At 57.8% G+C, this 48444-nt stretch carries 42 protein-coding genes and 1 pseudogene; 17 read left to right on the top strand and 26 right to left on the bottom strand.

Translation table 11 applies throughout. The features are described from left to right. Positions 1-1808, bottom strand: a 1808-nt coding sequence (locus GJA01_RS11375; RefSeq protein ID WP_099282373.1) for a hypothetical protein, incomplete at its 3' end; no start/stop codon positions are given. Positions 1809-2073: 265 nt separating this feature from the next. Here GJA01_RS11375 and GJA01_RS11370 point away from each other — a divergent pair. Then, entirely contained in the window at positions 2074-3096 is a 1023-nt protein-coding gene (locus tag GJA01_RS11370) for a ribonucleotide-diphosphate reductase subunit beta (protein WP_023945411.1), read from the top strand. Positions 3097-3117: 21 nt separating this feature from the next. On the opposite strand, the gene GJA01_RS11365 is transcribed toward GJA01_RS11370, so the two are convergent. Then, a complete protein-coding gene (locus GJA01_RS11365) occupies positions 3118-3951 on the bottom strand; it encodes a tRNA1(Val) (adenine(37)-N6)-methyltransferase (RefSeq protein ID WP_062502646.1) in 834 nt (277 codons plus the stop codon). Positions 3952-4099: 148 nt separating this feature from the next. Here GJA01_RS11365 and GJA01_RS11360 point away from each other — a divergent pair, with 148 nt between their 5' ends. Continuing rightward, positions 4100-5155 (top strand): polyprenyl synthetase family protein, encoded by a 1056-nt coding sequence (locus GJA01_RS11360; RefSeq protein WP_010502434.1) that lies wholly within the window; start codon positions 4100-4102, stop codon positions 5153-5155. 59 nt (positions 5156-5214) lie between these two features. On the opposite strand, the gene murI is transcribed toward GJA01_RS11360, so the two are convergent. Further along, positions 5215-6051, bottom strand: coding sequence for a glutamate racemase (murI, locus tag GJA01_RS11355; RefSeq protein ID WP_082785204.1), 837 nt, complete (start codon positions 6049-6051; stop codon positions 5215-5217). 5 nt (positions 6052-6056) lie between these two features. Then, complete coding sequence (locus tag GJA01_RS11350) at positions 6057-6803, bottom strand: orotate phosphoribosyltransferase (protein WP_010502438.1); 747 nt, start codon at positions 6801-6803, stop codon at positions 6057-6059. A gap of 174 nt (positions 6804-6977) precedes the next feature. On the opposite strand from GJA01_RS11350, the gene GJA01_RS11345 reads away from it, so the two are divergent. Next, positions 6978-7214, top strand: coding sequence for a hypothetical protein (locus GJA01_RS11345; RefSeq protein WP_010502440.1), 237 nt, complete (start codon positions 6978-6980; stop codon positions 7212-7214). A gap of 28 nt (positions 7215-7242) precedes the next feature. Here the strand turns inward: GJA01_RS11345 and GJA01_RS11340 are convergent, their stop codons facing one another. The 12 genes from GJA01_RS11340 to GJA01_RS11285 all read right to left on the bottom strand — a co-directional run bounded on the left by GJA01_RS11340 (position 7243) and on the right by GJA01_RS11285 (position 21372). Then, positions 7243-8544 carry a citrate synthase gene (locus tag GJA01_RS11340; protein ID WP_010502442.1) on the bottom strand — a complete coding sequence of 434 codons (1302 nt, stop codon included), beginning with the start codon at positions 8542-8544 and terminating at the stop codon, positions 7243-7245. A 129-nt stretch (positions 8545-8673) separates the two neighbouring features. Beyond that, positions 8674-9189 (bottom strand): SixA phosphatase family protein, encoded by a 516-nt coding sequence (locus tag GJA01_RS11335; RefSeq protein ID WP_062502644.1) that lies wholly within the window; start codon positions 9187-9189, stop codon positions 8674-8676. Beyond that, complete coding sequence (locus GJA01_RS11330; protein ID WP_062502643.1) at positions 9186-9503, bottom strand: chorismate mutase; 318 nt, start codon at positions 9501-9503, stop codon at positions 9186-9188. Before GJA01_RS11330 ends, GJA01_RS11335 begins: the two co-directional genes overlap by 4 nt. Next, complete coding sequence (locus tag GJA01_RS11325) at positions 9493-10179, bottom strand: metallophosphoesterase (RefSeq protein ID WP_062502642.1); 687 nt, start codon at positions 10177-10179, stop codon at positions 9493-9495. The genes GJA01_RS11330 and GJA01_RS11325 overlap by 11 nt, the downstream gene beginning before the upstream one ends. A gap of 113 nt (positions 10180-10292) precedes the next feature. Then, positions 10293-14816 (bottom strand): AAA family ATPase, encoded by a 4524-nt coding sequence (locus GJA01_RS11320; RefSeq protein WP_062502641.1) that lies wholly within the window; start codon positions 14814-14816, stop codon positions 10293-10295. Between the two features lie 28 nt (positions 14817-14844). Next, positions 14845-15483, bottom strand: coding sequence for a thioredoxin domain-containing protein (locus tag GJA01_RS11315; RefSeq protein WP_062502640.1), 639 nt, complete (start codon positions 15481-15483; stop codon positions 14845-14847). After that, positions 15484-16113, bottom strand: coding sequence for a thioredoxin domain-containing protein (locus GJA01_RS11310; protein ID WP_062502639.1), 630 nt, complete (start codon positions 16111-16113; stop codon positions 15484-15486). Positions 16114-16171: 58 nt separating this feature from the next. Next, complete coding sequence (locus GJA01_RS11305) at positions 16172-17110, bottom strand: hemolysin family protein (protein ID WP_034881238.1); 939 nt, start codon at positions 17108-17110, stop codon at positions 16172-16174. Continuing rightward, positions 17107-17595, bottom strand: a complete 489-nt coding sequence (gene ybeY, locus GJA01_RS11300; protein WP_062502638.1) for an rRNA maturation RNase YbeY — start codon at positions 17593-17595, stop codon at positions 17107-17109. Before ybeY ends, GJA01_RS11305 begins: the two co-directional genes overlap by 4 nt. Further along, the gene (locus GJA01_RS11295) at positions 17564-18757 is read right to left on the bottom strand and encodes a PhoH family protein (RefSeq protein ID WP_062502637.1); all 1194 of its coding nucleotides are present in this window, start codon (positions 18755-18757) and stop codon (positions 17564-17566) included. The genes ybeY and GJA01_RS11295 overlap by 32 nt, the downstream gene beginning before the upstream one ends. Then, positions 18751-20115 (bottom strand): tRNA (N6-isopentenyl adenosine(37)-C2)-methylthiotransferase MiaB, encoded by a 1365-nt coding sequence (miaB, locus tag GJA01_RS11290; protein WP_082785205.1) that lies wholly within the window; start codon positions 20113-20115, stop codon positions 18751-18753. The genes GJA01_RS11295 and miaB overlap by 7 nt, the downstream gene beginning before the upstream one ends. A 300-nt stretch (positions 20116-20415) precedes the next feature. Further along, positions 20416-21372: a lysophospholipid acyltransferase family protein gene (locus GJA01_RS11285; protein ID WP_062502636.1), complete on the bottom strand. Its 957-nt coding sequence runs from the start codon at positions 21370-21372 to the stop codon at positions 20416-20418. A gap of 214 nt (positions 21373-21586) precedes the next feature. Between GJA01_RS11285 and GJA01_RS11280 the strand changes: the two genes are divergently transcribed. Together GJA01_RS11280 and GJA01_RS11275 are read left to right on the top strand one after the other, a co-directional pair. Further along, positions 21587-23686 carry an autotransporter assembly complex protein TamA gene (locus GJA01_RS11280; protein WP_099282370.1) on the top strand — a complete coding sequence of 700 codons (2100 nt, stop codon included), beginning with the start codon at positions 21587-21589 and terminating at the stop codon, positions 23684-23686. Continuing rightward, complete coding sequence (locus GJA01_RS11275; protein ID WP_099282368.1) at positions 23686-27825, top strand: translocation/assembly module TamB domain-containing protein; 4140 nt, start codon at positions 23686-23688, stop codon at positions 27823-27825. Before GJA01_RS11280 ends, GJA01_RS11275 begins: the two co-directional genes overlap by 1 nt. Here the strand turns inward: GJA01_RS11275 and GJA01_RS11270 are convergent. From GJA01_RS11270 to GJA01_RS11250, 5 genes are all read right to left on the bottom strand, one after another. After that, positions 27819-29402 (bottom strand): tetratricopeptide repeat protein, encoded by a 1584-nt coding sequence (locus GJA01_RS11270; RefSeq protein WP_062502680.1) that lies wholly within the window; start codon positions 29400-29402, stop codon positions 27819-27821. The genes GJA01_RS11275 and GJA01_RS11270 overlap by 7 nt on opposite strands. Positions 29403-29412: 10 nt before the next feature. Beyond that, positions 29413-29793 (bottom strand): response regulator, encoded by a 381-nt coding sequence (locus GJA01_RS11265; protein ID WP_062502679.1) that lies wholly within the window; start codon positions 29791-29793, stop codon positions 29413-29415. A 3-nt stretch (positions 29794-29796) separates the two neighbouring features. Continuing rightward, a complete protein-coding gene (locus tag GJA01_RS11260) occupies positions 29797-30597 on the bottom strand; it encodes an SDR family NAD(P)-dependent oxidoreductase (protein WP_061931777.1) in 801 nt (266 codons plus the stop codon). A gap of 159 nt (positions 30598-30756) precedes the next feature. Beyond that, a complete protein-coding gene (locus GJA01_RS11255; protein ID WP_010502469.1) occupies positions 30757-31344 on the bottom strand; it encodes a CarD family transcriptional regulator in 588 nt (195 codons plus the stop codon). 54 nt (positions 31345-31398) lie between these two features. After that, entirely contained in the window at positions 31399-32274 is an 876-nt protein-coding gene (locus GJA01_RS11250) for a bestrophin family protein (protein ID WP_010502471.1), read from the bottom strand. 235 nt (positions 32275-32509) lie between these two features. Here GJA01_RS11250 and GJA01_RS11245 point away from each other — a divergent pair, with 235 nt between their 5' ends. Genes GJA01_RS11245 through GJA01_RS11235 form a run of 3 tightly spaced genes read left to right on the top strand, consistent with a single transcriptional unit; the run spans position 32510 to position 35264 of the window. Beyond that, positions 32510-33625 carry an S-(hydroxymethyl)glutathione dehydrogenase/class III alcohol dehydrogenase gene (locus GJA01_RS11245; protein ID WP_062502678.1) on the top strand — a complete coding sequence of 372 codons (1116 nt, stop codon included), beginning with the start codon at positions 32510-32512 and terminating at the stop codon, positions 33623-33625. Positions 33626-33627: 2 nt separating this feature from the next. Beyond that, positions 33628-34488 carry an S-formylglutathione hydrolase gene (gene fghA, locus GJA01_RS11240; RefSeq protein WP_062502677.1) on the top strand — a complete coding sequence of 287 codons (861 nt, stop codon included), beginning with the start codon at positions 33628-33630 and terminating at the stop codon, positions 34486-34488. Then, a complete protein-coding gene (locus GJA01_RS11235) occupies positions 34485-35264 on the top strand; it encodes a ribonuclease T2 family protein (protein ID WP_062502676.1) in 780 nt (259 codons plus the stop codon). Before fghA ends, GJA01_RS11235 begins: the two co-directional genes overlap by 4 nt. Here GJA01_RS11235 and hisI read toward each other — a convergent pair. After that, positions 35252-35662: a phosphoribosyl-AMP cyclohydrolase gene (hisI, locus tag GJA01_RS11230; protein ID WP_023945453.1), complete on the bottom strand. Its 411-nt coding sequence runs from the start codon at positions 35660-35662 to the stop codon at positions 35252-35254. The genes GJA01_RS11235 and hisI overlap by 13 nt on opposite strands. Further along, positions 35659-36468, bottom strand: a complete 810-nt coding sequence (gene ygfZ / locus GJA01_RS11225) for a CAF17-like 4Fe-4S cluster assembly/insertion protein YgfZ (protein ID WP_062502675.1) — start codon at positions 36466-36468, stop codon at positions 35659-35661. Before ygfZ ends, hisI begins: the two co-directional genes overlap by 4 nt. Positions 36469-36746: 278 nt before the next feature. Between ygfZ and GJA01_RS11220 the strand changes: the two genes are divergently transcribed. Genes GJA01_RS11220 through GJA01_RS11200 form a run of 5 tightly spaced genes read left to right on the top strand, consistent with a single transcriptional unit; the run spans position 36747 to position 42381 of the window. Further along, the gene (locus GJA01_RS11220; protein WP_062502674.1) at positions 36747-39065 is read left to right on the top strand and encodes an adenylate/guanylate cyclase domain-containing protein; all 2319 of its coding nucleotides are present in this window, start codon (positions 36747-36749) and stop codon (positions 39063-39065) included. Continuing rightward, positions 39062-39877, top strand: coding sequence for an MlaE family ABC transporter permease (locus GJA01_RS11215; protein WP_023945459.1), 816 nt, complete (start codon positions 39062-39064; stop codon positions 39875-39877). Before GJA01_RS11220 ends, GJA01_RS11215 begins: the two co-directional genes overlap by 4 nt. A gap of 1 nt (position 39878) precedes the next feature. Continuing rightward, the gene (locus GJA01_RS11210) at positions 39879-40607 is read left to right on the top strand and encodes a P-loop NTPase family protein (protein ID WP_061931791.1); all 729 of its coding nucleotides are present in this window, start codon (positions 39879-39881) and stop codon (positions 40605-40607) included. Next, positions 40607-41560, top strand: coding sequence for an MlaD family protein (locus GJA01_RS11205; protein WP_062502673.1), 954 nt, complete (start codon positions 40607-40609; stop codon positions 41558-41560). The genes GJA01_RS11210 and GJA01_RS11205 overlap by 1 nt, the downstream gene beginning before the upstream one ends. Then, entirely contained in the window at positions 41557-42381 is an 825-nt protein-coding gene (locus GJA01_RS11200) for a hypothetical protein (protein WP_062502672.1), read from the top strand. Before GJA01_RS11205 ends, GJA01_RS11200 begins: the two co-directional genes overlap by 4 nt. Positions 42382-42411: 30 nt before the next feature. On the opposite strand, the gene GJA01_RS11195 is transcribed toward GJA01_RS11200, so the two are convergent. Beyond that, entirely contained in the window at positions 42412-43716 is a 1305-nt protein-coding gene (locus GJA01_RS11195) for an Hsp70 family protein (RefSeq protein ID WP_062502671.1), read from the bottom strand. 115 nt (positions 43717-43831) lie between these two features. Continuing rightward, positions 43832-44152, bottom strand: coding sequence for a winged helix-turn-helix transcriptional regulator (locus tag GJA01_RS11190; RefSeq protein WP_253783134.1), 321 nt, complete (start codon positions 44150-44152; stop codon positions 43832-43834). Between the two features lie 197 nt (positions 44153-44349). Here GJA01_RS11190 and GJA01_RS11185 point away from each other — a divergent pair, with 197 nt between their 5' ends. Continuing rightward, entirely contained in the window at positions 44350-44904 is a 555-nt protein-coding gene (locus GJA01_RS11185) for a flavodoxin family protein (RefSeq protein WP_062502669.1), read from the top strand. Positions 44905-44951: 47 nt separating this feature from the next. Here GJA01_RS11185 and bioB read toward each other — a convergent pair whose 3' ends face one another. Beyond that, the gene (gene bioB / locus GJA01_RS11180) at positions 44952-45992 is read right to left on the bottom strand and encodes a biotin synthase BioB (protein ID WP_062502668.1); all 1041 of its coding nucleotides are present in this window, start codon (positions 45990-45992) and stop codon (positions 44952-44954) included. A gap of 101 nt (positions 45993-46093) precedes the next feature. Here bioB and GJA01_RS11175 point away from each other — a divergent pair, with 101 nt between their 5' ends. The 3 genes and pseudogenes from GJA01_RS11175 to GJA01_RS11165 all read left to right on the top strand — a co-directional run. Beyond that, entirely contained in the window at positions 46094-46915 is an 822-nt protein-coding gene (locus tag GJA01_RS11175) for an acyl-ACP desaturase (protein WP_062502667.1), read from the top strand. A 94-nt stretch (positions 46916-47009) separates the two neighbouring features. After that, positions 47010-47642: a Dabb family protein gene (locus tag GJA01_RS11170; RefSeq protein WP_062502681.1), complete on the top strand. Its 633-nt coding sequence runs from the start codon at positions 47010-47012 to the stop codon at positions 47640-47642. A 14-nt stretch (positions 47643-47656) separates the two neighbouring features. Beyond that, positions 47657-48444, top strand: a pseudogene (locus tag GJA01_RS11165) (peptidase M13); the annotation flags it as partial.

The following is a 48444-nucleotide window of genomic DNA, read 5'->3' as shown; positions in this document are numbered from 1 at the left end:
GTAAGACTGGGCAGGCCGTGTCCTGGCATGACCAGAAGAGCCGACACCCCTAGTCTGGAAAAGAGCTCTGGACGCTGCGTCAGAAATGTTTCCAGAAAAGCATCGCCGTTCTCGGTAAATGGGTAGGACCCGTTGAAAGTAACGGAGTCAACTTTGGAACCAAAATCCTGTCTCAGCCGCTGGATCCATGTTTTCGGCGTCGGGATGGCATTGTGGTTGATGGAGGCGATGCCAAGATACGCACCATAATTTGGTTCGACTGGGCCTATGGTGACGAAGCGTTGAAGTCCGGTTTCTGCTCGAAGGGCGGTGATGAGGGACTGATCGGGCCGAGGGGCTTCCGGGTAGGTGCTGAGAAGAGGAAAACCGAACAGGGCAAGGCCTTCGCAAAGAGCCACAAGTCCCAAGGCTATGGGAGATTTTCTGCGCCACGAGAGTGCCAGAGCGGCAATGAGGCAAAGCAGTCCAAAAATCAGCGAGCCTGTTGCATAGATGTGTGAGGAGAACGGGGGGGCGGAAAAAGAACGAAGTCGCTCCAGTTCCGGATGGTCCAGCAGATAAGCCCCTATAGCCAGGGCACTGAGTGTAAAAGCGGAGAAAACAAGTGCATTGCGCCGCCATATGCCTCGAAACATGTCATCCAGCGTAAGAGCCGCCAGCAGGATCAAACAGCTTTCCACCATGGGTTCGCACAGGCGGTAGAAAACCGTGTGTCCCACCCCTGGAATCAGATCCACAAGCTGGGTCAGAATGGGAAGGCCAGCCTGTTTGCCAACGACAGCGATGATGATGCCAAGCAGCAGGAAGCGCAGTGCACGTTCTTTCTTCCCCCCTGTTGCACACAGGGCCAGAAATGGAACAACAAGGCCGCAATATCCCCCTAGGGCATACCATGCATCGAGTTCCGACCCATAGAATATGGGGCCGTTGATGTACGGGAAGAGCAGCATGGCCCATGCCTGATGAGGGAGCGCATCATCATTGATCCCGGCATGGAAGCCCACCTCGGCATGAGGCAGAAAAGTCAGGAAGGCCAGAAGCTGTGGGGCGGCAATCAGGCCTGCCGTGATGCCGCCAAGGGTAATATGCAGGGCAAAGCGTAACTTGCCTGAGCCCGTCTGGAAAAAGCGGAGAACCGCCAGCCCAAGAGCGATCAGTCCAAGAAGAAAAGCCGTTTCCGGAAATCCCGCCAGAAGAAGATAGGCCAGCCCCAGAGCCAGCCAGCCCCAGTTTCCCGTGCGGGCACGTTCTACCCCATAAAGCGCGAGTGGCAGAAAGGCGATTGGCTCGGAGGGGCCGTCTGAAGCCCAGGCGTAAGTTCCATTGAAGGCATAGAGAAGTGCGCCGATCAGGGCAGCGCGCGCATCAAGGCGGAGTTGTTTCAGAAGGGCATATGTTGAAAGTCCGGCGATGATCTGAAGCGTGCACTTCATCATCAGTAAGCCGTTCGGAAGGCCCAGAAACAGCACGAAAGGAAGAAAAAACGCGGCGGGTTGGTATTCGCCAGCCAGCGGCATGCCAACCCCGCTATAGGGATTCCACCAGGGGATAATACCATGCGCCCAGTCCCGTGCGACCAGTCGCCCAAGGGCTTCCACAAAAACCCCGGCGCAGCCGTCAATCCAGCCGGGATTGCCCGGAATGAGCGCCTTGGACGCTGCCGCGTTGTTCGTGACCATCACGGATGTTGTCATCATCGGGTCGGTAGAAAAAAATCCGAGCCATTCGGGCAGATAGACGCAGATGGGCAGAAGGACGAGTGCGAGAAGATGGGAGCGCGGCCAGAAGCAGCGCGGTTTCTGGGGCATGGAGGCTCCGCCTGGAGGGTTGCACTGCTTGCATAACCTTCGTGTTTTCGTCCCACAAGAGAATGGAATGTCGACTGATGCCCCGTCGGACGTTATGATCCCTCCCAGAATGATTCTGGATGACCGGGGTTGAGCAGAGCTGCACCCGGATCATGGTCTCCAGACTGTCTAAGGTATTGAAAAACACGGATTTCCATGTGTCCGCCTTCCTTTTGGAGAGGGCGATTGGTCACAGGAGGAACGTGTCTTTGAGGAAAGTAAGGTCATGAGCAACCCGACCCCGACTGCTGGTGAAACGCCAGCACCCGAGCACTATGACCTGATGACCGCGAACCCGGTTTACAAACCGTTTCGCTATCCTTGGGCCTATGACGCATGGCTGACCCAGCAGCGCGTTCACTGGCTGCCGGAAGAAGTACCGCTGGCTGATGACGTGAAGGACTGGCACCGCACGCTGACGGAAGCCGAACGCCATCTCGTGACGCAGATTTTCCGCTTCTTCACGCAGTCGGACGTGGAAGTGAACTCAGCGTACATGAAGTACTACAGCCAGGTCTTCAAACCGACCGAAGTGCTGATGATGCTGTCGTCCTTTTCGAACATTGAGACGGTTCACATCGCGGCGTACTCGCATCTTCTCGATACGATCGGGATGCCGGAAACAGAGTATTCCGCGTTCCTGAAGTACAAGGAGATGAAGGACAAGTATGATTTCATGCAGTCCTTCAACATCGCGAACAAGCGCGAAATCGCCAAGACCATGGCGGCTTTCGGTGCGTTCATGGAAGGGCTTCAGCTTTTCGCTTCCTTTGCGATTTTGCTGAACTTCCCGCGCTTCAACAAGCTGAAGGGCATGGGGCAGATCGTGTCCTGGTCGGTGCGTGATGAAACGCTGCACTGCCTGTCCATGATCCGCCTGTTCCGTACGTTCATTCGTGAAAACCCGGAACTATGGACGGAAGATTTCCGCGAGGAACTGACCCAGATCTGCAAGACGACCGTTGAGCACGAAGATGCGTTCATTGATCTGTGCTTCGAAATGGGGCCAGTCGAGGGCATGACGCCGGCGGACGTGAAAACATATATCCGGTTCATTGCAGACCGCCGTCTGACACAGCTTGGTCTGGACCCGGTTTATGGCGTGGAAGAAAACCCGCTGCCATGGATCGACGACATGCTGAACGCTGTTGAGCATGCCAACTTCTTCGAGAACCGCTCCACCGAATATTCCCGGGCTTCTACATCTGGCACATGGGAAGAAGCTTTCGAAGGAAGCGTCTTCGAGTAATTCCCCTGGGGGAGGCCAGCTTCAGGGTAGAGCTTCCCCCCGTCTTAAGACCCGTTCGGCCGCAGCGGTAAAGCGGCCATCTTCTTCATGCAGGGTCAGTCCTGGCTTCAGGCGGAAAATACTCTTTCCACCATGGATGGCCTGAACCAGCACCAGCTTCGCCTCCCGTCCCTGTTTAGGCCAGAAGGGGTAGAGCTGGATTGAGCCACACCCATTTTCCAGAAGTGTCTGGCAGGCTCTGTCTGCGATTGCCGTGGATATGATGAACGTCAGTGTCCCGCCGGGGAGAACCCAGCGGCTCAGGGCTGAAATCCAGGCCTGTGGGTCGCTGTTTGCCGTGCTGAGGGCAAGGCGTCGTCGTTCGTCCGGGGACGGGGTGCCGTGCGCACTGTGCCAGGGAGGATTGGCCATCACATGATGGAAGCGGCCATTGGCTGTGGGAGCTTTTGTCCGCAGGGAGGATGGAATGTCTGGCAGAACGGCCTGAACGACAGACAGGTGTGTTCGCGAGTCCGGAAAGGGATTGTTCAGGAAATTGTGAGCAGCGAGTTCTACCGTGTCGCCATCCGCCTCAAGACCAATGCCGCTGACACCCGCTACACGAGCTGCAAGGCAGAGTAATCCGGCTCCAGCGCCGCAGCCCGCTTCAAGGACGGTCTCACCCCCTCTTGCAGGAATGGCCGCAGCCATCAAAACAGGTTCCAGCCCCGTGCGATATCCCTGCCGGAACTGCGTGTAGCGGAGTCGTCCGTCCAGTAATGTTCCGGTCCTTTCTTTTTCAGAAGGGGAAGAACTGCTGGTCAGGGAGGTCTTAAGGGGCTGCAATGGGTTGACCGCCTTCCTGCTGCCGCTCATATGGTCATTCCAACCTGTCGTCCGGCGTGAACATGGCCCGGTCGCTTTTCCCATGCAGGAAAAACGAACGGGACTGCGCCATATCATATCGTGCCTGCATGGTCCTGGGCAGTCCCGGGGCGTTATGCAGGAACTGGAGTAAAGACCCTTGGATTCTGCCGCACCGGATGCCGCCGTGACCGTTGATAAAGCTGTGGTTCAGGGTGCGGGGGGCGAGAGTGCGCTGTCGGCGCTTTCTGCCTACCTTGAAGAGGATATGCTGGCCTGTAATCGTGCGATCATCGCCCGGATGGAGAGCCCGGTTCCCCTGATCCCGCAGCTTGGCGCCCATCTTGTCGCCGCTGGAGGCAAGCGCCTTCGTCCGTTGCTGACGCTGGCCTCTGCACGTCTTTGCGGTTATCAGCCGGGACCGGATCATCAGCGTCACGTCGGTCTCGCTGCCTGCGTCGAGTTTATTCACACCGCGACCCTGCTGCATGATGACGTCGTGGATGAAAGCACGTTGCGTCGCGGACTGGCCTCCGCCAATGCCGTGTTCGGCAACAAGGCCTCCGTGCTGGTTGGGGATTTTCTGTTCGCCCGCTCGTTCCAGCTTATGACGGCAGACGGCTCCCTCAAGGTCATGGCGATCCTGTCAGATGCGTCTGCAACGATTGCTGAGGGTGAAGTCCTTCAGATGGTTGTGCAGAATGATCTCACGACGCCTGTTGAGCGGTATCTCGAAGTTATTCACGGCAAAACCGCTGCGCTGTTTGCGGCTGCCTGCCGCGTCGGTGCTGTTGTGGCCGAACGCCCGGATGCCGAAGAGGATGCTCTGGAACAGTTCGGCACCAATCTGGGCATGGCGTTCCAGCTTGTTGATGACGCCCTTGATTATGCCGCAGACCAGCAGGTTCTGGGCAAGACCGTTGGCGATGACATGCGGGAAGGCAAGATTACTCTGCCGGTCCTAGCCGCCTACGAGGCTGGCTCACCGGAAGACAGGCTTTTCTGGGAGCGCGTTATTGGAGAAGGCGAGCAGACGGAAGCTGATCTGCCTCACGCTCTGGAACTGATTGCAAAGACAGGTGCGATCAACACGACAATCGCCCGGGCGCAGGTCTATGCGGATGCGGCAGTCGAGGCTCTTTCCATTTTCCCGGATAGCGAACTGCGTCGCCTCCTGATCGAGACGGTTCAGTTCACGGTAAACCGGGCGCGCTGAGCGGGTTTGTTCTACGTCGACCTGTGCTTCATGCCGGGATGACGTAGAACTTGACTGTTTCAGGCCGTAACGGAAACGGGCCTGAAAAGAGACCATCCCGAGAATCCCAGTCGACTAACAGCCTGTTCCAGGCGCGGTGCATTGAACGGTGCGCTGGTCATGAGCAGGCGTTGTGGAGGGGGCATCTCAGGGTCGGGTGGTGAAACTGCGGTTTCCAGAACCGTGCGGACCTGTCGGGCAACGGCGGGAGCCGGGTCCAGCCAGTTCAGAGGGCGTCTGGCAAGCCGCTCGAAGGCAGGCAGCAGGAAAGTATAGTGGGTGCAGCCCAGACCTACAGTGTCAATTTCGTCGCCGTTGGGCTGACTGAAAAGCGCAGCCAGTTCCTGTTCGACATCCGCATCCGGGATATCATCGCCTAAAAAAGCACGCTCCGCCAGATCGGCCAGCCCCCGGGCACCATGCGTAATCAGGCGACAGTCCGAAGCGAACTGCCTGTGCAGATCCAGAACATAGGGTCGCCGTGCTGTGGCTGCTGTAGAGAGTAGTCCGACGGTGCGGGTGGTGGAGACACGCCCAGCCCAGCGGATGGGAGGGACACAGCCCACAACAGGAATGGAAAGGCGTTCCCGAAGGGCGGGCAGTGCAATTGTGCTTGCTGTATTGCACGCAATGACGAGCACATCGGGCCTGAGTTCGTGGCAGGCGGCGTCAAGCAAAGTGACAATCCGATGGGTCAGCAGATCGTCAGGCTGCTCGCCGTATGGGAACAGCGCGGTATCAGCCAGATAGTCGATCGTGAGATTTGGGAGGGTATCGCGCAGAGCCTGCACGACACCCATCCCTCCAATCCCCGAATCAAAGGCAAGGCATCGATACGAAGGGGCAGGTGAGCCCACGGGCGTTAGCCTTCTGCTTTGGCCTTGAGTGCCAGCGCTTCTTCGGCGCTGCCAACACCGCCATGCTTGCGGGACCAGCCACAGGGATCTTCAAGGAAACGACGAACCTCGGCGCTGTCTTTCTCGGAGAAGTAATCGCCGCCTGCACAGGCTTCGAGAACGTCCCACCAGGTGCACAGGGCGTGCAGGGAGATGTCCATGTCTGCCAGCGTTTTGTGTGCGCCGGGGAATACGCCGTAGAAGAACACAACGAAGGTGTGGTTCACGATGGCACCTGCATCGCGCAGGGCATTGGCGAATCGGATCTTGGAGGCACCGTCCGTCGTCAGATCCTCGACCAGCAGGGTGCGCATGCCATCGGGCACATCACCTTCGATCTGCGCATTACGGCCAAAGCCTTTCGGCTTTTTGCGGACGTAAGCCATCGGCGTCATCATGCGATCCGCAATCCATGCAGCGAACGGAATACCGGCTGTTTCGCCACCGACGACCGCATCAATGCTTTCATAACCGATGTGGCGGCCGATTTTCTCAACGGCCAGTTCCATGATCTTCGTGCGCGCACGTGGGAAGAAGATGATCTTGCGGCAATCGATATAGACCGGAGACTTCCAGCCTGACGTCAGGGTGTAAGGCTCTTCCGGGCGGAAGTTGACGGCTTTGATCTCAAGAAGGATGCGGGCCGTGGTCAGGGCTGCGTCCCGATCCCACTGTGTGCGGCCTGCGATCGGGCTATCTCCGTGCTGTGTCATGCTGCTCTCCACTGACGTCGTTTTCTGTGGTTTACCGGCCACAAGGCGTGAAGGGTAGTGCCAAATTCGCCCGCACTTGTTGCTGTCATAGGGGGAGCCAATCTATGCTTGCGGAGTCAGGTCTCTCCCCCTAAGGAGTAAGACCGTTTTTCCTCTTCTGAAGCAGGATCAAAAGTGAGCATCGAAACCAGCCGGATTGGCCGGAAATGCGAACGTGCCGTCGTAACAGCCTATCAGGAACTGCGTGAGGTCGGTCAGCCGGACATGCAGGCTTTTGCCGCATGCACCACGCTTTACCGTATCCATCACCCTGAGTCGTCTATCACGGAAGCGCGCCGCCTTGTTGCGGAATGGATTGACCATCACGTTGTTCGCAAGGCCGAGGGCCAGACCCCCGGCTGTGATTGCTGATCAGACGATCTGAAAGGGCAGGGGCTTTTCAGCCCCGCTCGCTCATAGGGACAAAGTCCCGCTTCGCTTCCCCAACGTAAAGCTGCCGTGGACGTGTGATCCGTCCAGCAGGATCCTCAATCATTTCTTTCCACTGGCTAACCCAGCCAACAGTGCGCGCAACAGCGAACAGCACGGTGAACATGCTCGTCGGGATACCGAGGGCTTTGAGGATCAGGCCGGAATAGAAATCCACATTTGGATAGAGCTTGCGGCTGACGAAATAATCATCTTCCGTCGCGACGCGCTCAAGTTCCTTGGCCAGATCCAGTAGCGGATCATGCTCCAAGCCCAGCTCGGAAATCACTTCATGGCAGGTGGCCTGAAGAATTTTCGCCCGGGGATCAAAGTTTTTGTACACGCGATGACCGAAGCCCATCAGGCGTACACCGGAATTGCGGTCCTTCACCTTCTCAAGGAACGCCGGAATACCATCGCGGGTACCGATGGATTCCAGCATATTCAGGGCAGCTTCATTCGCACCGCCATGAGCGGGTCCCCACAGCGCCGCAATGCCGGCTGAAATACAGGCATAGGGATTGGCGCCCGTTGAGCCGACAAGACGGACCGTTGTGGTTGAGGCGTTCTGTTCATGATCTGCATGGAGAAGCAGAATACGATCCATTGCGCGGGCCAGCACCGGATTGACGCGATAATGATTACCGGGTCTTGCGAACAGCATGTGCAGGAAGTTCTCGGAGAAGGACATTTCCTCATCCGGATAAATGAACGGTTCTCCGATGGAATATTTATAGGCCCAGGCTGCGATGGTCGGCACCTTCGCAATCAGGCGGCGTGCTGAAAGATCGCGGTCTTTGGCCTGAGAGATGTCCAGACCATCGTGATAAAATGCGGAGAGTGCCCCCACCGTGCCGCAGAGAATGGCCATGGGATGAGCATCACGACGAAACCCGTTAAAGAAATTGCGGATCTGTTCGTTCAGCAGCCGATGTGTATTCATATCGGCCTGAAAAGCCTGATATTGCGGCGTTGTGGGAAGCTGTCCGTAAAGCAGCAGATAGGCCGTCTCGGTGAAGCTGGCATTCAGGGCAAGGTCTTCAATCGGATAACCACGATGCAGCAGCGTTCCTTCATCCCCGTCGATGAAGGTAATTTCGCTGGTGCAGGTTGCTGTCCCCACCAGACCCGGATCAAAGGAAAAGACCCCAAGCTTTTGGGCGGCGCCACGCAGATCCACGACGTCCGGACCCATAGTCCCCTTCAGAAGAGGAGCCTGCATGGAGGCTTCACCGGCTTGAAGGGTAGCGGTTTCGGGCTTGGGATCGTGCATGAAAAGAGCGCCTGCCTGACAGGGTTACGGGAAGGCGCCAAGTTTAGGGTGTAGGAGTTTTCCCTGTCCAGAGACACCGGTCGGGAGAGGGCTCCTGAATAGCGCCTGTGCCTGAAGGTGGTTGACCAGTCAGGGTGTCAGAACGTGGAGAGCCTGTACGGTAGAAGGCCGGATGTTGATCCAGTCCCCCTGTGTTTGGAAGACTGTCAGCGTTGCGGGGGGATACCCGTGTCTCAGGGCTGCAAAGGCGTCATTCTGCACGGATCTGCCGGCCAGATTGTAAGTCAGTGCACCAATGGCCGGATTATGCCCGATCAGAAGCAGCGTTTGAACATGGTCTGGAGTGCCGTGGATAAAGCCGTAAAGCGTATTGAGGTCTGCGCCATAGAGGCCGTTCTCAAGTTCTGGCGTTACGGTTTCCGGCAGAGCGGAAAGAACGCCTGCAGCCGTTTCCCGTGTCCGTCGTGCGGGGCTGCAGAGAACCTGCAAGGGCTGGGGCAAAGCCAGTTGGGCCAGCTTCTGACCGATCTTTACGGCCTGTTGGCGGCCGGTTTCGGTTAACGGGCGTTCAATATCGCCCGCCCCGGAATAGAGATGTGGGCCTGCTTCAGCGTGACGAAGCACAAGAAGCAAACGGGTCGTCATTCGTGAGAACCATTCGCCTGAGCGGCAATAGCCTCATGATGTCGGATAACTTCACGGATGACGAAAGCCAGAAACTTCTCGGCAAAGTCCGGGTCCAGATGCGCATCCCGCGCAAGCTGCCGCAGACGTTCGATCTGACGGGCCTCACGATTGGGATCTGCGGCGGGAAGGCTGGACCGTGCCTTGAGTTCGCCAACCGCCTTGGTGCACCGGAACCGTTCTGCCAGCATATGAATCAGGGCGGCGTCGATATTGTCGATACTGGCACGCAGGCGTTCAAGTTCTGCGAGGGCGGAAGAGCTGTCAGAAGTCATTAATGTCAATCCATGCAAGGTGGCCGCCTTTTCCAGCGCCTAGATCTGTAAAGACAGCCGTACCGCCAAGCCTCCCCATCCGGCGCCAGGGGCGTCCGTCAGTTGAGCGGCGGTCATGGCCGACATAAACCGTCATTCCCTCGGGAATACGGTTGATCCAGGTCAGGCGGCGTTCAGGATATCCATCCGGCTGCATGCGGCCGGTGGTTTCGCCAAAAAGGGCGCGGGAGAGGGGGGCGGACATTTCGCCCAGGCCCGAAACAGGAGGCTCGGAAAGCATGGCGGTATGAAAGCCGCCATGGACGAAAAGCGCTCGCCCAAGTCTGAGCCATGTCGGGGCTGCGGCAATTGCTTCATAGGTACGCTGCTGAAGCCCTTCATATTCCGGCAGGGAAAACTGCCGGAGCGTTTCTTCAAGGGGGGGATCACGCCTCAGGCGACGTCCTTCGAAAGCGCGTCCCAGTTTGCGATCATGATTGCCAAGAATGAAAAGCCCGCGATGTGTTTCCAGAAGATCGAGCATCAGCTCCATCACGCCGGCACTGTCTGGCCCGTGATCTACAAGGTCCCCAAGTTGTATGACGAAGCGATCGGTGGCGGTCGCATGCCGGAAAGCATTCAGGTCGCCATGCACGTCTCCCACCACACGAACACCGTGTTCACGGATTCGCGTCATGATCGGGGCGGGGAGAGGTGGTTCGACGAAAATGGGCTCGGTCTTTCAAGGCGTTTTGTCTATCAAAAGGCTTCAACGCCTTAACGTCAATTTTCGATTGAAGAAAAAAGACGTCAGCCTTCGACAAGAGCCGCTGCGCGTCCCAGATCAACCGACAGAACCCGGCTTACACCACGCTCCTGCATTGTGACACCATAGAGCCTGTCCATATGGGCCATGGTGAGTTGATGATGGGTCACGACAAGGAAGCGCGTGCCCGCTTCCTTGGTCATATCCGCCAGAAGAGAGCAGAAGCGCTCTACATTGGCGTCGTCCAGCGGCGCATCCACTTCATCCAATACGCAGATTGGCGCCGGGTTACAGCGGAATGTCGCAAAGATGAGGGACAGTGCCGTCAGGGCCTGCTCACCGCCGGACAGCAGGGACAGGGTGGAAAGCTTTTTCCCCGGTGGTTGGGCAAAGATTTCCAGCCCGGCTTCCAGCGGATCATCACTGCCGACCATACCCAGATGCGCACGCCCCCCCCCGAACATCCGGGAGAACAGCGACTGGAAATGTCGGTCCACTTCCGTGAAAACGGCCAGCAATCTCTCGCGCCCTTCACGGTTGATGGTCCCAATGCCGCCGCGCAGCCGGTTGATGGCAGCCGTCAGTTCTTCATGCTCGCGGGCGATGGTTTCGGCGGTCTGCTTGGCTTCTTGATACTCTGTCTCGGCGCGTAAATTGACGGCCCCGAGATCATCCCGTTCCCGGGTGAGACGGGAGAGCCTACGGCGGGTGGATGTTTCGGCCTGCTCGGACAGATCAGAAGGATAAACGCCCCCTTCTGGCGGGTCGCTTTCCGTCAACAACCGCTCACGTGCTGCCACGGCCTGTTCGGCCCGTTCCGTATGGCGAGCAATGGCTTCACGAGCGGATGACAGCGCCAGATCAGCCTCCCGGCGACGTTCCTGCGCGGCCTGGCCAGCTTGATCAGTGGCCTCGTCTCTGGCGCGGGCTTCATCATAGGCTGCCTGAGCCTTTTCGAGATCCAGATCCTGCTGCTTTAGCGCGGCTTCGAGGCGTATCGGATTATGGGCCGCCTTGTTCCACGCGTTTTCCAGAGTGTTGCGGCGTTCTTCCAGCTCGGTGTGCGATTGAACGGTGAGAGAAATCTGTCCTTCAAGGTCAGACAGTCGTCCTCTGAGCGCCGCGATACTCCCGTTCAGGCGCATATCTTCCAGCGCGAGGTGAGACAGGGTTTCCCGAACTGTTTGAAGCGCCGTTCGGGTTTCTTCGAGTTCCGCAGTGCCGTCCAGCACGTTTCGTTCCAGCCGTGCTGGGTCTGGACGCTCTGCAATGGCAGCGTCCTGCGCCTGATAGTCCTTCGTGAGCTTTTCTACGAGCGCCTTAAGCTCCGCCGCACGTGGAGCAAGTGCTGTGCGCCGGGCGAGGGCTGCCGTGGCCGACTGGTCCAGGGTTTGCAATTCGGCAGAAAGGCGATCCGCTTTCTTGCGGAGATCGCTCGTGGTCTTGCTCGCGGCTTCAAGTTTCTGCCGGGCATCCTGATGCTGCTGACGGGCTACGGCTTCACGATGCTCCAGATCTGGAAGATCCGGCCGGTCAGTGGCGGTTGTTGTGGCTTCAAGTTCAGTTTGAAGGGCATCAATCTCCCGCTCCAGTCGCGTCAGGGCGTCTTCCAGTTCCTGAAGGCGTGTCTGTGCCGTTTCATGGCGCAAAATGGCCTGATCCAAAGTGCGATCAGCCTGTTCGGCCTCTGTCCGGGCTGTCTGGAGATCCCGCGTCAATGCTGTGAGAGCTGTTCGAGCCTCCTCCACGATCTGAGCCGCCTGTTCAGCAGCGTTGGTCAGGGCTGTCGGGGAAGGATGGACGTCATAATCGGCAGCTGCTTTGTCCGCGTCAGAGCGTGCGCTTTTCGCAGCGGCTTTTGCGTCTGACAAACGACGTTCTGCTTCTTCCCAACGACTTTTTGCCAGCGCGGCCTGCTGTTCGCGTCCTGAAAACTGGGAGCGGGCTTTGCTCAGTTCAGGTTCCAGTCCCGCACGCTCCGATCGAAGACGCTGCAAGGTCTGTTCCGCCCCAATCCGTCTGCGCTGGGCCTCCTGAAAAGCATTTTGTGCGGCCGGAAGATCTTTTTCCTTCTCCGTAAGAAGGGCGCGGGCCTGCGTTAGGCGCTGTCTCTGCTCCAGACGGGCGGCTCCGGCATCAGGCGCGTCTCCCGAGCGAATGAAACCGTCCCATCGCCACAGAGCGCCATTCCGGCAGACAAGCGCCTGACCGGGCTGAAGATGCGTTTGAAGAGCGGCCCCTTTGCCGGGATCATCCAGTAGGAAAACGGCGTCCAGGCAGCGTTTCACAGCGTCTGGCACCGCAACCAGAGACGAGAGAGGCGGGCAGGAATCAATCTGTGGGGTGGCTAACGCTGTGAGAGCAAGCCACCGACGGTCAGCGGCCACGGTCGTGGGCGCGAGAGAGGCATCCAGTCCATCTGCCAGTGCCGCAGCAACGGCCCGTGCCAGATCCGCCGGAATATCAAGCCTGTCTTCCAACGGGTCCGGCTGCGCGGCGACGGCTGCGAGTGTCTGTTCCAGCCCTTCACATTCCGAACGAAGGCGCAGGATCGTGCTTTCTGTACGGGTCAGAGCCTCGCGGGTAGAGCTCTCCGCTTCGGACGCAGAAGAAAGGGCTGACTCGGCTTCGGAAAGAGCGCTCTGAATGGCATCCAGTCTCGTTTCCAGATCCGTAACAGCTTTTTGGAGGACTGCTACGTCAGTGTCCGGTACGAGGCTTTTCCCGGCAGTATCCCGTTCCCGAAGAGCCGTTTCTGCACGTTGGGCGGCCTGAGTGGCGGCGTGCTGGGCGTTGTCTTTCGCACGGAGCAGGCCCCTATGGCGCTGAACGCCTTCTTCGGCCTTGGCGCGCGCTTCGAGCCACGCCGTATTGGCCTCATCCAGAGCCTGCCGCGCCGCGCGTTCCCGAGCGGAAATATCTTCCAATGCCTGCAGGGTCTTTTCCCGCTGAGCCTGAAGCTCGGCGCGCTGTGCATCCGTCAGAAGAGCAGTGGCCGTCTGGGTATGAGCGCTGCGGTCCTGAGACAGGCGGTCTGTCGCCGCTTGAAGGCGACGCTTCAGATCCGTCTCGGTTTTTTCCAGCACCGTCAGCCGTTGCCGTCCGTCTTCGAGGGTACGGCCCTGCAATTCCATTGCCAGACGCGCATCCTGAAGCGTGGCAAGAGCCGCAGCTTCGAGTTGTCTGGCGTCCTCAGCCTCACTGATGGCGACATCAACCTGCTGGCGCAGGCTTTCCAGGACGTCATCGTCAGGTCGGTCTTTCTCCAGCGCAGTCAGTTCTGCTTCAAGGGCCTGAAGAGCGCCTGTTTCAGCGTCAAGCCGTGTTGTCAGAGCATCCAGAGCGCTTTTCAGACCATCACGACGGATTGCTTCTGCATCCCGCAGACGGACCGCTTCTTCCAGAGATGCCGCCTGAGTTCGCTCAAGTGCTGCGAGGCGGTTCTGTTCTTCGGTGGCTTGAGCGCGCTGTTCAGGAAGCTGGGCGTGTTCCTTTTCCTGCGCTTCCAGATCCGCAAGAGCGGCCGTCTGGGCGGCTCGATCCTGTGCGAGCCGTTCCGTGCTTCGGGTGAAATCTGCTTCGGCCTGTTGGAAGCGTGCCAGTGCTTCGGTTTCTGCTTCTCGCGCACGCGTGACGTCCACTCGGGCTGTTTCGGACTGAACTTTCAAGCGCTCTAAAGCACTGCGAAGGCGGTCTGTTTCTTCTCGAGCCTGTGGTGTGGCCTTGCGAGCTTCAAACTCCGCGATAGTCGCGTGTTCGGCTTCCTGCTCGGCTTTGCGGAGGGCCTCTCGGGCTTTGGCCAGATCATCTTTGCTGCGTTGTACGGCGAGATTGGCGCGGGCGTGCAGGAGGGCATGAAGCTGAATCTCGGCTTCACGCAGCTTTTCAGAGATCTCACGATATTTCCGCGCCTGAACGGTCTGTTCTTCGAGGCTTCCGAGCCGCTCTTCGATTTGAAGGCGCAGGTCTTCGGCGCGGGAAAGGTTGGTTTCGGTCTGGCGAAGTTTCAGTTCCGCATCATGGCGGCGGGCATGAAGGCCCGTGATGCCAGCGGCCTCTTCCAGCAGAAGGCGGCGCTCTTCGGGCTTGGCCGCGATAAGCTGGCCGACACGGTTCTGGCTGACGATGGCAGAGCTTCGTGCACCGGACGCCAGATCGGCAAAAAGCGTCTGCACGTCACGCGCACGCATGACGCGGCCATTGATACGGTATTCGCTGCCGGAGCCACGCTCGGCACGACGCGTGATTTCAAGATCTTCAGCGTCCTGAAATGGAGCGGGGGCAAGACCCTTGGCGCCGGTCAGATGAAGCGTGACCTGAGCGATGTTCCGGGCCGAACGTGCGCCTGTTCCAGCAAAGATCAGGTCGTCCAGCTCGCCACCCCGGAGGGCGCGGGCGGAGGTCTCACCCATGGCCCAGCGCAGGCCTTCGACGACATTGGATTTGCCGCAGCCATTTGGACCGATAATGCCCGTCAGGCCCGGAAGAATGTCAACGCGCACCTCATCGGCGAAGCTTTTGAAGCCGCCGATCATCAGGCGGCTGATCGTCGTGGTGTGCGTTGACATCGGTGTTTATGAAACGCCCTGAAAAAGATCAGGAGGCCTTGGCGACCAGATCGGCAAACTTTTCGTAGGTTTCCGGGTCCTGATCGTAGTGCGTGTTATTGAAGCGGAAATAAGGCGTGCCCTGGATGCTATAGGTGTCCGCATCCTTCTGCACCTGGTTGAACATGGCCTGCATGAATGCCGTGTCTTCGCTGATGCTCTTGAACTGGGCAGCGGAGACGCCGGCCAGAGCTGACATCTGCTGCAGACGCTGCATCGGGTCTCCGCCGGAAGCAAAAGCCCACTGCATCTGGCTGGAGAGCAGCGCACCAATGAAAGGTACGTAACGGTCTTCCGGCAGGGAACGGGCCACCATGGCGGCGGTCAGGCCGACGCGGTCTCCGCAGAAATCATGGAACTGATAGCGAATCTTCCCGGTATCAATGAGCTGTTCCTTGATCTTCGGGAATTCTTCCGTGCCGAAATGGGCGCAATGCGTACAGGTCAGGGAAAACCATTCCTGCACCAGCACTTTGGCGTTCGGATTGCCAATGATGCGCGGTCCCATGCGCGGATCGTTGGCTGGCAGGGCCGGGGGCGCATCAGCCGCGCGGGCTGCCGTACCGGCCACGGCAAGAGCCGGGGCTGCGGAAAGAATGAAACGGCGGGACATCATGGGACGGGTCATTCAGGAAGCCTTTGCAACTGCTTTGGCGAACGCATCATAGCTGGAAACGACGTCCGGGGCCGGAGCGTCATTGATGCGGAAATAAGGGGTACCCTGGATCTGAAGGAAAGCGCCATCGCGGTCCTGACGGTTCACGATGGCCTCACGCAGGGCATTATCAGCGTTGATCTTATCGAACTCAGCCGCTGAAATACCCGCCATGGCGGCGCGCTTTTTCAGTTCCTGCACAGGGTCGATGTTCTGCGCGAATGCCCACTGATCCTGCGTGCGGAGCAGATCATCCACAAAAGGGGCATAACGGTCTGCGGGCAGGGACCGGGCGAGCATGGCGGCCAGAAGCGCCACCTGATCGAGTGGGAAATCGTGATAGCGATAGCGGATCTTGCCCGTATCAATCAGGTTCGCCTTCACCTGCGGGAAGATGGTCTGCGCGAAATGTGCACAATGAGAACAGGTGAGGGAAAACCATTCGTCAACCTGCACCTTGGCGTCCGGAGATCCGAGAACCCGTGGTCCCATGCGGGTATCTCCCGCCGGGAGGCTGGTGTCTTCTGCGAGAGCAGAAGGCAGGGAGGTCACTGCCGCAAGGGCAGGGCCAGCGATAAGGAACGCGCGGCGGCCAAGGGTCATGGACGGGTCTCCATTACGGACAATCTGACTTACTCAGAACGATGAACTGACGCGGGCGTCAAGACCCGCGCTCATCATCCTGCTGCCCGGTATCGGGGAGAGGCTTCTTTTCCCAACCTTCCGGAACCCGCATCCGCAAGGCACGGATATGACGCGCATCGGCGTCGAGAACGCGGAATTCCAGGCCGCTGTCATGGGTCAAAACTTCATCGCGGGCTGGAACATGTTCCGCCATGCGGAACACCAGCCCACCAACCGTTTCAATTTCCGCTTCCCGCTCCGCATCTGTCAGAACAGCGCCGAGCCGCTCCTCAAGCTGTCGGACTGGCAAGCGGGCATCGATATCGAAGGAGCCGTCAGGGCGTTCGACCCACGGTGTTGTGACCGGATCATCATGTTCGTCTGAAATATCGCCCACGATCGTCTCGATCAGATCTTCGATTGTCACGAGGCCATCAATGCTGCCGTATTCGTCAATGACGAGCGCCATATGCATCCGGCGCTGACGCATCTGCAGAAGCAGATCCAGAACCGGAATAGTTGGCGCAATCATCAGAGGCTGACGCAGGAGCGGACGAATGTCGAACGCTTCGGGGTCGTCCACATAAGCCACCAGATCCTTCACATGGATCATGCCAGCGATATCGTCGAGCTGCCCGCGATAGACTGGCATACGGGAATGATTTTCCCGCCGCATGTGATCCAGAGCATCGTTGAAGGAGATGCTTTCCGGCATGGCAATGATGTCTGCGCGCGGGATCATGACGTCATCCGCCGTGATGTCCCGCAGGCGCAGCACGTTCATAATGAGCGCGCGTTCCTGCCGATCGAGTTCAGGCTCGTCGCCCGTTTCCTCAAAAGGCTGCGCTGCTTCCTGAACAAGCGTTGCAATGGATTCGCGCAAACCCTGATCGCGGCCACGGCGACCGAACAGTCCGAACAGGCCTCGGGAATTCTTCCTACCGTCGTCTGAACGGTCAGTAATGTCTTCGCTCATGCCCGTCTTCCTGCCTGTCGCCACGGATCGCCAAAGCCAAGCTGACGCATCGTGCGGGTTTCCACGCCTTCCATGTCCCGGGCTTCGCCGGGCTGATAATGATCGTATCCTGCCAGATGCAGGGCACCATGAACCACAAGATGTGACAGATGGGCACGCATGCTGCGATGGGCAGCATCCGCTTCCTTCCGGACCGTCTCGTAACCCAGAATAATGTCTCCGCCATGGATGGGGGACACCGGCTCGAATGTCAGAACATTCGTGGGCTTGTTCTTGTTGCGGAAGCGAGCATTGAGCCGCTTTACGATCCGGTCCGTCGAAAGAAGAATCGACGGCGCAGGAGACCGGCTGAAATCCGGGCCGCCCTGACGGGCGACGGCGGTGAGCGCACGACGGATCGCGCGCTCTGTATCAGGAACCGAGAAACGCCATCTGGCGTCCTCGATGATGATGTCAGTACCGGCGTGACGACTTGGAGGTTCCATTGTTTTCCCGGCGCGGCCGATCCCTGAAATTATCCAGAGGGGCAGGCGCTTTCTGTTCATAGGCATCGACGATACGGGCAACCAGCGGATGGCGCACCACATCGACGGATGTAAACCGTGTAATGCCGATTCCCTTGATGCCTTCGAGGGTCTCGACGGCTTCCCTTAGCCCAGATGATACCCCGTTGGGCAGATCAATCTGGCTCAGGTCGCCTGTAACAGCCATGCGTGTGCCTTCACCCATGCGGGTCAGGAACATCTTCATCTGGGCTGGTGTCGTATTCTGGGCTTCATCCAGAATGACGAAAGAGTGGGCAAGGGTTCTGCCGCGCATGAAGGCCAGCGGCGCAACTTCAATCTCGCCCGTACCCATCCGGCGCACGACCTGGTCGCCCGGCATCATGTCATTCAGGGCATCATAGAGCGGGCGGAGGTATGGATCGATTTTTTCCCGCATATCACCGGGCAGAAAGCCCAGCCGTTCGCCCGCTTCCACTGCCGGACGGGAGAGAATGATGCGATCAACCTGTCCGGCCAGCAGCATGGCGACGCCCTGTGCTACAGCCAGATAAGTCTTGCCTGTTCCCGCTGGTCCAATCCCGAAGACCAGATCGGTGCGGGCCAGCATTTCCATATACGCCGCCTGACCATGAGACCGCGGAGCGATTACGCCCCGCTTGGTGCGGATGGCGGGCAGATCTGTAAAGGGGGCGGAGGACGGAGGGACCTGCTGTGGAGAGCGGGTATCTGTCCGCTGTTGATTGTCCCGGCGTGGATGCTGCTTCTGAGAATGCTGTGACGAAGATGGTGGCGGAACGGCAGCGCGTTGCCGCTCATGATGACGCGTTGGGAGGGCCGTGAGACGGATCACCCCATCAACCTGTGAACTGTCGATGGTGCCGCCCTGTTCGAGCTGATTGTAAAGCGCGACGATGGCGGCCTGCGCCCGGCCCACGGCGTCCGTCTCTCCCGAGATGGCAATCTTGTTGCCACGGCATGAGAGCCGGACATCAAACCCTTCTTCAAGTCGGGCGAGATGTCGGTCGTGGTCTCCCAGAAGTCTCTGGAGAAGAATGTTGTCGTTGAAGCGCAATGCGACGGTGCGATTGCCTTCGGTGCCACCAGTGGTGGCGACGGAGCGCGTCGGGGGTGTTGTCAGCAAGCGGAGGCTGTCTCCCGGATGAGGGTTCCACCAAGTGAGTTGGTCATGCGAGTTGTGATGGCAACCTTGGCGATGGTGCCAATCAGGTGTTCCGGCCCTTCAAAATGAACAGGCTGGAGATACGGGGACCGACCGGAAAGCTGACCCGGCTTGCGGCCTTTCCCCGTAATGAGAATATCCTGAACCGTTCCGACCATATCCGCATTGAAGGCGTCCTGCTGTTCACGCAGGAGCGCCTGAAGCTCGGCGAGGCGGCGGTCTTTCACGTCTTCAGCCACCTGAAAAGGCTGGCCAGCGGCGGGCGTGCCGGGACGTGGGGAATATTTGAAGCTGTAAGCCATGGCGAAGCCGATATCGCGCACAAGCTGCATCGTGGCTTCGAAGTCTTCATCCGTTTCACCCGGATGACCGACGATGAAGTCTGACGAGAGAGCCAGATCAGGCCGCGCTTCCCGCAAGCGACGAACGCTCTCGCGGTACTCGTCTGCGGTATGCCCACGGTTCATGGCTTTCAGGATACGGTCTGAACCGCTCTGAACTGGTAGATGCAGGAAGGGCATCAGGGCGTGGTTATCGCGGTGTGCGTCAATCAGGCTCTGATCCACATCGCGAGGATGGGACGTCATGTAGCGGATGCGATCCAGACCTGGCAGACGTGCCAGTTCTTCGGCCAGTTCCGCCAGTGTAGCACTGCCACCCTGGCCATTATCGCCATGATAGGCGTTGACGTTCTGGCCCAGCAGCGTGATTTCACGGACGCCAGCGTCCACCATGCGGCGTGCTTCCGCCATGACGGAAGCGACCGAACGGCTGCTTTCTGCGCCGCGTGTGTACGGTACGACACAGAAGGAGCAGAACTTGTCGCAGCCTTCCTGAATGGTCAGAAACGCTGTGAGATTCCCAGCGGACTGAGGGGCAGCCTCATTGGGAAGGAAATCGAATTTCTGTTCAGCCGGGAAATCCGTCTCGATGACCGCACCGCCAGCGCGCGCTGCACGGGCGACCATTTCTGGCAGGCGATGATAGGTCTGCGGGCCAAGCACCAGATCAACATAGGGCGCACGACGGAGGATTTCTTCGCCTTCTGCCTGCGCCACACACCCGGCAACGGCAATGATACTGCGTTCGCGCCCGTTCTCCATCCGCTCGTCACGGATTTTGCGAAGGCGACCCAGCTCGGAAAAGACCTTTTCCGTGGCGCGTTCCCGGATATGACAGGTGTTGAGGATCACCATGTCCGCCTCTTCAGGCGTTTCAACCGGACCATAGCCAAGCGGACGCAGGACATCAGCCATGCGGGCGCTGTCATAGACGTTCATCTGGCAGCCCCATGTAATGACATGCAGCCCATGACGCATACGGTCAGTCGGGGCACGATCAGCAGGGACAGGTGCGGAGGCGGAAGTCTCGGTGGTCACAGTCTCAATCCGGGATTGGCAAAAGCAGGCACACACATCGGGACAGGAGACCGCGCGGTCAAGCCTGTCCAGACAGGGGAGAAGTCAAACATGGGGCGGTATCGGCATGTCAGACTGGCCTGAAGTGGCATCACCATCTCCGGACGGACGCTGGATTGCTCCCATCAATGGCTATGAAAGTGACGCGCTGATGGCGGGCAAGTCAAGACAAACCTTGTGAATTGCAGAAGAATAAGGCGCTTAGTTCTGTCCGTCTGGCACAAGTCCCTGCCGAAGCTGGGCGGCACCATCCCGCACGGCCTTGAACGTTGCGTTGGCCAGTTCCTTGCGGGATTTGAAATCCTCCGGGTTCAACGGTGGATGCAACAGAACGGTTGCCCGCATTGAGCGCCACTGGCCGAACGACCAGATATGTGGCGTCAGGTCCATGTCCCCATACCATGAGAAAACGGACCGCCGACTGCGCCCGACTGGCAGGCCTTCCAGTCTGTCATAAACGATGGAAACGGGCTGGATGAGGACCGGAGGAGGCTTTGGCATCCCTGCCTGCTCAAGGCGGCCCGGCTTGGCCACGGCAAAGAAAGACGACAGGAAGGGCAGGACGCGGCTGCCATCTGAAGACGTGCCTTCCGGGAAAAGTACGATATCGTCTCCGTCCCAGAGGCGATCCGCCATGTCATGCAGTTCCTTCCCCGTGTTCTGGCGGTTGCGGCTGACGAAGATCGTGCGCCCGAGGCGTGAGATGGTGCCAATCAGTGGCCAGGTACCGACTTCGCCTTTAGCGACGAACACCGTATGGAGAACACCGCCAACAGCGATGATATCCAGCCAGGAGCAATGGTTGGCGACATAAACGATCGGGCGTTCACCATTTTGGACATCCCTGGCGGTTCTGATGCCACCGGCAGGTGTCCCGATGACACGAAACTGAAGCCCTAGAATACGCCCAATCGTGTACCAGAAAACGCGAGGAAGCCGGATCTTTGCTGGACCAGGCAGACGTATGAAGAGCGCCTGCAGGCAGCCTGCCCAGAAAGCCCATATCAAAACGGCTATCAGTCGCCCGATACAGCTCAGCCGGCTGAAGAGCGAGGACTGCGTTGTTGCCTGATTGACCGGAAAATTGACACTTTCATCAATGATCGGTCGGTTGTGGCGTCGGCGGCCGGACGGTGAAGGAGCATCACGATGGGACATGGGTGCTGAGTGATACGGTTTTCAGAAGACCTAGACAATCTTGTTTGTCTTTCAGGCGTATCTATCGGCTATAACAGGGAGGGTCTTCGGTGGACTTGGCGTGCGTGTTCAGGATAGAGCCAGAAGAGTATGCGGCCGTCTTTTGCGGATCCGCTCCAAAGGGTCGATCCTTCCCGGTTCGATCCCTCCTCAAAACGGATTTTCAGGACCTCCGGTGAAGCCAGGCCATCGCTCGTCAGTTGTTTCCTTTTCCCTTGCTTTCGGCGTCATGGCATCCTGCTGCCATGTTGAGAAAGCATGGGCAGATGCGCCCTCCAGCGGGGAGGAGGCCGAGAAAACCGTTCCGTATTCTGTTACCCTTCAGCCGACTAAAAATGCGGAGGTCGATGCCGCCATCCAGGCCTCGTCGCAGCTTCAAACACTGAAGACGACCCATGCTGTTGGGCCTTATGCGTTAGCGGGACGTATCCGTGCGGATTACGACCGCGTGGACACGGCATTGCAGTCCCAGGGCTATTATGCGGGGACAGTTACAATTCGTATCAAGGTCGGGGATCGGGAACTGGACGGGCGTGATCCTGCACTGCCGGATGCTCTGAATGCGCTTCCCAAAGGCGGAAAGGTCAGCATTACCCTTTCCGCTGCCATGGGGCCGCAATTCCATCTCGGCAAGATTAGCCTGACAACACCGCCGCCCAAAGCAGTTCAGCCATCTGATGCCGCTGCGAAATCACCGTCTCCAAAAGGAAGTGCGGCTCCAGCGAACAGTAAGGCTCAGACAGCAGAGAAAATGGGCGCGCCAGAGACGGCGGGAGACGCTACGGCTCAGGGTGAACCCGTGGAACTGACTGCGGCAGAACTGAAAGCGTTCAAGCTGAAATCCGGAGAGCCGGCAGTGGCTTCCGATGTGCTTGCTGCACAGGGAAATCTTCTCACCCAATTGCAGGAAGAGGGGTATGCGGTCGCGGATGTGTCCACGCCGCTTGCCTATCTTCAGCCGCATGACAATACGCTGGATATTGTCTTCCGCGTTGGGAGAGGTCCGAAGGTTGTCATTGGTCCCGTCGGGATGGATGGCTTGCAACGTGTGCACCAGTCTTTCCTTCGCCGCCGTCTGACGATCAAGGAAGGCGAGCTGTATCAGCCGTCCAAGATTGAGGCGGCTCGGCAGGATCTCGCGGCTGTGGGTGTATTTTCGTCGGTTCAGGTTCATAATGCGCCGCCGATCGTCACGCTTGGACCGGGTAAGACCCTGGTGCCTGGAGTTTTTCAGGCCATGCCGATCGACTTCGATTTCAAGGAAGCCAAGCGGCGCACCGTTGCGGTTCAGGCCGGGTACTCGACCGATCTGGGTGGACGTGCCGGTGTCACGTGGACGCATCATAATCTTCTGGGGAATGCCGAGCAGCTCAAGCTGACAGCTCTGCTGACAGGCCTCGGCGGCTCAGCCCAGCAGGGTCTGGGCTACGATGTTTATGCAGATTTCAGCAAGCCGGACTTCCTGCATAAAAACCAGAACCTGAGCCTGCGTGTGGAAGCGGTGCGGCAGCTTCTGTATTCCTATCATCAGACGGCCTTCATTCTTCGCGGAGGAATTGGTCGGCGTCTCGGCAAGTTCTGGTACGTGTCCGGCGGCCTCATGGGGATGCAGGAGCAGATCCAGCAGTTTGGCGATACACGGAATTATTTCATTGTATCCGCGCCATTGAGCGCGACCTATGACAGCACCCAGCTTTCCAATCCGATCGATCCGGCAACACATGGTATTCGGGCCGCCCTGTCCGCTACGCCGTCCGTATCTTTGGAAAATGGAACGTCCTTCTTCACCCTCCTGTCTGCGCAGGTCTCAACATACTTTGACCTTGCCCGGATCGGGCTGACCAAACCCGGTAAGAGCATCATTGCGGTGCGTGGCACGGTTGGGTCGGTTCAGGGGGCATCCACCTACCAGATCCCGCCGGATCAGCGGCTCTACGCGGGTGGACCTGCGACGGTTCGTGGCTTCCGGTATCAGGGTGTGGGACCGCAGTATGGCAGAACGAAATATGCCATTGGCGGTACGTCTCTGGATGCGGGAACGGTCGAGTTCCGCCAGCGGCTGCCAATGAATCTGGGTATGGCGGCCTTCGTCGATGCCGGTCAGGTCGGGACTGGCTCCCGTCCGGGGCAGGGCACGCTTCGTGTTGGCTATGGCGCGGGTGTTCGTTACTTCACGCCGATCGGACCTATTCGTGTGGACGTTGCCCTTCCTATGAACCGCCCGGCTTATGGCGACAAATGGGAACTCTATATCGGTCTTGGGGAGACTTTCTGATGCGCGCCCGCAGGATCATTCTCTGGATCGTTGGTCTCGTTGTCGGCGTTCCGCTTGGACTGGTTGTTCTGGCGCTCGTGATTGTGCTCATCGGCATCAATATCGGGCCAGGGCAGCGGCTAATCGAAAGCAAGGTCGGCCCACTGACGGGGGGCATGGTGCAGATCGCCGGGCTGTCCGGCGCGCTTCCGCAGCATCTGACGCTGGCGGAACTCCGAGTGAAGGACAGCAAGGGTGTCTGGCTGGAGCTGGATCATTTTGAGCTTCGCTGGTCTCCGCTCTCCTTTCTGCACATGGATGCGCACGTCAAAGCTCTGAGTGCCAGCCGTCTGGCGCTACTCCGTAGCCCCGTTTCGGACACGACGCAGGCGACGACTGAAACACAAACGAAGTCCAGTCCGTCGAAGCTCAATATCAAAGTGGATCTGGATGCCCTGAATGTCGGCCGTATTGAAATAGGGCCTGACTTCACGGGTAAACCCACGGCCTTCACGCTGAACGGTCACGCGCATATCGCGTCAATCGCGCCATTCCTGAACGGCGTGACAATGCAGTCGCTGCCAAAAATGGATATCGCGCTGCAACTGAACCGTCTGGATGCGCCGGGCGGTCTGACGCTGGCGGCCGAAACGCCCAAAGACCGTATAGCTTTGGCGCTCACCTACAAGGAAGGCGTCAACGGGTTTGCGACCACGCTTGGGCAACTGCCGCAGCTTGATCCTGTGGACACGCATCTTAACCTGTCCGGACCGCGCACCGCTGCTGCTCTTGATTTCGGGCTGAGCGCCGGGCCGATTACGGCGTCTTCGACCGGTCAGATCAATCTCTACACCAATGTTGCCACCCTGCACGTCAAGGCCAATGCGCCTGCCATGACCCTGAAGCCGGGAATTGGCTGGAATGCGATTGCCCTGAACACCGATCTGCACGGACCGCTGAAGGCTCCTGCAGGGCAGGGTCTTCTGGACATTGACGCTTTGACCGCTGGTGGTGCTTCCATCGGGCATCTGCACGCGACATTTGACGGGAATGAAACCCCCAAGCCTGAAGATACGGTTGCTCATCTTCAGGCCGCCCTGACGGGTCTGCGTGTGCCCGGACCTCAGCCCACCCTGTTAGCGTCCGCCCCGTTGACGCTGGATGTGACCGCGCATCCGCTCGCGGCAACCATGCCGGTTGTGGCGACAGTCAGTCACCCGCTGATCCAGATGGCTGCAAACACGACGCTCAAGCCAGCTGCATCCGGTCACGTCACACTTACATTGCCGGACCTGCACCCGCTTGCGGCCATGGGCAGCACGGACCTGAGCGGAAACGCTGCACTGGCGGCGGATTTTGCAATGCCGGTGACGGATCATGATGACCTGACGCTCCAGAGCACAGGCACGATTTCTATTACGGGTGGCCAGCCGCAGGCTCTGCACCTGATCGGCAAGGACGGTCATCTGGCCCTGCAACTCAGCAAGTCCCCGGCCAATGTTCTGACTGTGAAGAATTTTGGGCTGGATGGTCAGGCGCTCCATGTTCTGGTCTCGGCCATCGTGGATATGGCGCATGGCAACCGGATGCAGACAAAGGCAACAGTGGCACTGCCTGATCTGAAACAGGTCAGCCCGACACTTCTCGGGAATACGACCCTGACGGCCACGGCGGACGGGCCGACCGATGATCTGGCGGTCAAAGCCGGGTTGGAAGGTGAGTTCGGCACAAAGGATGTTGCGAAGGGGCCAGTAGCGCTGGATGCTGATTTCCAGCATTTGCCCTCGCATCCTCAGGGTACACTGACGGCTCATGGAACGCTGGATCATGCACCATTGGTGCTCGATAGTGCCGTGCAGAAAACGGATGATGGCGCATTCCATGTCGATCTGAATAAGCTGAGCTGGAACAGTCTCACCGGGCAGGGCAAACTTCGGCTACCTAACGGTGCCAAGGTGCCGTTGGGTGATCTGGATCTCAGCATCAGGAACCTTGCGGATTTCCAGCGTCTGATCGGCCAGGCTATCAAAGGGCATCTGGCGCTTTCCATTCATACGACTGAACCACAAGGCGCACCGCCGCAGGTCAAACTTGGGCTTGATGGGGCGTTGGCCATGGCGCAGGCGAGCGTGCAGTCCCTGACATTGAAGGGCCTGATTTCCAATCCGATTGATGATCCAACCCCGGATCTGACGCTCGATCTGGCAGGCGTTCGTTCGCAGGACATTACGGGTAAGGCGCGGGCGACGGTCAAAGGGCCGCAGTCCGCCATGGCCCTGACGCTGAATGGGGCTTTCCAGAATGTCATGGGCGCACCGGCCAATGTCGATACGGCTGTTCTGCTCAACCTGCCGAAGAAGACCGTCCGCATTGATCGTCTGACGGCGATGGCGAAAGACGAATATATCCGTCTGGGCGGGCCAGCCAATGTGTCCTTCGGAGATGTCATGGGCGTGGATCATCTGCGTGCGACGTTGGCCCCAAAGGGTGTGGCGCCGGCAACGATTGATGTTGCAGGCTCGATCAAGCCACGTCTTGCCTTGACGGCAACGGTGGACCGCCTGACGCCTGCGATTGCCAAACCCTTCGCCCCGGATCTGGCAGCCAGCGGCACCATTTCCGCCAAGGCCAATCTGGGCGGAACTCTTGATGCACCGACCGGAACCGTGTCTCTGACGGCGCATGGTCTGAAAATGCAGACCGGTCCCGCAGCGTCGCTCCCAGCGGCGGAAATTCTGGCGAATATCGGCTTGGCCGGAAAAACGGCAAAGGTGAATGCGACCCTTGCGGCTGGGCCGAAAGTGGCTCTCGCGGTTCGTGGAACGGCGCCTACGTCAAAGGATGGCGCGATTGCCCTGAACACAACTGGCCACGTAGACCTGTCCGTTGCCAACGGTGTGCTGGGTGCGAGCGGCATGGCGACGAAGGGTCAGATCGGGATCAATCTGAATGTCGCTGGAAACGCAACCCAGCCTCGGGCAACCGGGCAGGTTGACCTGCACAATGTCTCTTTCGATCATTACGCACAGGGCGTCCGTCTGACGGACATCAACGGTGCGATTGTGGCCTCAGGTGACACTCTGATGCTTCAGAATGTTCTGGCCCACGCAGGTCCGGGAACGATTGGTCTGACGGGAACAGTCGGTGTGTTCCGACCGGGTCTGCCGGTGGATATCAAGGTTATTTCCAACAAGGCGCGACCGATCTCCAGTGATCTGGTAACAGCCACGATCAACACGGACCTGCATATTCATGGACAGGCCACCACCCGTGTCGATGTGGACGGGAAGATCGTTCTGCCGAGCGTGACGGTCAATATCCCCGATTCCATGCCGGCTTCTGTGGCGCAGCTTGATGTAGTGCGTCCTGGCCAGAAGGCACCGGATACAACCAGTGCTCTGATCATTGGTCTGGCGATTGATGTGATTTCGCCGGGCCAGTTTGTGGTACAGGGACATGGTCTGGATGCAGAAATGCAGGGCAAACTGCATGTGGGTGGTACCAGCAGCGCGCCCTCTGTGACGGGCGGGTTCGACCTCAAGCGCGGTAACTTCAACCTTGCCGGGATCAACCTGAATTTCACGCATGGACGCGTTGCATTCAATGGCACGGGCGTGAACCACAAGCTTGATCCGACACTGGATTTCCGCGCGGATCGTAATGCCAAGGGAACGCTGGCGAGCCTTCTGGTGACTGGCTATGCCAGCGCACCCAAGATCGACTTCGCATCGGTGCCGACACAGCCACGCGATGAAGTTCTGGCCATTCTGCTCTTCGGGACAGACGCACATTCCCTTTCCACGACACAACTCGCGGAACTTGCTGCTGCTGTAGCTCAGCTTGCCGGGGGCTCGTCTTTTGACCCACTCGGGAAAGTGCGAAATGCGCTTGGGCTTGATCGCCTCGCCGTAGGTGGCGGAAGTGGCGTCGATAATGGCGGAACCAGCGTGGAAGCTGGAAAATACGTCATGAAGGGCGTGTATGTTGGCGCGAAACAGGCCACATCCGGGTCTGGCACGCAGGCGCAGGTTCAGATTGATCTGACGAAACGCCTCAAGCTGAATACAACGGTTGGAACAGGTGGTCAGGTGACTGGCTTTACAACTCCGGAAAACGATCCGGGCTCAAGCGTTGGTCTGTCTTACGGGTTCGATTACTGAGCGCTGACTGCGTCTTCAAGCAAAGACCTGACCCGGGTCACAACGTCCGACCAGTCCCGGAAACGGGTCTGGCGGACGATTTTCATTTTCGGATACCACGGACTGTCGTCCCGGCCATGAAGCCAGCGCCAGCAGTTGTTGAACCTGTCCATCATGATGACAGGTTTCCCAAGCCCTCCTGCCAGATGCACCATGGACGTATCTACAGATACGACAAGGTCGAGGCATGAGACGAGGGCCGCCGTATCATCCATATCCAGACATTGCGGCATGAAGTCGATCAGTTGTCCGGGAAAGTCGAGCCGTTGCAGGGCAGGTTCGTCTTTCTGAAGAGAGTAAAAGCTGATGCCTTCTAGGTCGGCCAGAGGCGCGAGCGCGGAGAGCGGCATGGACCGCTGACGATCCACCATCTGTGCACCTGTATTTTCAGGGCGCGCACCGCCCGCCCAAACCAGGCCGACACGTAATTTTCGATCAGAATGGAGGATTTTCTTCCACTGGAGGACTTTGACTGGATCGGCTTTCAGATAGGGAACGGGTGAGCCCATGGCGTCAGGCGTTGCGGAAAATGCACGGGGAAGGCTGATGAAGGGGCAGTGGTAGTCATAGTCCGGCGTCTCTCCACCATGTTGCACGATGGTTGTGCCTTCGACGCGACGACAGAGCCCAGCCAGTATGGACGTGCCCCAGATATGAACAATAGCGCCTGTTCGGGCGAGAGCTGGGATATATCGGAGATACATCAGTGTATCGCCCAGACCTTCCTCCTGCGTCACGAGGACGCGCTTTCCCTCAAGATTCAGAAAAGGCGTGATATTGGGCAGCAGTCGGTTCTGCGGCAGGTTGGTATGTCCGGGCATACCGAAACGCCATTCGTGCTCGGCCCATCCCTGAGCCATGCGACCGCTTTTAAGCATGGCGATGGAATGATTCAGCCTGAGCGCAGCTTCGTTGGGGGCGAGGGGAATGGTCTCTCGATAGATGTTTGCCGCGTCTTCAAGGCGTCCAATATTATTGAGAATAGCAGCCATGTTACAGCCCGGCCCCCATTCTTCAGGCGCACGCTGACGCAGACCATCTAAAATGGACAAGGCTTCGTCGAAACGTCCCTGTTCTGTGAGATTCATGGCCAGAAGATTAAGAGTGCCCTTGTCATTGGGGCGCCGCTTAAGGCTCTCCCTCAGGCACACTTCCGCCTCATCAAAGCGTCCCAGATGCATGAGGATACTGCCCTGTGCGTCCAGAAGGCGGGGATCATACGGGGCGATTTTTCGGCTTTCCGAGAACAGATGTAACAGGTCGGCTCTGCGACGCAGGGCAACTGCTTCGTCAATAATGGCTGCGACGGCGTGCCCACCAAAGGGAAGGGTGGCTTTTTCAAGCTCTGCCGCTGCGTCCTGATACTGGCCCAGACGAAAAAAGGCACGCCCCCTGTTCAGATGGACGGCAGGGCTGCCCGGAAGGGGGGAAAGCAAAGCCAGTGCCTTGTGAGCATCTCCCGCCCGCAGGCTTTGATCGGCTTCGTTCAGGCGATGCTCGACCGGTGAGGGGGTGCTGGGATCACTGGCACTGTTCATTATGGAGGCCCTAACCCGAAACCGGCTCTGCCATCTCGTGAAGAGCTTTCAGAACGGCAGCCAGCGAGTAGGGTTTGGAAATAAAGCGGTCTCGCGCCGGGTCACCGGATGTTTCGTTCCGGCGAAGATCACCATGACCACTGATGTAAATGACCGGAAGATCCGGCCAGCGCTCGCGGGCCTGATGGCTCAGGTTCATGCCATCGCCATCAGGAAGCGCCATATTTGCCACCAACGCATCAAGACGAGGCTCCGACGTGATGCAGGCAGTCGCTTCGGCACAGGTTCCTGCTTCCCTCACATCCAGTCCACTGTCCTGCAGGAATTCCACAAGGCAGGTTCGGATTAGAAAATCATCTTCGATGATGAGAACAGTGAGGGAAGGTGTCATGGATTACGAGGACCAGTTCTTTTCGAAGTCACCATACAACGTCAGGCCGCCATCCACATAGAGGGTCTGACCCGTAATATAGGTGCTGTCTTCGGCGGCAAGAAACGTGACGGCATCAGCAATTTCGCGACTTTCACCCGGACGCTTCATCGGGATGTGATCGGAAACGGCTTTATACTGCTCTGGATCATTGATCCACGACATGTTGATTGGCGTTACGATGGCCCCCGGCGCAACCGCGTTTACTCGGATGCCACGGCTCGCATATTCCAGCGCCAGCGTACGGACGATATTGCCTACAGCGCCCTTGGAGGCAGAATAACCGAGATAATGAGGCTTCGGGATGATCTGGTGAACAGAAGAGTTCACAATGATTGCGCCCTGAATGCCGTTTTCGAGCCAGTACTTGATGGCTTCGCGGCAGGGCAGCATTACACCCGTCACATTGACGGCCATCACGCCTTCAAAGTCTTCCAGCTTGATGTCTTCGGACGGAGACGGGATCTGGTAACCTGCGTTGCAGACCAGAACATCCAGTCCACCCATGGCTTCGATGCTCTCGCGCATCAGGCGGCGGACGTCTTCTTCCTTAGAAATGTCACCCGTGGCGATCGGGTGTTCGCCGCCGGAAACCTTTGGAAGCTTGTCGCGGACAGCAATCAGCTTGTCTTCCTTGCGGCCATTCAGTGCGACCTGAGCGCCTTCTTCTGCAAAACGAAGGGCTGTGGCCTCACCGATACCTTGGGACGCACCCGTAACGAGTACTTTTTTTCCGGCGAAACGATTGCTGTAAGGGGCGGGCATAGGTCCTCACCTCTCCTTGAACGTCAGGGATTTTGAATGATGGAGTAAAGCATCCTGAAAGAGCTTTCCGTGTCGCCAACGCGGAAGAAAGGGGAAGGATGCTTTTCAAACTGCGATGTTTTCATAATTAAAGGAAAACATCGCAGAATTGGGGAAGGCTCAGGCGGCCTTCATGGTCTTGGTCAGGTTCTCGAGAACCGTTGCAGGATCTGTGTTTTCAAGAACAGCCACTTCAGCCACAAAGCGCTCCTGTGCAGCTTCAAACAGCTTGCGTTCAGAAAAGCTGCCATCAAGGCTGTCTACGTTGCGGCGCAGGTCGCGCAGCACTTCTGCAATCTGGATCAGATCACCGGAGTTGATCTTTTCCTGATAAGCGACAGCACGGCGAGCCCACATGCCTTTGCTGACATGCGGCTTGCCCTTGATGACCGTCATTGCCTTGTCGACGATGTCGCGCGTTACGATTTTACGCAGACCTGCCTTGCGGGCCTTGGCCAGCGGGATACGCAGGGTCATCTGGTTGCCAGGGAACGAGATCTGGATCATCTCGATCATGGTATCGGCCACTTCGACCATACCGATCTTGTCCACCCGGCCTACGCCATGCGCTGCGTAAACGATGGAGTCACCCTCGCTGAACGGATCTGAACCGTGCTCGGGATCGGTCTGACGGGCGGTATTCTTGGCTGCGGCACGAGCCATTTCGTCGGTCATGCCGCCCTTCGGGGGGGTCTTGAAGGTGTTCATAGCTCTGGACAATACCAGAAAAACCCCCTCCTGTCCTGCATTATCCGATCTGAATCATGCCTGCACCCCGTGCTTAGGCTGGATGGGAGCCGGCGCAGGCTCTCCAATGGGTTGCAGAAGATCCCGCTCAATAGTCCGGGCCATGGTGTGCATTGGCAAGGCATGGACGCTGGCGATGAACGGTTCCTGAAGGTCGCGGCCACTGCGATCCAGCATCTGGAACAGCAGACCGATCACACTGGAGCCAAGCGGCGTGATCCAGCCCAGTGTCTGAACTGCTGACAGGGGCAGAATGATGCAGAACAGATGCGTGGCGAGTTCAGGAATGACGGAATACTGCACTGGAAGCGGTGTGTTACGGATACGCTCAAGACCGCCCTGTGCGTTGGCAATATCCGAAAGAATACGATCCACCGTGCCATGAACGGCACCGTCAATGCCTTTGAGTTCTACTTCCTGCTGCACTCCAAGGCCGATTTCGTAAAGCAGGGCATTCGCTGTGTTGGAACAGGCAAAAACCTTGCTGCGCACGTCAGCCGGGAGCAGTCTTTCGACTTCCTCACCGGTTGAATCTCCGCGGAGTGCCGCACGCAGGACGTGCGGGTAGGCAGCCATATACCGTGCAAGATCGGGGCGACCGCCCAGCAGGGACGCCGCTTCACGACCAAAGGACCGGCAGTTGTTGGTGATCGAGCCCCAGAGGGTCCGCCCTTCCCACCAGCGTGCATAGGCAGCGTTGTTACGCATGCCAAGAAAGATGGCCAGCGCAGAGCCCATCAGGGAAATGGGGAGGGCAGGCTGGTCCATCCATTCCTGATGGTAAATCTGGAAAAGGATAACGACCACAAGATCCCAGAGGGCCAGCAGAAGGATAGGTGGCAGGGATTCTCTGAAGAGAATGGCCAGGCCGTGTTGGCGATTGACGATCAAGCAGAAGGCTCCTTGCCTGAATGCGGTATGACCTCTGAAACTAACCGTGAAAAGTATGACCGGCCAACACCAAAAGATTTCTAATGTTTTGCGCAGTTTTGCCAGTCAAAACGGGAAAGAAACTTTCCCGCACAACAGCTTTGTTTCACGAGGCCGCAGGAAAGCATAACGCGCCTCTTGCGTCCGGTTTCCCGAATGCGACACCTTGTCGCAACGTATCAGGGAGTCAGTGCACATGGACGTCATTGCAGCAATCGCGTTTGAAGCGGGCAAGCCGCTCGAAATCGATACCGTTCAGCTCGAAGGGCCGAAGGACGGCGAAGTTCTGGTCGAAATCAAGGCGACCGGCCTGTGTCATACCGATAAGTACACCTTGTCCGGACAGGACCCGGAAGGCCTGTTCCCCGCCATTCTGGGGCATGAAGGTGCCGGTATCGTCCGGGAGGTCGGGCCCGGTGTGAAGCATCTGAAGCCGGGAGACCATGTGATCCCGCTTTACACGCCGGAATGTCGGGAATGTCCGTCCTGCCTGTCGCGCAAGACAAATCTGTGCACGTCCATCCGGTCCACGCAGGGCAAGGGGGTCATGCCGGACGGGACATCACGTTTCTCTTACAAAGGGCAGCCGATCCATCACTACATGGGCTGCTCAACCTTCGCGAACTTCACGGTTCTGCCAGAAATCTCGCTGGCAAAAATCCGTCCGGATGCTCCGTTTGACAAGGTCTGTTACATCGGTTGCGGCGTGACCACGGGCCTTGGTGCAGTGATGTTTACGGCTCAGGTCGAACCTGGGTCTACTGTGGCTGTTTTTGGTCTTGGCGGAATTGGTCTGAATGTAATTCAGGGCGCAAAGATGGTGGGCGCAACGCGCATCATCGGCATTGACGTTAATCCTGCTCGAGAAGCCATGGCGCGTCAGTTCGGCATGACAGACTTCGTGAATCCGAAAGATCTTGGCCCCAACGGCGATCTGGTCGGCCATCTGATCGAAATGACGGGTGGTGGCGCGGACTACACGTTCGAATGTGTAGGCAATGTTACGCTCATGCGGCAGGCTCTGGAAAGCGCGCATCGTGGCTGGGGTGTGTCCTGCGTCATTGGTGTTGCCGGGGCCGGTCAGGAAATCAGCACACGTCCGTTCCAGCTTGTGACGGGTCGTCGCTGGATTGGTTCAGCGTTTGGCGGCGCGCGCGGTCGAACAGATGTTCCAAAAATCGTCGACTGGTATATGGAGGGGCGGATCGACATTGACTCCCTCATTACCCACAAGCTCAAGCTCTCCGAGATCAATCACGGCTTTGATCTGATGACACGTGGTGAGAGTATCCGCAGCGTTGTGGAGTACTGAGTATGTCGTCTGAAAACCCAGCTGTAGAAACGGTAGGGCAACATGCCTGTTGTGGCGGCTCCCTGCGGGTTCTGAAACATCAGTCAGAAGTTCTGGACGTTCCGGCTACGTTCTCGATCTTCCTACCCAAGGAGGCTTTGGCCGGCCAAAAGGTGCCGGTTCTTCACGTTCTGGCTGGTCTGACAGCCAATCATGAAACTTTCCTCATCAAATCCAACGCCATTCGTTTTGCTGCAGATCATGGCATTGCTCTGGTGGCGCCGGATACGTCCCCACGTGACACGGGTACCTCAGGCGAAGACGACGCGTATGATCTTGGGTCAGGAGCAGGATTCTATGTGGATGCCACGGCTGAACCCTGGCGTCGGCATTATCGCATGGAAAGCTATATCCGGCATGAACTGCCAGCCCTGACGGAAACGCTGTTTTCGCTGGATGGGCAACGCAGAGGGATTATGGGTCATTCCATGGGCGGGATGGGCGCGCTCAATCAGGCGCTGCAATATCCAGAGTTCTGGAAAACCGTCTCAGCTTTTGCGCCCATCTGTCATCCGAGCATCATTCTATGGGGCCAGAAAGCGTTTGACGCCTATTTTGGCGGGGATCCGTCGAAATGGCGTCAATGTGATCCAACCCTGCTGCTCAGGAACGGCCACAAGCACCCGTCCACAATTCTCGTGGATCAGGGATTGCAGGACCAGTACCTCTCCGATCTGCGGGCGGATGCTCTCGTCGAAGCGGCCAAGGAAAGCGGGCAGGCGCTCGAAATGCGCCATCAAGACGCTTACGATCATTCCTACTGGTTCATCCAGACCTTCATCGCCGATCATCTGATCCATCACGCCAAAGGACTGAAGGCATGAAGCGCCTGGTTGTCGCTGCCCTCCTTGTTCTCGGAGGATGCGTTTCTTCACAGGCACCTGTAGGCCCATCCCTGACACCCGTCACGCATACGGATTTTAGTCACGACACGCTGGCCCTGACCTGGCAGCCAGGATTCTGCGCAAGTGGCGGGGGTTGTATGGCCACTCAGCCGCATAGTCATCTGATTGGTTTGCATGGCCTCTGGGCGTCCGAGCCGCATGCTCTTGAAGCGCAGAATGTCCCGGTTCAGCAGTGGTGGATGAAGGGGTGTGACATCTACGATCACGATGACACACCGCCCAAGCTCCAGCCTGCGACGGAAAATGCCCTTGCGAACGTGGTTCCCCATCTGAAGCATCCGCTGCATGTGCATGAATATACCAAGCACGCCCGCTGCTTTGGATATGATGCAGACCAGTTCTTCGTCACATCCATGCAGTTGCGGGATCGTTTTGCGTCATCCGCCTACGGGCAATGGCTGGCGCAGCATAGCGGTTTTCAGGTGAAGAAAGACGACATGCTGGCGATGTTCGTACAACTGACCGGTGTGCGGGAAGAGCGAGCGCTGCAGTTCCAGTGCGAACCCGATCATGATGGGAAAGTCGTTCTGACGCAACTCTGGTTCACGCTTGATCCGCAGAAACTCTCGACCTTCCCGGCCAATGGGTCTTATCGGTCATCTCCGCAGGTGCAGGATAACTGCCCGGCAACATTCATGATGCCGGGCTGGCCACTCCCTGGAGCACAGGCAGCGGTGACGGATCAGCGTCCGTAAAGTTCTTCGGCGCTGATTTCGGGCTGCGAGGTGTCACGCAGCCCGTCCGGAGTGACACCATGATAGAAGCAGCTTCGACGACCCGTATGGCAGGCCACGCCCGTCTGATCCACGATCATCAGAACCGCGTCCATGTCACAATCCAGTCGGGCTTCCAGAAGATGCTGTTGCTGGCCTGACGTCTCACCCTTCCGCCACAGGGATTTGCGGCTGCGGGACCAGTAGCAGACGCGGCCAGTCAGCAGCGTTTCCCGCAGGGCATCTGCGTTCATCCATGCAAGCATCAGGATAACGCCCTTCGTGTCCTGCGCGATGGCGGAAATCAGGCCATTCGCATCGAACTTCGTCTGGCTGATAATATCATCAACGACGGCGGGGGCAGGCGGGGTGTAGGTCACGAACGCATCTCCAGCGGGAACCAGTCAGGCCAGACAACGGAGACCTGTTTGCCTTCAAAAGCAAGTTCCGGAGACGACCATGCTTCACGGCGCAGCATAGCCAAGGCGCGCGATCCCTGACGGGAGCGCAGTTCTCCAACCTCCTTGTCGCCCATAACGAGCGTCCCGCCTGCTTCAGGAAAAGCCCCATCCTGGATCTGAACGGGTAGGAGGCGACGGCGTAGAAGCCCACGATAATGCGTCCTGGCCGTCAGTTCCTGACCCATATAGCAACCCTTTTTCCACGATACACCGTGCAGAAGGTCCATATTGGCCTCAAGAGCCAGCGTCTTTTCGCTCTCAAAGTCGACAGCTTCGGGGAGGCCTTTTTCAAGTCGTCTTTTTACCCAGACGTCTCCATGCCCTGCCTCTGTCGGGGTTTGTTGTACCACGGCCCGCCACCCTGCACCGTCACAGCGTGGGTCGTTCGCTGCACAAATGGCATCTGCAGGAGCCGGACTGTCTTGGTCGACGATCACCTTAAAATCCGTTGCTTCGATTTTAACGTCAGCGCGCAGGCGGAAGCGGGACAGCTTTTTAACCAGCATGTCGGCGTGATCCGCCGGGCAATCCATCAGAATGCTGTCTGGCATGCTGAACAGGAAAAACTCGCTCAGCCACCGCCCTTGCGGCGTCAAAAGTGCACTCCAAAGAGCCGTGTCAGATGTCAGAAGCTGGACGTCATTCGTGATCAATCCTTGCAGGAAGGAAAGGCGATCAGCCCCTGTGAAGGCCAGAACGGAACGGTAGGACAGCAGATCAAGCATGGAGAAGCACCGGAGTTCTTGAAGGGTGACACGCTCGGGGAAGGCCTTGAGTGGCACATGGGACGCAGTGAAACTGGACCGGTATGATACGGATTATAGTCTTTCTGTACAGGGTCAGGAATTGACGAAATTTTATTGCCGAAAAGTAAAAATTTTGTGGTCTCATGCGTTTGTCACCCGACATGCGGGTTGCGATCCATCATGGAGCAAGAGATATTGGCATGTTACTGAATGTTGGGAATAACATCAGAGTATCCATCGTCCCGGAGTAAAAGCCCTTGTCAGCCGCTGAGATTGTTGACCCTACGCGGAGTCCTGCCAGTAGCCGGCAGAAGGTCCTGCAGTTTCTAGGTCCAATTATTGGCGTTCTGCTTGTTATTGCGGCAATTATTACCATCAGCCTTCACAATTACCGGACCACCCGTCAGGGAGCGATCTCCCTGTCCAGCGATCTGCTGCGAAGCCAGCAGAAATATGTGACGGAAGAAGTCAGGAATTATCTTTCTCCTGCTTCAGACAGTGCTGCCATCGCGCAGGATATGTTCCGTGAGCCACTCACGGACGCTTCGCCAGACGCTTTCATGCTCTATGGACGCTCCATGCTGGCGCACATGCCGCAGGTCGACAGTTTCTATCTGGCCAGTGATCAGAAGCAGTTCTGGATGGTTACCCGGCACGGCAAGGATTACGAGCAGACCCATTTCCAGATCGAAAATGGCCATGGTGTCTATCGTCACACTTACGTTGACCAAAGCGGCAAACCCATCGGGACAGGATTTGATCCGGCGGAAGGATATGATGTTACGGTCCGGCCATGGTTCCGGGGAGCCATCAAACGGATCGGGCGCGGAGAAGGGGCCCTCTATTGGACGGATCCCTACGCCTATCTGGCCGCTCGGGAATTCACCATTACGGCCTCCATGGCCTTCCAGACGAGCGACGGCCATCAGGCTGTTTTTGCAACCAACATTGCCCTCAATCGACTGACCTCCTTCCTGAGTAACCTTCAGGTCGGGCGAAGCGGGAAGGCTGTCATCGTCGATATGCATAGTCAGATCATCGCCGGTCAGACAGCGGGTGATGACGGAACGCAGCCGACCTTTGATCCTGCCAATATGCATCTGGACCCGAAGACGCAGCCGGTTTTCATCCGCGCCCTGAATACCTTCAAAGTGAAAGGTCCCGGTCCGGGCCTTGTGGCGGCGCGAGGAAAAAATTACGTCACCATTGCGACAGCGTTGCCGTTCGTGCATCGCCGATGGGTATTGTTGCTGAATGCTCCCGAGAACGATTTCTCGGACTTTGCCATTACAGCGCGTCGGCAGAATATGTGGTTTTCAGCGCTGGTCGTCGGGCTTGCTTCATTGCTGGCTTTGGGACTGATCATTCAGGGGCGGCGCATCGAACGCCTTCGCAGGCGCATTGAAATCGGTCGTGAGCAGATGCGCGCGGAAAATGCTTCGCTTTACGAGATTGCCAGCACGCCGGATCTGTTCGAAGCGTCTCACGACGTCCCGATCCTGACGGAGGCCCTGGCGGCCCGCACAAATTCGCGTCGTGCCAGCCTGTGGCGACTGCTCCCTGATGGAGAGCGGCTGCTCTGTGAGGATGCTTTTGATCCTGTCCGGGATGTTCACAGTACGGGCATCGAGATTACGAAGCGTGAAAATGCCCTGCTGTTTGAAGCCTTGTTTGAAGGACATTCCCTGTCCATTGACGACGCGCGACAGGATGAGCGCAGCCAGAATTTCCAGCGCATCATCATGAGGTCCGTTGAAGCCACATCGCTGGTGTTTCATCCCGTTATGCGTGGTCATCAGGCTGTGGGTGCCATCGTGCTGGAAAATCCCTCCAGAGCGGATGCGATGGAACATATCGTAGCGATTGTTTCGTCGGTTGTGGCTTTGCGTTTTTCGCAGGCTCTGGATCAGAGCGATCATCAGACCGATGCCCGCCCAGGCGTAACCCATCAACTGCAAGACACGCGTTACGACGAAGGATTTCTTCTGCCGCCGGCATCCGGTGTTCAGGATGAAGCCGTGCCCAGCGGGATTTATCCGCAGGTGCCTGTCATGGTCATTTCATTTGCAGACCCTTATGCCATGGATCGTCATAGCGCCGAGCGAGCGATGAAAGTGGTGTCGTCGCTCAGTGAGGATATCCAGCGTATTTCACGGGAGACGGGGCTTTTTTCCGTACAGGTTGTCAGCAACCGTCTCGTGCTGGTGGGTGGTTGCTCACAGGAGCCGGACCTGAACGCCGTATTGCGCCTTGCAGATGCGGCAGTCTCTATCCGTGAGGCGTGTCTGTCGCTTCTAGCGTCGGTGGATATTGATCCGGTTTTCCGCGTGGGCATTGACGTCGGGCCTGTAATGGCGGCCATGCTGGGCCGTGATCCTGCCGTTTTCAATCTGTGGGGTGAAGCCATCAATGTTGCCGAGTTGCTGGCTGCGAGTGCACCGGATGCGGGAACAATTCAGGTTTCCGAGCAGGCTTATCTCCAGCTTCGGGAGCATTTTCTTTTTCGTGCACGCGGGATGTTTTATCTGCCCAATAGCGGCGTAACGCGTAGCTTCATTCTGGCGGGGCGGCGATGAGAAGTCGCTTCGAGCGTATTTCCCGAATTCAGAATGCACTGGCTTCTCTGGGACGGGTTACGCGTGCCCAGATGCGCTTTACGCTTATGGTCATCGGGGCTGCGTGGGGAGTGTTGCGGCTCGGGCTGTCGCCGACATCCTGGCGTAGAACCGTGCGAATAGAGTTCTGGCATTCGCTCCAGCAGGCGACCGGTGGCGGATTGCTGAGTGTTCTGGTCACTGCGGCCCTGACCGGGTTCGGGATTGTGGCTCAGGCGGTTTACTGGCTGGGCTTCGCGGGTATGGCGCAGATGACCGGCTCCATTCTCTCAACTGTCATGGTCCGTGAAATTGCGCCGGTTCTTGTGGGTGTCATCCTGCTGGGACGGTCCGGGATGTTGATGCTGACGGAACTGGGAACACTCACAACGGGTGGTCAGATGCGGGTACTGACAGGGATGGGTATTGACCCGTTCGTGGCCTTTCTGCTGCCCCGAAGTCTTGCGATGACCATCAGTGGCTTTACGCTGGGGATCATCTTCAGTTTGACAGCCTTGCTGGTGGGATATGCTGTCTGCCGGGTTGAAGACGTCATCACTATGCCGGTCTGGGCCTTTCTGGATCAGGTTGTCAGCAGTATGCATCCGGTGGACTATTTTGCCATTCCGGCAAAGTTCATTTTTAGTGGGTTTGCTGTCGGTGTGTGTTCCTGCCTGTCCGGTATGGACGCCACAACGGAAGATGATCTTGCCTCTCTTTTGCCGCGCGGTTTTGCACGTGGCATTCTGTCCATCATGACGATCAACGTCGTTCTAAGCGTCTGGCTGGACTGATATGGCAGACGAAAGCAAAGCACCCGTCACTGAACTGACCATTCTTGATCCGGTTCTCGAACTGGTGGACGCGCGTCCCCGTTTTGACGGGAGTGGGTTGGCTTCCGTGCGCTACAATCTGCGCCTGAATCCCGGGGACTGTGCCCTGATTGAATGCCGCGATATGCAGCAGGCCAGTCTGTTCGCAGATATGTGCGTTGGCCTGGTTGATCTGGAGGACGGACTGGCCCGGTGCATGGGTCTGGAATGGTCTGATCTGGATGAACGCCGGGCCGCTGCCCTTCGTGGGCGTATCGGCCGGATGGTAGCCAATGGTGGCTGGATCGATCTGTACGGCACGCACATGAACATTCTCTGGCCGCAGTTGTATCATACCCGCGTGCCCGAAGAGCACCTGATGCAGCGGGCGGTTCAACTCGGTATGCAGTTTGGTCTGCCCGGGCTGCCTGTCGTTTCTCCGGGGAAGTTATCTCCACTGGATCGCTGTCGTGCGGATTGTGTACGGGCCTTCCTGGGGGAGCCGTCCTTACTGTTGCTTGAGAACCCGATGGGGGACGCCAATCCCCCCCTTCTGAACGCTTTTCTGTCGGCTCTGACCGATGCGCGGGATCGTGGCTGTGCGGTTGTCTGGCTCGCACCGGATGACACCAGTTGGCGGGCCTATGAAACGGATGCGAGCATACGCCTGCGTCTTTACGATGATGGACTGTTTTCGATGCGAGGGTCTTGATGTTTCGCGTACGCCGCCCCGACACTGCCCGCCCGCTTTTCCAGAACCGCTATGCGGATGAGTGGGTTGGGCTGCTTGTTCTTGCGACCATCATTCTTTTTGCTGTTGCCGTTGCTGAAGCTGGTTTCCTCAAGCAGTGGCTGACGCCGGAAAAAAAGATCCATTTCGTTTTGCCAGAAACAGGCGTTGCTGGCCTCGCGATTGGCGATGATATCGAAATTATGGGCGTTCATGCCGGTGAAATCCGTCATCTGGACCTGAACAGCACAGGGCGCATGTACGCAGAAGGCTATATCGAACCGCAGTTTGTCCCCTTCATCAAGCAGGACAGTTCCGCCGTCATCCGGCACCGTTTTGTTGTTGCTGGTGCCAGCTATATCGAACTGGGGCGGGGGAGAGGCGAGGACATGGACTGGGGCTATGCCGTTCTGAACGCGACTGTGGAGGCCAACCCGGCGGATGTTATCACCCAGACTGTCACAGACGTTCGGAACAAGCTGGTCCCTGCCATGGACAGCGTTCAGGCCATCACCAGGCAGGTCAACGACATGCTGACGGATATGCGGGCAGGCAAGGGCACTGTCGGCGGTCTTTTGTCCAAGGATGACACGCTTCAGCGCGCCAATCAGGCGTTGGAAAATCTGAACGAGGTCATTGCGCGTCTTCAGCCGATCGAGAAGCAGCTTGGGGGAGTTATGACCAAGGCTGATGGCACGATGGAAAACGCCCGGTCTGCGTCTGCAACCTTGAAAAAGAGCATGCCGCAGGTTCAGGAAACGATCGCCCATACCAATGCAGCTACGGCCCAGATCCCGGCTTTGATTTCACAGGCGGAAGCGAGTGCAAACAGTCTGCGCAAGCTGACAGATCAGTTGCGGGGCCTGTGGCTCCTCGGAGGAAGTGCACAGAAAACGCCGTCTCATCGTCTGCCAGCGGAGGCTGTCCGTCCATGAAGCGCATGATGGTTCTGTGTCTGCTGATGGCCGGATGTTCCTCAGTCAGCAAAGGCCCTGATCCGGATCAGGGTTATGAAAATGCGATGGAAACCGGTCGGAGCGCTTTCGAACTTGGTCACCCCGATCAGTCCGAAATTCAGTATCGAACTGCCATGGATCGTGCCTTGATCCGGGATGATGCTGCTCAGATTCATGATGCGGGGTTCAATCTCGCCACTGCGTTGCTGGAGGAAAACAAACCTGCGGATGCCTTGACGGCTTTGGATCGGACGGAAAAAGCTCTGAAACTTCGTCAGTATAGCCAGACCAATGACCTGGAGCTTGTCAGAAGTGCAGCCCTGTACCGGCAACATGATCTGACGGGATCGGAGGCGTCTGCTCTGGTTGCGCTTCAATCACCGGATGTGCAGGTCCGGAACCGGGCGGCTTATCTGGCTGGTCTTGGCGCGGCCGATCAGAAAGACGCAACACAGTTGGCCCGGATGGAAGCATTATTGGCGCCTTCGAAAGAGACTGCCGCGATGTTGGATCATCAGGATCTCGCGGCCCGTTTGGCACTGCTCAATCATGCTCCAGCCCTTGCTTTCGGTCAGGCCATGTCCCTCACGCAGAAAAGACGGGATGCGCAGGATTATGAGGGGATGCGGCGCGCCCTTCTCGTGGCGGCTCAGGCCGCCGAGGCACAGGGAGATACGAGTACTGCCGCAGCCTTGCGCCAGCAGGAGCTATCGAGCCGCAGTGTGCAGGAAACCGGGCATGTGGAGAAAGCTTCCATCACGGTCTCCACTACAAGTGTCCGCGCCGCCACTGCTCGCTGATCGTAACAGAGGCACGCAGTTTTGTAGCCTTTAGGCCGTGGCGCTTGCTTCTACTTCAATGATTGCCAGGCCTTCGGCAACGGAGACGAACTCCGAGCCTCCGTCGACGCGTTCTGTCCCGAAGCGATCAATAAACAGTTGACGTACGGCCGGCACGAAGGAGGTTCCGCCCGTTAAGAAGACGCGGTCGATCCCGGCTGTTCCCAGGCCAGTTCGCTCGAGTGCGTCATCGATAGCGGCGGCCAGCTTATCCAGATCCGGGCTGATCCAGCTTTCGAAATCGGCACGTGTGATTGTCTGCTCGATTTTAAGATCTTTGTGTGCAAAGCGCAGAACGGTGCTGTCCTGCCGGGAAAGTTCGGTCTTGGCCTGACCGATGGCTCGATAGAGGTTCTGCCCTTCCTGATCCTCGATCAGACGCAGCAGATTACGGAGCTTCTGCGGGTCGGATGCTGTCTTTGCGACATCTTCAATGCTGCGGAGGGTCTGTGGCGTGCGCATCAGGGACAGGCGGTGCCAGCGGCCCAGGCTCGCATACCATTCGATCGGAACGGGAAGGGGCTGCCCACCCATGACGCGGTAGGTCGTGTCCCGTCCAAGAGCCGGGGCGATGACATTGTCTATGATGCGGAAGTCGAACTGGTCTCCCGCAATGCCAACGCCTGAATGCCCAAGCGTGACTGTGCGGGGAGAACCGTGTGGGTCGAAGCGCATGACGGAGAAGTCACTGGTCCCGCCACCAAAGTCTCCCACCAGAACAGTCGCGGGGGCATCGAGACGCTGCATGAAGCGCCATCCCGCACCTTCCGGTTCAAGGACAACATTGGGTTCGGCAAAGCCGGCTTCGACAAAGCTTTCCTTGAGACGTTTTACGCCCAGTTCGTCGTCTGCAAGTTCACCGGCAAAACGCACGGGGCGACCAATCGTGGCGCTGACCTGATCCGGGCTGATTCCTGCCTTGTCCAGAAGGGAGCGAAGAAACCGGGCAATCAGGTTCTGAAGCGTCATGGTGGTGGAAAAGACGCGGGTTTCGCGGAAGGAGCCCTGAGCGAGATAGGTCTTCATGGACATGATGAGGCGGCTTTCCGCCGGATCGTCCAGATAGGCTTCGATCGCATCGAGCCCGATGGCGTCCTGAAGAACGCGCTTTTTCCCATCCTGATCGAGCCAGAGGCAGAGCAGGGTCCGACAGGTTTCGGAAGACGGGCTGTCGATGAAGTTGAAGACGGCAGGCTGCGTCGTGCCGTGCTCATCTGCAATGACCACAACGCTGTTAGTCGTGCCGAAGTCGATGCCGACGCGAATTTTTGGCGCTGTGGAAGAATGCGTCGTCATGCTGGCTGGTCCCGTCCCGAATTCGCGAAGGGCGAGGGTTTAGGAAAGAACGGCAGCCGCGCCAAGAGAAAAATAAAGTACGATCTGGGAGAGGCGGAAAGATTCCCAGGGATGATCAGGCTTTTGATGCGTCGTAGAGGTGCTGGGCAGCCTGGATTTCTGACATGTGCGTTTCGGCCCAGTGTGTCAGGCTGGAGACTGCCTCTATCAACGTCGTTCCTAAGGGTTTGAGGCTGTACTCCACTGTCACGGGCACCGTTGGATAGGCTGTTCGTAAAATCAGTCCATCCCGCTCAAGATTTTTCAGAACCTGTGACAGCACTTTCTGGGAAATTCCATGAATATCCCGTTTGAGCGCGTTGAAACGCACAACATCATTCTGAAGTCGGTCAAGGACAAGAAGCGCCCATTTGTCTCCCAGCCTATCCAGGACCATTCGCGTGGGGCAATCCTTGGCATAGACGTTAAAGCAAAGGGATTGGGGGCGTGACGCAGGTTTCTCGGAGGTGACCATGTGTCTGAAAAGTGCCTTCTTGCTTCAGAATGTCTGAACGATCTACCACGACTGGAGCGTTGGTATCAAAAAGAAACCACGTATCAAAATGTGTTTTTGCTATGTGAAAGGGCAAAACAATGTCGAAAGTCTTGGTCGTCTATCATTCAGGATATGGGCACACGAAAGTTGTTGCCGAACATGTTGCAAAAGGCGCTGAGGCGCAGGTGGTGGCCATCAGTGCGGAGGGTGAAATTACCGATGCAGAATGGGCAGCGCTCGATGCGGCAGATGCCATTATTTTTGGTACGCCCACCTATATGGGCAATGTGAGCTGGCAGTTTAAGAAGTTTGCTGATGCCACGTCCAAAATCTGGTTTACGCGTGGATGGCAGGACAAGGTATTCGGCGGCTTTACTAATTCGGCGAGCCCGAATGGAGACAAGCAGGTCACACTGATTACCCTGCAGACGCTTGCGTCCCAGCATGGAGGGATCTGGGTCAGCCTTGGTATGCCACCATCGAATACTCTCGAAGCAACAGCGGATGATCCGAATAATCTGGGTGGTTCAGTCGGTCTGCTTGCGCGCTCTCCCGCAAATGCGGGCGTTGATGGTGTTCAGAAAGGTGACCTGATCACAGCTGAACATTATGGCAAGCGTATCGCTGATATTGCGGCCCGTTTGAAGGTCTGATCAACTGGTTGGAGGTTGCCGGGAAACCGGGCAACCTCCTGCTGCTTTCAGGATAAAGCAGGTTCGCAGGCAGCAACGTCCGGGACGGCAGGGCGCAGCGTGCCCATTTCCGCTTCGGACTGCACCATTGGCGTCATGCCCAGAGCCGACAGAAGCTGACGGTCCCGGTGTTCTGCGGGGTTCGGCGTCGTCAGAAGCTTTTCACCGCAGAAGATGGAGTTCGCACCAGCCAGGAAGCACAGGGCGTGGGCTTCATCCGTCATATTCTCACGGCCAGCAGCAAGACGGACATGGCTTTGCGGCATCATGATCCGGGCCGTGGCAATCATCCGTACGAAGGTGATCGGGTCGACGGCTTCGGCGTTCCCCAGAGGTGTACCTTCGACGCGCACCAGCAGATTGATCGGCACGCTTTCCGGATGCTTCGGCAGATTGGCCAGTGTCATCAACAGGCCAGCGCGGTCAGACAGGTCTTCGCCCATACCGACAATACCGCCACAGCAGACATTGATGCCCGCATCTCGCACGTTGGAGAGCGTATCGAGACGCTCCTGGTAGGTACGGGTCGAGATAATGGAGCCGTAGAACTCTTCGGACGTATCGAGATTGTGGTTGTAATAATCCAGCCCGGCATCCTTGAGGCGCTGGGATTGTGTGGAATCCAGCATCCCGAGTGTGACGCAGGTTTCGAGGCCGAGGGATTTGACGCCTTCGATCATCTCGCAAACAGAATCGAGATCATGGTCCTTCGGGGAGCGCCATGCCGCACCCATGCAGAATCGACCGGCACCCGCTGCCTTGGCAGCGCGAGCTTCTTTCATGACCTTGTCGAGCGCCATCAGGCGTTCGGCCTTCACGCTTTTCTCATGGCGCGCGCTCTGCGGACAGTAGGCGCAGTCTTCCGGGCAGCCACCTGTCTTGATCGAAAGAAGCGTGGAAATCTGCACTTTTGTGGGGTCGAAATAACGACGGTGCAGTTCCTGGGCGCGGAACATCAGGTCCGGGAAGGGGAGGTTGATCAGCGCTTCAACCTCAGCTCGCGTCCAGTCGTGGCGGACGTCTGGCTGTGTTATTTTCTGAGCCGTCACGGGGCTTTCTCCAACGTTGTTGCGTCACACCTACCCAAAATGGCCCCGGCGTGTCATCTCATCGTCATGATTATGAGCCGGAAAACGGACGAGGCAAAGCGATGAAACACTGGCGTATCGAGCAGATGGACTGGGATTCCTTTGATCCATCCCGCGTGGACCCGGATATCATTCCTCTGGTGAAGTCTGCTTCAGTCGTGGAAAAGAACGGTCTGGACTACGCGGAATATTTGCGTCGGGTCTTTGTAGGCGATCCTGATTTCAGTGCTGCCGCGGCCAACTGGGCGGTGGAAGAAGTGCAGCATGGTGATGCGCTGGGTCGCTGGGCGATGCTGGCGGACCCGACCTGGGATTATGAAGAAGCCTTTGACCGCTACAGGGCAAGTTACAAGATTGATGCAGACGTTGACGCGTCCATTCGTGGGTCCCGCACGGGAGAATTGATCGCGCGCTGCATGGTCGAGACGGGGACATCCTCGTTCTATACGGCTCTGGCGGATGCGACGGATGAGCCGCTTCTGAAAGCCATCTGCAAACAGATCGCGGCCGACGAATACCGGCACTTCAAGCTGTTCTATGATCACATGCACCGTTACCTGAAGCGCGAGAAGCTGAGTGTCTGGGCGCGGACCCGCATTGCTTTGGGCCGTGTGACGGAGAGTGAGGACGACGAACTCGCCTCTGCCTATCACACGACCAATGAAGGGGAGGACGTCCCTTACGATCACAAACGCTGCATCGCAGCCTATATGTCCAAGGCTATGGGGTTCTATCAGCAGAAGCATATTGATCGTGTGACGGCCATGATCTTCAAGACCATCGGCTTTACGCCTCACTCAAAGCTTCAGAAGCTTGCGGCCAATGGCGTTTATCGCCTGATCCAATGGCGCAAGCGGGCATTCCAGCGTCAGATCGCGGCCTGACAGACAGAGTACCTTACTGAAATTCACAAGACGGCAGATGCGTTTTCATGGCATGAAGAGACGCATTTTCTGTCTTGAATACTGGAGCTTGAGAATGGACGTCCGTTCACTTCTGTCCCGCCGCTTCATCTGGGGGGCCGCAGCCCTGATGTCCGTGGTGGGTCTATCCCAGGGATTTGCTGCGAAAGCGGACCCATACTCCCTCCCGATTGCAACTTCCGGCCCGATCAAGACTGATGCGCCTGCAGGGACAACAGTGGCGAGCCAGCAACTGGCACGTCAGGTCGGATACGCCCAGTTTACGGCTGCGGACTGGCATGTTGGCACGGTGCGTCACATGGTCATGTTCAAGTACAAGAAGGACGCGACGCCTGCCCAGCGCGCCGAAGTTGCAGCCCGTTTCCTACACCTGGCGCAGGACAGTCGTCGCCCGGATGGACGCCCCGTTGTCGTGAGCCTGGAGACAGGTTTTCAGAACAGCGGCGAAGGCGTTGAAGGCGGTCTACAGCAGGCTTTCCTTGTAACGTTCCGTTCGGAAGGCGATCGCAATTACTACGTAGGCAAACCTGTTGTGACGGACCCGGCCTTCTTTGATCCGGCTCATGAAGCCTTCAAGGAGTTTGCAGGGCCGTATCTCGATAAGGTTATGGTCTTTGATTATGACGTGCTGGCGGTGTCAGCTCCGGCAGAAAAGGCCCGCAAGGCTTCCCGTAAAAGCGGGAAGTAACAAAAAGTCTCCATTTGTATGGACGGCTTTTTGACGACGTGATCTTTTATGCCTCATGCTACGGCAACAGCCAGAACATGAGGCATAATGTGAAGACTACAGTTTCTGTTAAACGTCGCCTGACGCAGGGCGCGAGCTTACTTGCGCTGGCCATGGGGCTGACATCTGTCAGCGCGCAGGCTGCTGGTTACAATTCAGGCTGGGGCTTTGATGAGGCCGGCATGAATCGTAGCGTAAAGCCGGGCGACAACTTCTTCGAATACGCCAACGGCACCTACCTCAAGAACCTGAAAATTCCAGGGGATATGAGCAGCTACGGGCCGTTCCGCATTCTCTACGAGCTGTCCATGGAGCGCCAGAAGGCGATCCTGAGCGAAGCCCAGAAGCACGTCTCGGCAGAACCGGCTGACGATATGGGCAAGATTGGCACGTTCTACGCCAGCTTTCTGAACCAGAAAGCTGTAGACGCGCTTGGTGCCAAACCGCTGGCGGCCGATCTGGAAAAGATCCGTAAGGTCAGTGACGCCAAGAGCCTTGCAGAAGCCTTTGGATCGTCCCTGAAGTCCATGGCGTTCTCGACGTTCCAGATTGGCGTCGAGCAGGACCAGAAGGACCCGGAACATTACATGCTGATGCTCGATCAGGGCATGAGCATCGGTGTCAGCGGCGGTCTTGGTCTGCCAGATATCAGCTATTACACAGATCCCAAGCTGGCCGACAAAAAGAAGGCTTATCAGGCGTATATTGCCAGGATGCTGACGCTTGAAGGCTGGCCGGACGCTGCGAAGAATGCACAGGCTGT

Source organism: Gluconobacter japonicus, assembly GCF_002723975.1.
GTDB lineage: Bacteria > Pseudomonadota > Alphaproteobacteria > Acetobacterales > Acetobacteraceae > Gluconobacter > Gluconobacter japonicus.
The sequence above is the reverse complement of the archived record's forward strand: the minus strand, read 5'-3'. Positions and strand labels throughout refer to the sequence as shown.

What these genes read in the sequence shown, in the direction of transcription:
- GJA01_RS11335 (WP_062502644.1), bottom strand. Translation starts at nt 9,189, where the DNA reads ATGACGACCCGTTTGCTTCTTGTGCTTCGTCACGCTGAAGCAGGCCCA.
- GJA01_RS11340 (WP_010502442.1), bottom strand. Translation starts at nt 8,544, where the DNA reads ATGCACGATCCCAAGCCCGAAACCGCTACCCTTCAAGCCGGTGAAGCC.
- GJA01_RS11215 (WP_023945459.1), top strand. Translation starts at nt 39,062, where the DNA reads ATGAGAAGTCGCTTCGAGCGTATTTCCCGAATTCAGAATGCACTGGCT.
- GJA01_RS11320 (WP_062502641.1), bottom strand. Translation starts at nt 14,816, where the DNA reads ATGTCAACGCACACCACGACGATCAGCCGCCTGATGATCGGCGGCTTC.
- GJA01_RS11175 (WP_062502667.1), top strand. Translation starts at nt 46,094, where the DNA reads ATGAAACACTGGCGTATCGAGCAGATGGACTGGGATTCCTTTGATCCA.
- GJA01_RS11275 (WP_099282368.1), top strand. Translation starts at nt 23,686, where the DNA reads ATGCGCGCCCGCAGGATCATTCTCTGGATCGTTGGTCTCGTTGTCGGC.
- GJA01_RS11235 (WP_062502676.1), top strand. Translation starts at nt 34,485, where the DNA reads ATGAAGCGCCTGGTTGTCGCTGCCCTCCTTGTTCTCGGAGGATGCGTT.
- GJA01_RS11255 (WP_010502469.1), bottom strand. Translation starts at nt 31,344, where the DNA reads ATGAACACCTTCAAGACCCCCCCGAAGGGCGGCATGACCGACGAAATG.
- GJA01_RS11210 (WP_061931791.1), top strand. Translation starts at nt 39,879, where the DNA reads ATGGCAGACGAAAGCAAAGCACCCGTCACTGAACTGACCATTCTTGAT.
- GJA01_RS11310 (WP_062502639.1), bottom strand. Translation starts at nt 16,113, where the DNA reads ATGACCCTTGGCCGCCGCGCGTTCCTTATCGCTGGCCCTGCCCTTGCG.
- GJA01_RS11305 (WP_034881238.1), bottom strand. Translation starts at nt 17,110, where the DNA reads ATGAGCGAAGACATTACTGACCGTTCAGACGACGGTAGGAAGAATTCC.
- GJA01_RS11350 (WP_010502438.1), bottom strand. Translation starts at nt 6,803, where the DNA reads ATGACACAGCACGGAGATAGCCCGATCGCAGGCCGCACACAGTGGGAT.
- GJA01_RS11195 (WP_062502671.1), bottom strand. Translation starts at nt 43,716, where the DNA reads ATGACGACGCATTCTTCCACAGCGCCAAAAATTCGCGTCGGCATCGAC.
- fghA (WP_062502677.1), top strand. Translation starts at nt 33,628, where the DNA reads ATGTCGTCTGAAAACCCAGCTGTAGAAACGGTAGGGCAACATGCCTGT.
- GJA01_RS11270 (WP_062502680.1), bottom strand. Translation starts at nt 29,402, where the DNA reads ATGAACAGTGCCAGTGATCCCAGCACCCCCTCACCGGTCGAGCATCGC.
- GJA01_RS11325 (WP_062502642.1), bottom strand. Translation starts at nt 10,179, where the DNA reads ATGACGCGAATCCGTGAACACGGTGTTCGTGTGGTGGGAGACGTGCAT.
- GJA01_RS11370 (WP_023945411.1), top strand. Translation starts at nt 2,074, where the DNA reads ATGAGCAACCCGACCCCGACTGCTGGTGAAACGCCAGCACCCGAGCAC.
- GJA01_RS11205 (WP_062502673.1), top strand. Translation starts at nt 40,607, where the DNA reads ATGTTTCGCGTACGCCGCCCCGACACTGCCCGCCCGCTTTTCCAGAAC.
- GJA01_RS11265 (WP_062502679.1), bottom strand. Translation starts at nt 29,793, where the DNA reads ATGACACCTTCCCTCACTGTTCTCATCATCGAAGATGATTTTCTAATC.
- GJA01_RS11285 (WP_062502636.1), bottom strand. Translation starts at nt 21,372, where the DNA reads ATGTCCCATCGTGATGCTCCTTCACCGTCCGGCCGCCGACGCCACAAC.
- GJA01_RS11245 (WP_062502678.1), top strand. Translation starts at nt 32,510, where the DNA reads ATGGACGTCATTGCAGCAATCGCGTTTGAAGCGGGCAAGCCGCTCGAA.
- GJA01_RS11330 (WP_062502643.1), bottom strand. Translation starts at nt 9,503, where the DNA reads ATGACTTCTGACAGCTCTTCCGCCCTCGCAGAACTTGAACGCCTGCGT.
- ygfZ (WP_062502675.1), bottom strand. Translation starts at nt 36,468, where the DNA reads ATGCTTGATCTGCTGTCCTACCGTTCCGTTCTGGCCTTCACAGGGGCT.
- GJA01_RS11170 (WP_062502681.1), top strand. Translation starts at nt 47,010, where the DNA reads ATGGACGTCCGTTCACTTCTGTCCCGCCGCTTCATCTGGGGGGCCGCA.
- GJA01_RS11185 (WP_062502669.1), top strand. Translation starts at nt 44,350, where the DNA reads ATGTCGAAAGTCTTGGTCGTCTATCATTCAGGATATGGGCACACGAAA.
- miaB (WP_082785205.1), bottom strand. Translation starts at nt 20,115, where the DNA reads ATGCGTCATGGGCTGCATGTCATTACATGGGGCTGCCAGATGAACGTC.
- GJA01_RS11315 (WP_062502640.1), bottom strand. Translation starts at nt 15,483, where the DNA reads ATGACCCGTCCCATGATGTCCCGCCGTTTCATTCTTTCCGCAGCCCCG.
- ybeY (WP_062502638.1), bottom strand. Translation starts at nt 17,595, where the DNA reads ATGGAACCTCCAAGTCGTCACGCCGGTACTGACATCATCATCGAGGAC.
- GJA01_RS11260 (WP_061931777.1), bottom strand. Translation starts at nt 30,597, where the DNA reads ATGCCCGCCCCTTACAGCAATCGTTTCGCCGGAAAAAAAGTACTCGTT.
- GJA01_RS11365 (WP_062502646.1), bottom strand. Translation starts at nt 3,951, where the DNA reads ATGAGCGGCAGCAGGAAGGCGGTCAACCCATTGCAGCCCCTTAAGACC.
- GJA01_RS11200 (WP_062502672.1), top strand. Translation starts at nt 41,557, where the DNA reads ATGAAGCGCATGATGGTTCTGTGTCTGCTGATGGCCGGATGTTCCTCA.
- GJA01_RS11190 (WP_253783134.1), bottom strand. Translation starts at nt 44,152, where the DNA reads ATGGTCCTGGATAGGCTGGGAGACAAATGGGCGCTTCTTGTCCTTGAC.